This is a genomic window from Cupriavidus sp. WS, from assembly GCF_000395345.1.
GTDB classification, from domain to species: domain Bacteria; phylum Pseudomonadota; class Gammaproteobacteria; order Burkholderiales; family Burkholderiaceae; genus Cupriavidus; species Cupriavidus basilensis_B.
This window is the reverse complement of the sequence record NZ_AQPL01000209.1, coordinates 1-50,497: the sequence shown is the minus strand read 5'-3', so window position 1 is coordinate 50,497 and position 50,497 is coordinate 1. Positions and strand designations below refer to the sequence as shown.

Sequence of the window (50,497 nt, the reverse complement as noted above, 5' to 3'; positions counted from 1 at the left end):
TCAGGCCCGGGCCGGCTGCCAGCCGTCCGGAATGACCGCGATCACGTCGATCTCCATCAGCCACTGCGGCTGGCCCAGGGCGCTCACCACCAGACCCGTCGAGATGGGAAACACGCCCTTCAGCCACTTGCCGACTTCCTGGTACACGGGCTCGCGGTAGCGCGGGTCGGTCAGATAGGTGGTGGTCTTGACGACGTGCGACAGATCGCTCCCCGCTTCCTGGAGCAACTGCCTGACGTTTTTCATCGCCTGTTCAGCCTGGGCGCGCGGGTCGCCGAGGCCGGTCAGCCGCCCCTCGAAATCCGTGCCGACCTGGCCGCGCACGTAGACCGTGTTGCCGGCGCGCACGGCCTGGCAAAGGTCGTTGTCCAGGGACTGATTGGGGTAGGTGTCCTTCGTGTTGAACATGCGGATGCGCGTATGCGTGGGCATCGGTAAAACTCCTGTTGGCTGATTCGGTATTCCTGCCGGGCCGTCGACGGCGGAAGGCAATGCGCTTATGGCCGCCGCTGCGCGTCGGCCCGGTACGACAAGTATTTGCGTTGCGTGACGATGTGGTCGGCAATGTGCCTGGCGTCGTGCCAGACGCCCCAGATGAAGGCCGAGGCCCGCCGCGTCAGCCACGGCAGGCCAAGAAAGTACACACCGGGCTCGCTGGAGATGCCCCGCTGATGCCGCGGCTTGCCGTCGGCATCGAAGGCATCGGCCTTCAGCCAGCCGTAGTCCGTGGCGTAGCCGGTCGCCCAGATGATCGACGCCACGCCGGCTTGGGCCAAGTCGAGCCGGAGCACGGGATCGGTCATGCAGGCCGGGTCCGGCAGGGACCCGCGCGCCTGGGGCTCCTCCGGCAGGTCCAGGCCATTGCTGGCGACGTAGGCATCCGCGGCATCCAGCAAGGAGAGGTAGCTCGCGTCCCCGCGCGCCACGTGTCCGGCGAGATCGTTCTCGAACGTCACCACGCCGTCGCGGAGCGCCTTGGTGACGCCGACCAGCGTGATCCCCTGGTGCGCCAGCGCGCGGAAATCGATGGTGCGCCCGCCATGCGTGCCGCTGACGGCAATGGTCACGTGCTCCCGGCCGGGCTGGGCGATCTCCTGATCCCACTGGCCGAGCACGCCCAGCCACCAGCAGAAATCCCGGCCCCGGTAGCTGCGCGGGGGCCGGTCGTGGGGGCCGATGGAGAGATAGACCTTCCGGCCCGCGCGCTGAAGCTCGTCCGCGATCTGGACGCCGGACGAGCCGGCTCCGACCACCAGGACGCCGCCCTCGGGCAACTGCCCGGGGTTGCGGTACGCGGCGGAGTGGATCTGCATGACCGTGGCGTCGCCCTGGGCCAGGGCCGGAATCACCGGGCGCTGGAACGGGCCGGTCGCGACCACGATGCGCTGGGCCTCGTAGGTGCCGGCCGACGTCTCGACCGTGAAGCCGTACCTGCCGCGGTTGCGCCGCGCGCTCAACACCTCCACGCCGGTGCGGACGGGCGCATCGATCTTGCGGGCGTAGGTCTCGAAGTACCGCGCGACGGTGTCCTTCGGCGCGAAGGCGTCCGGGTCCAGGCCTTCGAACGCCAGGCCCGGAAAGCGGTCGTGCCAGGCGGGGCCATTGGCTACCAGGGAATCCCAGCGCCCGGTGCGCCAGCGCTCGGCGATGCGGTCGCGCTCGAGCACGACGTGAGGAACGTCCAGCTTGGTCAGGTGCTCGCTCATCGCGATGCCGGCCTGGCCGGCACCGACGATGAGCGTGTCGGTGAACATGGTTTTCTGCGTTGTCACGTCTTCTCCGTAATCGGTATCAATGGGCGCGGTGCCGCAGGCACGCGGCGGATGGGCTGCCTGACAACATCGCTGGCGGCGTTGGCGCGTCGGACCGTGCCACCGGAAGGCACGGCCCAATTACAGCGAAAAATCCGCTCGCGCTGCGTTGGATTTGCCGATGACGTGCATCAGGAAAACGCAGCCCCCGCCGCGGGGCGCCGCCGCGGGGCTCCCGGCCGGCTGCGCCGACGGGCCACACCCGGAAGCTGTGCCAGCCACGCCCTTGCCCACGCGGCGCGGCCGGCCCCGGCCGGCGGCGAATGCCGCGCCCGCTGCGTCGGCACGGGCGAATCGCGGCCTCGGCAAAAGCGAAGCAAGGCGCGCGGGCGCGCCGATATGATCGTGGCCGGGACGTGACCGGGCGCGGCGCGCGGCAGCCGCCCGCGAGCACGCCCAAGCCGGCACGGCGACCGGATTCTTCAGCTTCAATGACCCACCGAGGAGGTAATGCATGTTCGATGCGCTTGTTCTGGAAAAGGACGACCGGTTCACGGCCGCCGTGCGCCAGGTCGACGACGGCTTTCTGCCCGATGGCGACGTGACGGTCGACATCCGGTACTCAACGCTCAACTACAAGGATGCGCTGGCCATCACCGACCGCTCGCCCGTGGTGCGCGCATGGCCGATGGTGGCCGGCATCGACGGCGCGGGCGTGGTGCGCGAAAGCCGCCATGCCGCCTGGCGCGCCGGGGATGCGGTGGTGCTCAACGGCTTTGGCGTGGGCGAGAAGCACAAGGGCTGCCTGGCGCAGCGCGCGCGCCTGCGCGGCGAATGGCTGGTGCGCCTGCCCGACGGGCTGACGCTGGCGCAGACGATGGCCATCGGCACGGCCGGCTACACCGCCATGCTGTGCGTGATGGCGCTGGAGCAAAACGGCGTGCGCCCGGGCGATGGCGAGGTCCTCGTGACGGGCGCCACCGGCGGGGTGGGCTCCATTGCGCTGGCGCTGCTGTCGAAACTGGGCCACCGGGTGGTTGCCGTGACCGGCAAGGCCGGCGAAGAGGCCTACCTGCGCGCTCTCGGCGCCGCCGAGATCATGGACCGGGCGGCCCTGTCCGGCCCGGGCAAGCCCTTGCAGAAGGAACGCTGGAGCGGAGTCGTCGATCCGGTCGGCAGCCACACCCTGGCCAATGCGCTGGCGCAGACGCGCTACGGCGGCACGGTGGCGGCGTGCGGCCTGGCCCAGGGCGCCGACCTGCCGGCGACCGTCATGCCGTTCATCCTGCGCGGCGTGTCGCTGGCCGGCATCGACAGCGTCATGGCCCCGCTCGCATTGCGCACGCGCGCGTGGGAACGCCTGGCGCGCGACTTGGACCTGTCCCTGCTGGACAAGCTGACGCACGAGATCTCGCTGTCGGAAGCCGTGGAAGCCGCACACGAACTGATGGCCGGGCGGGTGAAAGGCCGGATTCTGGTCCGCACCCGGAATGATGCCTGATGCCTGATGCCTGATGCCTGATGCCTGATGCCTGATGCCTGATGCCTGATGCCTGATGCCTGATGCCTGATGCCTGACGCCTGACGCCTGACGCCTGATGCCTGATGCCTGACGGCGGGTGGCCCGGCGCGGCCGGGCCGCGGGCCTCAGGCCGCTTCGCCGGTGGAGGGCTCGTCGCCCGGGTTCCACATGAAGTGCGATGGCGCGACCATGCCGGGCACGTGCTCGTCCGAGATGAAGGTCCGGCATCGCTGCATGAAGGCTTCCAGCACGCGGCGCGGCCGTTGCGCCGGAATCCAGGCCATGCCCAGGCACATCGGCTGGTGGTGGCCGGCCAGACGCAGGCTCACGACCCGCTTGCCGTCGAGCGAGTGGCTCATGCGCGGCCGGACATTCACCAGCGAATAACCCACGCCATTGGCGACCAGCGAGCGCACCACGTCCGGGCTGCCGGAGCGCGCGGCCACCAGCGGCTCCACCTGCACGGCCTGGAACAGGCCGAAGAAATAGTCGCGGCTCATGGGCAGGTCCAGCAGCACCATCGGGTAGCCCGACAGGTCCGAGAGGGCCACGACACGCTGGTGCGCCAGCGGCGAGGTCTCGCCGACGATGACGTGGGGCGGCAGCGTGGCCAGCGGCTCGAAGGCGACGTCGGCGCCGGGCAACTGCAGGTCGTACGTGACCGCCACGTCGATCTGGCCCTTGCGCAGCCGCTCGATCAGCCCTTCCTGGTGGTCCTCCACGTGCGTCACCTGGACCTGGGGATGGGCCCGCGCGAAGCCCTGGCACAGCTCCGGCGTCACCATCGCCGCCAGCGTCGTGAAGCAGCCGACGCGCAACGGCCCCCGTATGCTGGACTGCGCGTCCGACACGATGGCGTACAGGCTGCTGGTCTGATCCAGGATGCCGCGCACCTGCTTGATGACCTCCTCCCCCAGCGGCGTCATCGACAGGCCCTGGGCGTGGTGCCGCACGAACAGCTGGGCGTCGAACTCGGATTCCAGATGCGCGATCGCCGCCGAAACGGACGAAGGCGACACATGGATGCGAGCCGCCGCTTCGGCAATGCTGTTGTAGTCGCTCGCGGCGAGACAGTATTCCAGCTGGCGTAGCGTGATTCTGGAGAGCATGAAGGATCGGCAGTCGGCGAAACAGGCGGTTTTACCCGCCCTGGAATGTCATGGGCGCTATCGTTGCGCGATCCGGCCGCAATTGCAAGCCAGCCGCGCGCCGCCGGCCACGAACGACAAGGCCGTATCGCGGCCGGCCGGCGCGCGGCCCGTGCCGGTCCCTTCCCCTCGATCCGCGCGTTCAGCCGGCGCCGAGCATCGCCGCGCGCGCGTCCACGCCGACCGGCCGGCCGTCCCCCGCGCGGATCAGCAGCGGGTTGACGTCGAGCTCGGCCAGGTGGTCCCGCAGGTCCGCGGCCAGCCAGCTCACGCGGCTGACGACGTCGGCGACGGCGTGCACGTCGGCCTTGCGCATGCCGCGGTAGCCGTCGAGCAGCGGCCACTGCTTCAGGCGCCGCAGCAGCGCCATCGCCTGGTCCGCGTCCACCGGCGCGACGGCCAGCTCCGTGTCCGGCACCAGTTCCACGGTGATGCCGCCGAAGCCGACCATGATCATCGGGCCGAACTGGCCATCGTTGATCACGCCGACGATCAGCTCGGTCTGCGCGGACACCATCTCGGCCACCAGGCAGCCGTCCAGGACGGCGCCGCCCGCGTGGTTCGCCAGCGCCTGCGCGATCTCCGACCAGGCCTGCCTCACGGCGGCTTCGTCCTGCAGCCGCAGCTTGACGGCGCCGATATCGCTCTTGTGGACAAGCTGCGCGCTCACCGCCTTGAGCACCACGGGAAAGCCGATGGCGCGCGCCGCGTCGGCGGCTTCCTCCACCGTGCGGCAGAAATTTTCCGCCGCCAGCGGCACGCCGTAGGCGCGCAGCAGCGCCTTCACTTCCGGCTCGGCGGGATGCGCGCTCAGCATCCGGCCTGGGTGATCGGGCGCCGGCAGCGAAGGCGGCCGCTGCAGCACGTTCCTGGCCGGAAGCGCGTTGCGCCTGGGGACGTAGTGCCGAAGGATGCGGATCGCATCGTCCATGCGGTCCACGTACGGCAAGCCCAGGTCCTGCAGCAGCATCCGGCAGTTGTCGGCCACGCCGCCCGGCGTCACCACGAACAGCACGGGCTTGCCGCCCTCCCGCGCCATCGCCTGCCCCAGCGCCTGCGTCACCTGCTCGAAATGCGGCGAGGTGGTCAGGATCACGAAGAGGACGCCGATGTCCGGCGAGGCATTGTAGGCCTGCACGATGGTGCGCAGCTGGCCCATGTCTTCCGCGGTGCGGTTGCCCAGGTCCACGGGATTGAAGGCGTGGCTGGGATTCATGACCGTGCCCAGCAATTGCCCGGCGGCGGCATCCAGCCTGCCCAGCCGGATGCCCACGTCGGACAGCCGGTCCACCGCGATCCCGATGGCGCCGCCGGACGGGGAGATCAGGCCCACGCCTTCGGCCCGGCAGCGGCCGAAGCGCGCATGGATCGCGGCGAGCTGGAGCATGCCATCGGGATCGTCCACGATGGTCACGTCGGTGGCCTCGCACAGCGCTTCCAGCGCCTGGTAGTTGCCCGCCAGGCTCGCGGTGTGGGAGCGCGCGGCTTCCGCGCCCGCCGCGGTGCGCCCGGTCTTGGTCAGCAGCACGGGCTTGCCCGCGCGCTGCGCCCGGCGCGCCAGCTCGGCAAAGCGCCGGGTATCCACGAAGCCCTCGACGTACATCGTGATGACCCGCGTGGCCGGGTCGTCGATCATGTACTCGAAGAAGTCGCAGATCTCCAGGTCGCATTGGTTGCCCAGCGACAGGCAGGCGCTGAAGCGGATCTGCTCGCGGCAGGCGCGGTCGTACATCGACACCATCAGCGCGCCGCTCTGGCTGATCAGGCCGATGTTGCCGGGAACCAGTTCGCCCTGCTCCACGACCAGCGAGGAGGTCAGCGCCATGCGATGGTGCGGGTTGATGATGCCCATGCAGTTGGGGCCGACCAGGCGCATGCCCGCGTCGCGGGCAATGCGCACGATCCGCGCCTGCCGCGCCTCACCCTCGGCGCCAAGCTCGGCGAAGCCGGCCGATACGATCACGCACGCGCCGACGCCGGCCGCCGCGCACTCGGCGATGGCCGGCTCGACCATGTCCGCGGGCAGCGCCAGGATGGCCACGTCGACCGGGCCCGCGTCACCGATGCGCGCCACGGCCGGCAGGCCCGCGACTTCGCTCCGGCGCGGATTCACCGGCACCACCCGGCCGCGGTAGCCGTTGCGCGTGACATAGTGGATGATGCGGCCGCCGAACTTCTTCAGGTCATCGGAGGCGCCCAGAACCGCGACCGAGCGGGGCGCGACGATGCGCGCCACGTCCAGCCGCGGCGGCGCCGAAAAATGGGGGGATGCGGTGGCGCTGGACATCATTGGCCCCGAAAGCGCGGCTGGCGCTTTTCCTTGAACGCGGCGATGCCTTCGTTCTTGTCCTCGGAAGCCCAGATGCGCGTGCACCACTCTTCTTCCAGCTGCGCGGTCCGGTCGGTGTTGTCCCGGTACTGCGCGCGCACGGCGAGCTTGATGGCCTTGACCGACATCGGCGCCGCAGTTGCGAGCCGCGCCGCGATGCGCGCCACCTGCCCGTCGAATTCCGCCGCCGGCACGACCCGGGTCACGAGGCCGAGCTCCAGCGCCGCCCGGGCATCGATGTCCTCGCCGAGCAGCAGCAGGTCCAGCGTGCGGTTGCGCCCGAGGAAATGCACCAGGCGCACCATGCCGATGCTCCACGTCGGGATGATCCCCAGGTAGGCATCCCCCGCGCGGAAACGCGCGCTTTCCGAAGCGATGCGGATGTCCCCGATCCATGCGATGCCGGTGCCGCCGCCGATGCACCAGCCCTCGACGGCCGTGACCACCGGCTTCTCCAGGGTTTCGATGCGCTCGACCACCTGGCGGCCGATGACGCGCAGGTTCCGGGCATCGTGCTCCGAGAATCCGGCCTGGTCGTTCAGGTCCGCCCCGGCGGAGAACGCGCGCGTGCCGGCCCCGCGGATCACGATGGCGCGCGTCTCGCCGCGCGCCTCCAGCGCATGCAGGCCGTCCAGCATCGCGTGCAGCATGTCGACGGAGAATACGTTCAGCGGCGCGTGGTTGATCGTCATGGTGCTGACGCCGCCGTCATGGGTAATATCAATGGTCCCGGCCATTCACTGTCTCCTTTCGATCGTTGGGAAGCTGGGAACGACCATTTCGAGCCACGCAGCCCGCCGAGCCTGTCCAGGATCGGCACGAGCGCGATGGTCAGGAAAATGATCATCGAAGAAATCGCCGCCACCGTCGGATCGACCTGATCGGTGAGGTAGTTGTAGATGCGCACCGGCAGCGTCTGCCGGCCGGGGCCCGCCATGAAGATGGTCACCGTGACCTCGGAGAACGACATCAGCAGGCAGAGGAGGAAGGCCGAGAGCACTCCGCGCGCCGAAACCGGCAGCACGATCCGCAGCAGCGTGGTCCAGCGGCCGGCGCCCGGATTCATGGCCGCCCATTCCTGAAGCGATCCGCCCAGCCCTCTTTTTCAAAGGTGCCCTGGATCGTGCCGCCCCAGCTCAGCAAGGTCACGCGCTTGTCGCTGGCCGCGCCGATCGCCGGCACCGCCAACGCGGGCGACGCGGGCAGGCAGCGACAGAAGTCGCGCCGCCGGAAGACTCCGGGAGTGCTCATGGATACCTCCTGACTCGGGCTGTTCGTAGGGCAGAACGGCCATCGCCAGAAGCGGGGCCGTCCTCGCGCACCGACCGCTCGATCGGTTAGCTGCCATACTCGCGGGCACCGGGAGGTCTGTAAATCCGCAAATTCTGTGTCAGGACATGAAGAAAACCAAACCTTGGCGAGGGATTACGCGGATTGCTCGAGGCATGTGATTGTTGTACGTCGATCCGTGGCGGCGGGGGAGTGCGCTGCCGGCCACCAACGGCAGCGGCGACGTGCCGACGGCGAGGTCCGAGATTCCGGCCTTCGCGTTGTTGCGCCCACTTCCTCATTGTTGCCCGCGGGATCCGGATGCGCCGCAATCGCGCACGAAATCGCGGTGGCGGCCGACCTGAAGAGACGCGCAGCCCCGCGCCGCCGGAACGCGCGATACGGCCTGAAGCCTCGACGCCGGAGCCCGGCTACAGCGCCAGCTCAAGAATCTCCAGCACGTCCGCCTCCCGCGCGATCGGACGCGGATTGGCCTGCACCGGCGCGTAGCCGAGCGACCGGCGCGCGATCTCCCGCAAGTCGCCGCGGCCGATGCCCAGGTCCCGCAGCCTGCCGGGCAATCCGAGGGATGCGACCAGCTCCGCGATCAGCACGGCCGCCGGGACGTCCGGGCGTCCCACGGCGGCGGACAGTTGCTGCTGGCGTGCCGCGTTGACGCTGGCGTTCCAGCGCAGCACCGCGGGCAGCATCGCGCATGAGGTGTGGCCATGCGCCACGTCGAACGTGGCGCCGATCGCGTAGCCGATGCCGTGGCTGGCGCCCGATCCGGCGCCGGTGGACAAGGCCGAGATCGCCTGCCACATGCCGAGCTGCGACCGCGCCCGCGGGCCGCCGCGGTCGGGATGGCTCCTGATCGCGCGCAGCCCGTCGTGGAGCAGGCGCCATCCCTGCAAGGCATGGAGGTCCGTCACGGGATTCGCGCTCGGGGAACAGAATGCCTCCACGGCGTGATCGACCGAGCGCATGCCTGTCGACAGAAGAAGATCGATGGGCGTCATGCGCGTGGCGGCGGGGTCCAGGATCGCCGTTCGCGCCACCAGAAGTTCATGCCTGAAGATCTGCTTGGCCTTGGTGGCCAGTTCGGTCACGCCGGCCACGGCGGTGAATTCGGCGCCCGACAGCGTGGTCGACACCGAGACCATGCGCACGGGACTGGCGGGCGGCGAGATGGCGGTTGCATCGAGCAGGGCATCCACGGCGGCGACATCGCGCACGTCCATCCATTGGCACATCAGGGCGGCCTTGCAGCCGTCGATGACGGAGCCGCCGCCTACCGCGACGAGCAGGTCGGCACGTGCGCGCCGCATCGCTTCCGCGATCTCCAGCACATCCTCGCGCGGGGTGTGCCCGCGCATGGTCGCGATGGTGCCGACGTGCCGTCTCCCGAGCTCGCGCTCGACCTGCTGCAGCGGCCCGTCGGCCATGCGCGCGAGGGACCGGCCCGATGCGACCAGGACCCGCCCGGCGCCGCAGCGCTCCGCCTCGGCCAGCACCGCGCGCCCCGCCGGCATCGCGAAGACCACGCGCCCGGGCAGGGCATTCTGATAGACGAAGGGGACGCGCCCGAGATCGTCGTCCTGCTCTTGCGCCGTCACCGGCGGCGGTTGCGGGGTCATATAGTTTCCCGCCGCTGGCCGGCATCGGCCAGGATGAGATCCGCGCCCTTCTCCGCCACCATCATCACGGCGCCCTGGATATTCCCGGAGACCATCTTCGGCATGACGGACGCGTCGACGACGCGCAGGCCCGCCAGCCCTCGCACCGACAGGCGCAAATCGACCACGGCAGCGGCGTCGCTCCCCATGCGGCAAGTGCCGAGCGGGTGGTAGATGGTCTGGCCGTTGTCGCGCGCGAAGTCGAGCCAGGCCTCGTCGCTGGCGCACGCGTCTCCCGGGCTGAGTTCCTGCACGACGTACGGCCGCATGGCGCTTCGCGACACGATCCGGCGCGCGACCTTCATGGCGCCGACCATGCAGTCGCGGTCGACCTGCGCGTCGAGGAAGTTGGGGCGGATCGACGGCGACGCGAGCGGATCGAGCGACTTCACGTGAATGCTGCCGACCGATTCGGGCCGAAGCTGCGTCACGCCGATGGTCATGCCGGGCGCGCGGTCGAGGATGCGCTTGGACGCATCGGCGTAGCTCGCGTGCACGAAGAAATACTGGGCGTCGGGCGTGGCCACGTCCGGACGCGATTTCACGAAGCCGTTCACCAGGCCCGTTCCGAGCGTCAGGATGCCGGTCCTGCGCGTGAAGTATTCCGCCACGGCCAGCCCGAGGCGCCATCCGCGCGACATCTCGTTCAGCGTGACCGTGTTGCGCACGCGCCAGTTCATGCGCGTGGCGAAGTGATCGACGTAGTTCTCGCCGACGCCCGGCAACGCGTGCCTGACCGGAATTCCCATCCGTTGCAGCAGCGCGGGCTGGCCGACGCCGGACAGCTCCAGGAGCTGCGGCGACTGGATCGCGCCGGCGCAGAGGATGACCTCGCGCGCGGCGCGCGTGGTGGTCTCCACGCCGCCGCGCCGCCACGTCACGCCGGTGCAGCGCGCGCCCTCGATTTCGATCCTGGTGACGAGGGCGTCCGTCACCACCCGCAGGTTGGGCCGGTCGAGCGCCGGCCGCAGATACCCTTCGTAGGCGCTCCAGCGCCGGCCCGCCGATTGCACGACCTGGTAGTAGCCGACGCCTTCCTGGCTCTCGCCGTTGTAGTCTTCGTTGTAGGCCCAGCCGTCCTCGAGGGCGGCATCGATGAACGCCTGCGCGATCGGGTAGCGCTCGCGCACCTGCGCGAGCTTCATCGGACCGTCGTGCCCGCGCGCCGGGCCGCCCCGCGGATAGTTCTCGATCTTGCGGAAATAGGGCTCCACGTCGCGCCAGCCCCAGCTGTGCGCGCCGCCGGCCGCCCACGCATCGTAGTCGGCGCTCTGGCCGCGCACGTAGATCATGCCGTTGATCAGCGAGGAACCGCCCAGGCCCTTGCCGCGCGGCACCGAGATCACCCGGTTGCGGGTGCCTGGCTCCGCCTCGGTCTGGAAGCGCCAGTTGTACTGCTGGTCGACGAGGAGCTTGCTGAAGCCCGCCGGAATGCCGATCCAGCGGCTCGCGGGCTCGCCGCCGGCCTCGAGCATGAGCACGCGATGGCGGCCGGAGGCGCTCAGGCGGTTCGCCAGGATGCAGCCTGCCGTGCCGCCGCCGACGATGACGTAGTCCCAGCCCTCCTCGCGGGCAAGCGCGCCTTCGCTCATGGGGCCGCCTGCAGCATGAAGTCCGCCATCATCTCGATCTGGCTCACGAGCATGGGCTTGCCATAGTGGATGCGGCAGCCCCGCTTGCGGGCGGCCGCGAGCAGCGCCGTCTCGGCCGGCTTCATGATGACTTCGGCCACCACCTGGTCCGCGGTCAGCCGTTCGGCGTCGAGCGGCAGCGCATCGTCGGGCCGCATGCCGAGCGACGTGCAGTTGATCACCAGGTCATGCCCCGACGGGTCGCGCGTGCCGACCGCGATGGCGATGGCCGGAAACGCCACGCGCAGGCGCGCGGCCAGCGCCTGCGCCTTGGCCGCGTCGCGGTTGGCGATCGTGATCGCGGCGGCGCCGGCGTCGCCGAGCGCGTACGTGATGGCCGTCGACGCGCCGCCGGCGCCCGCCACGTAGACGCGCATCCCGGCGGGATCGAGGTCGTTGCCGCGCAGTCCGCCGACGAAGCCCAGGCCGTCCAGGATCCCGCCCCGCAGCCGCCCGTCGGGCAGGCGCCTGACGATGTTGACCGCGCCCACGCGGGCGGCCTCCGGCGTGAGTTCGTCGCACAAGGCGACGAACGCGTTCTTGTGCGGCACCGTGACGATGAACCCTTCGAGGTTCGACATCTGCCGCAGGCCGTCGGCCACCTTTGCCAGGCCCGCGACGGGCACCTGCATGGGCACCAGGGCCGCGTCGATGCCGCGCGCGGCCATCAGGCGGTTGATCTCCTGCGGCGCGAGGACCTGCTGGATGGGATCGCCGATGGTGGCCATCAGACGCGTGGTGCCGGTGATCTCGTTCATCTTGTCTCGGGGTGGAATGGCAGATTGGGAGATTGGGAATGCGCACGGCGACGCCCGGGAGCATCGGCCGTCCGCCGCGCCTCGCGCAAGACAGGTCCCGTCTCACGCGCCCGGCATGTCGGAGCGCGCCCGCGCGGCCAGCGCCCTCAGGCGCCCTGGAACCGCGGCTTGCGCTTCTCCATGAAGGCGGCCGCGCCCTCCCGGTAGTCGGCGCTCGCGAAGCAGGCCGCGATGGCGGCCTCGGCCGCGGCGACGTCGCGATCGCCGGGATCGTGGATGAGCTCGTTGACCGTCCGCTTGAGCGCCCGCAGCGTAAGCGGCGCGTTCTCGACCACGGCGGCGCACCATTCGTCGAACATCGCATCGAACGTCTCGCGCGGCGCCACCTGGCTCACGAAGCCCATGCGCAACGCCTCCTGCGCGCCGAAGACGCGCGCGGAGAAGAACATGTCGAAGGTATTGGCCACGCCGACCACGGTCATGAACCGGCGCACGCCCACCACGCTGTAGCCCAGGCCCATGCGTCCGGCCGGCATGCGAAAGCGCGCGTCGTCGCGGCAGAAGCGCAGGTCGCACGCGGCGGCAAGGCCGAGGCCGCCGCCCATGCAGATGCCGCGGATCCTGGCGACGACCGGCTTGCTGCATTTCACCGGCGCGAGGTAGGCCTGCTCCACGGCCGCGTTGTAGGCCGCCTGCACCGCGGGGTCCGCCTGCGACGCGCCGAACTGCGAGATGTCGGCGCCGGAGACGAACGCGCTGTCGCCGTCGCCCTCCAGCACGATCAGCCGGATCTCGGGGTCGGCGTCGAGCGCGTCTAGCGCTTCCGGCAGGGCAAGCCACATGTCCCGCGACATCGCGTTGTACTTGCTCGGATTGGAGAACACGATGCGACCGATGGCCGCCTCGCGCTTCACGATCAGTTCAGGCATGGCTCGTTCTTCCTCAGATAACCAGTTGTTCGCGGAGACCGGCGATCTCCGCAGCGTCGAAATCGCATTCCGCGAGAATCTCGGCGGTATGCTCGCCCCAGGCGGGTGCCGCGGCCACGATGGTAGCCGGCGTGCGCGACAGCGTCACCGGCTGGCTGATCACCTTGATCGGCTCGCCCTTGCCGGTGCGCGTATCGACCACCACGGCGAGATGCTGCACCTGCTCGTCCTCGAGCATCTCCGGCACGTCGTAGACCGGGCCGGCCGGCACGCCCGCGTCGTTCAGCAGCGCGACCCAGTGCTGCACGCCATGCGCGCCGAAGACTTCGTTGAGCCGGCTGTTCAGGCGCGCGCGGTGCTTCACGCGCAGGGGCTCGGTGGCGAATTCGGCGTCGGCGATCCATTCGGGATGCCCGATGACCTTGCACAGCCGCATCCACGTCCCCTGCCCGGCGGCGCCCAGGTTGAGCAGCCCGTCGGCCGCGTTGAACACGCCCATCGGCGCGCTCGTCGGATGGTCGTTGCCCGCGGGCCGCGGGATATCGCCCTCGTTCAGGAAGCGCGCGACCTGGAAGTCCATCATCGCGATCTGCGAGTGCAGCAGCGACGCCTGCACCCATTGCCCCTCGCCGGACTGGTCGCGCTCGCGCAGCGCGATGAGGATGCCGATGGCGGTGTAGAGACCCGTGCTCGAATCGGCGACGGCGATGCCGGCGCGCAGCGGCCCGGTCTCGGGATAGCCCGTCACCGACATGAGCCCGCCCATGCCCTGCACGATCTGGTCGAAGCCCGGCCGCGCCGCGTACGGCCCGTCCTGCCCGAATCCCGAGATGCTCGCCAGGATGATGCGCGGGTTGATGGCGCGCAGGGATGCGTAGTCGACGCCGAGGCGCGTCTTCACGTCCGGCCGCCAGTTCTCCACGACGACGTCGGCGGTCCTGACCATGCGCTTGAGGATGGCGAGGCCCTCGGGCTTCTTGAGGTTCAGCGTCATCGACCGCTTGTTGCGGTTGAGGTTCTGGAAGTCCCCGCCGAGGCGGTTGACGGCGAATATGTCTTCGTTCGGATCGACGCCGGCCGGCGGCTCGATGCGAACCACGTCGGCACCGAAATCGGCCAGCATCCGCACGCACGTGGGACCGGCGCGAACCCGGGAGAGGTCAAGTACCTTGATGCCCTGAAGGGCCGAGGATGCGCAGATGCGGGACATTCGTACTCCAGATGTATTTATGTTCGCGCAAAGCCCATTCATGCAAATGGGCACAAGCGAGCCTGGCAGGCCGTTCAAGGCTCGCGAAACTCAAGAGGTGGTGAAGAAGGATCTCAGCGCAGCATGTCCTTCGGTAGCGATTGCAGCAGGTTGATCAGCGTCGCGCCCTCGGGACGCAGATGCGCCCTCATGAGGCGCACCGCCGTCTCGCCATCGCGCTCCTGGATCGCTTTCGCGATCTGGCCATGCTCGAGGTGCGCGTGCATGGCGTCACCCACCGCGCCGAACGAATGGGAGCGGTAGGCGACCGTGCGGGTGCGCATGCGCAGGATCTCCTGGCGCAGGAACGTATTGCGCGAGCCGGCATAGAGCACCTCGTGGAACGCCATGTTGGCCTGCTGCCATCCGACCTGGTCGTCGGCCTCGGCGGCGGCTTCGCCGGCGAGATGGGCGTCCATCAGGGCTTGCCGCTCCGGCCGCGTCATGCGCTCGCACGCATAACCCGCGCAGAGCCCTTCCAGGTCGGACAGCAGCTCCCAGACGGAGACCAACTGCTGCACGTCCATCTTCGAGACGATCGAGCCGCCGCGGGAAATGCTGCTGACGAGACCTTCGGACTTGAGCCGCACCAGCGCCTCGCGCACGGGGGTGCGGGAGACGCCGAACTGCGTCATCAGGCTCTCCTCGTCGATCGAATCGCCGGGCAACAGCATGCGCTGGCTGATCTGCGACTCGACCGCTCTGTAGATCTGGTCGCTCGTCGTCATGGCACTTGCCTGTATCGGAGGGTTCCCGCGAAGCGCGGGCGCTCAAGGGCGCGGGAACCGAAGCGGCATGCCTGCCGGTCGCCGGCACGCCAGGCCCTCGCGTGCGCTCGGAACGCGGGGCATGGGTGCGCGGGGTGGAAAAGCTCGGAAGTGTCTCTCACTGTGGATGGGTCGGAAAAAATCGCTCGAAGTCGTCGGGAAGCAGCCGGGTCAGATCGTCAGGTTGACCGTCACGGTCTTGAGCCGCGAGAAGCCTTCGGTCAGGGAAGACAGCGACTGCTCCTTGCCCTGGCCGCTCTGCTTGAAGCCGCCGTAGGGCTGGCCGAACAACTGGCCCTTGCCCTGGTTGACCTGCACCCAGCCCGAGTCTATCTCATGGGCCATGCGGATCGCACGCGCCGTGTTGTTCGAGAACACGTAGCCGGCCAGCCCGTAATGGCTGTCGTTGGCCATCTTCAGCACCTGCGCATCGTCCTTCCAGGGAATCACGACGAGCACCGGCCCGAAGATCTCCTCCTTGGCCAGGCGCCACGCATTCGAGCTGCCGCCGAACAGCGTCGGCACGGTGAAGTACCCTTCGGCCAGCGGGCCGGAGGTCGGCGGCAGGCCGCCGGTCAGCAACTTCACGTCCGGGTTCTTCAGCCCTTCCTCGATGTAGCTGCACACGCGCCCGTACTGCTTGCTGCTGATGAGGCTGCCCATGTCGGTCGCCTCGTCCAGCGGGTTGCCGATCTTGTAGCTGTTCATGAGCTTGACCAGCTTCTCCAGGAACGAATCGTAGATGGACTCGTGGAGAAACAGGCGCGAACCGGCGGTGCACGACTGGCTCTGGCGCGTGAAGCGCATGGCCGTGCCCACGTTCTGCACGACCCACTCTTCGTCCGCGTCGTCGCACACGATGGTCGGGCTCTTGCCGCCCAGCTCCAGCGAGACCGGGCCGATGCGCTCCGCCGCCGCGGCCATGATGCTCTTGCCGACCCCGGTGGAGCCGGTGAAGGACATCTTGTGGATGCGCGGATGCGACGCCAGCGCCGCGCCGCACTCCGCGCCGAGCCCGGTGACGACGTTGAGCACGCCCGGCGGGAGGAAGCGCTGGCAGATCTCCGCGAGGAACAGGCCCGCGAAGGGCGCATCCTCCGCGAGCTTGAGCACCATCGTGTTGCCGGCCACCAGCGCCGGCGCGATCTTGATCGAGCACAGCACCGCGGGCGCGTTCCACGGCACGATCGCGCCGACGATCCCGAGCGGCTCGCGGCGCGTGTAGCTGAGGATGTCGTCGCCGAGCGGCAGCATCTCGCCCTTGAGCTCGCTGGCCAGGCCGCCGAAATAGCGGAAGGCGTCGACGCACAGCTGCGCCTCGGGCCGTGCCTGCGTGCGCAGCGCGTTGCCGGTCTCGTGCGCGATGATCCGCGCGAAGTCCTCCAGCTGCGCTTCGAGCGCGTCGGCGATCTTCTGCATCGCGCGGCCGCGCTGCGACGGCGTCACCTTCTTCCATGCGGAGAACGCGCGCTCGGCGGCCTGCACCGCGCGCTCGACGTCTTCCGCCCCGGCACGCGGGATCTCGGCGATGACGCGCTTGTTGGCGGGACACTCGACCGGCAGCGCGCGGCCGTCGGCGCTGCCCACCCACTCGCCGTTGAGCAGTTGCATGACGGGGCCGAGCCGGACCGAGGGTTCGGCCTGGCTTTGCAGACCATGAAATTCGTTGGACACGATCACTCCTGTGGATTGGGGCGGCTGGAGGACGGGACGCCCTGGGTTGATGGATGCTTGCTGGCCTCGCGCCGCGCATCGAGCAGCTTGATCAGCGAGCCGGTGATGCCGCGCGGCATCAGGAACATGCAGACGATCAGGATGCCGCCGTACACCGCGCCGGCGAGCGCCTGGCTGATGTCCGACGCATAGGACGGCACGAACTGCAGGAACAGGCCCGCCACCACCGCGCCGCTGATGGTGCCCAGGCCGCCCACGACGATCGACGCCAGGAAACCGATCGACAGCATGAGGGTGAACGAATCGGGGCCGATGAAGCCGATCGTGTAGGCCGCGAGCGCGCCGCCGACGCCGCCGAGCATCGATCCCGTGCCGAACACGACGACCTTGAGGTGGTTCACGTCCACGCCCATCGACGAGGCCGCCAGCTCGCCCCCGCGGATGCCGGCGAGCGCCCGCCCGGTGCTGCCGGCGACGAAGTTGCGCACCGCCCAGAAGACCACGATGGCGAACAGCAGCACGAAGTAGTAGAGCCACGCGTCCTGGCCCAGCGTGAACCATGCGGGCGGGTCCGGCTTGTCGAAGGTCAGGCCGGCGGCCCCGCCGGTGTACGACTTGAAATGCTTGACCAGCGGCACGACCGACACCGCGAGGATCAGCGTGATGAGCGCCAGGTACAGGCCGCGCAGGCGCTTGGCCGGGAATCCCGCGAGATAGCCGGCGCCGAAGCAGACGAGCGCGGCGATGCACACGGAAAGCGGCGGGTTCACGCCCAGCAGCGTATGCGTGAGGATGGCCGTGTACGCGCCCAGCGCGAAGAACATGTTGTGGCCCAGCGAGACCTGGCCCACGTAGCCGGTGATCAGGTTCAGGCCCAGCGCCGCGATCGCATAGGTGAGCACGCCGGTGAACTGGAACGTGCGGTAGCCGGGGAAGACCAGCGGCACCAGGAACAGCAGCGCCGCGAACGCGAGCCAGCCGAGGGTCGACGTCCTGCGCACGGGCCGGGGGCCGGCCACGGCCGGCGCGGGGAGAATGCTCACCTTGTTCATACGCGCACCATCACGGTACTGCCGAAGAGACCTTCGGGCTTGACGATCAGAACCGCCACGATCAGCAGCAGCGGCAGGAGGATCTGCAGGTCGGCGCCCAGCCACGGCAGGTAGGCCATGGACAGCGACTGGGAGATGCCGACCACGGCGCCGCCGACCACGGCGCCGCGATAGCTCGTGAGGCCGCCGACCACGGCCGCCGCGAACGCATAGATGATGATCGAGCCCATCATGTTCGGGTCGATCGTGACGCGCGGCGCGACCAGCAATCCCGAGACCGCGCCCAGCACGGCCGCGAGGCCCCAGCCGATGGCCATCATCGCGGTGAAGGGAATCCCGACGAGCTTGGCCGAGGAGCCGTTGGAGGCGGCGGCGCGCAGCGCCATGCCCAGCCGTGTCTTCTGGAACAGCAGGAACATGCCCACGGAGATCGCCACCAGCACGGCGACCGTGCCGAGCAGCTCGACACTGACGCGGAACGAGCCGATCGAGAAATATTTCTCGGGGAAAGGCGAGTCGAGCGGCATCTGCATGAAGCCCCAGGTCGCGCCGCTGAGGCTGTTGAACGCGAGGAAGAGGCCCAGCGTGACGATGATGATGGTGAGCTCGTCCTTGTTCTGCACCGGCCGCACGAAGATCAGGTAGGTTGCCATGCCCACGAACAGCGAGACGACGATCGCCACCACGATCGCCCAGCCCAGGGGCAGGCCCCAGGCCACGCACTGCCAGGCGACGTAGGCCGACACCGTGGCCATCTCGCCCTGCGCGAAATTGGCGATGTTGGTGGTGCGATAGATCAGCACCAGCGCGAGGCCCAGCGACGCGTAGATCGCCCCGTCGCCGATGCCGTTGATGATCTGCTGGAGGAAATACTGCATGTGTGTCCCTCTCGTTGGCGTCTCGTTAGTGTCTCAGTGACCCAGGTAGGCGGCGCGGATGCTGTCGTTGGCGGCGACCTCCGCCGCGCTGCCCGACAGCACCACCCGGCCGATCTCGAGGACGTAGGCGCGATGCGCGATCTCGAGCGCGAGATTGGCGTTCTGCTCGACGATCAGCATCGAGGTGCCGAGCGTCCGGTTGACCGTCTGCAGCGCGGCGAACAGGTGGTCGATGATGACCGGCGCGAGGCCCAGCGACGGCTCGTCGAGCAGCATCACGCGCGGCTTGAGCATCAGCGCCCGGCTCACCGCCAGCATCTGCTGCTCGCCGCCGGACAGACTGCCCGCCTTCTGCTTGTGGCGCTCGCGCAGGCGCGGGAAGAGCGTATACATCTGCTCGATGTCGGCGTCGATGCCGCCCTTGTCCTTGCGGCGGTAGGCGCCGACCTGCAGGTTGTCCTCCACGGTCAGGTCGGCGAACGTCCCGCGCCCCTCCATCGCGTGCGCGACGCCCATGCGCGCGATGCGGTCCGGCCCCATGCCCTTGAGCGGCTTGCCGTCGAGCAGCACCTGGCCTTCGCGCTTGATCATGCCGCTGATCGACTTGAGCGTGGTGGTCTTGCCGGCGCCATTGGCGCCGAGCAGCACCACGATGCTGCCCTCGGGCACCGCCAGGTCGACCCCGTGCAGCACCGCCGTCCTGCCGTAGCCCGCGGCCAGGCCCTTGATCTCAAGAACGTCCACGCTTCTTCCCCAGGTAGGCCTCGATCACGCGCGGGTCGGACTTCACGGCCTGCGGCTTGCCCTCGGCGATCTTGTTGCCGAAATCGAGCACCACGATGTCGTCGGAGATGTTCATCACCATGCCCATGTGGTGCTCGACCAGCAGGATGGTCACGTCGAAGTCCTGCCGCACCCGCAGCAGGGTCCGCGCGAGCTCGTCCACCTCGGAATGCGAGAGCCCGCCCGCGGGCTCGTCGAGCATCAGGAACGACGGGTTGGCGGCCAGCGCGCGCGCCAGCTCGATGCGCTTGAGCGTCGGATAAGGCAGGCTGTCGACGCGCTCGTCGTGAAGATGGTCCAGCCCCAGCCGTTCCAGCAGCAGCATGGCGTCGCGCCGCAGCGCGATCTCCTCGGCGCGCCGCGACACCGGCACGCACGGCGCCATGAACAGGCGGGTGCGGCCGTGGTGGTAGCCGCCCAGCATGACGTTTTCAAGCACCGTCAGGCTGTTGATCAGCGCGAGGTTCTGGAACGTGCGGGCGATGCCCCGCCTGGCCATGTCTTTGGACTTCAGCCCCGTGATGTCCTCGCCGTCGAACAGGATGCGCCCCGACGACGGGTTGTAGAGGCGGCTGACGCAGTTGAACAGGCTGGTCTTGCCCGCGCCGTTCGGACCGATCAGGCCGCAGATCACGTTCCGGCGAACCTCGAACGTCAGCTCGTTGATCGCGACGATGCCGCCGAACCGCAGCGACAGCTTGTCGATCGCGAGCTTCGGCGAAGCCGTCGCCGGCAACGCCTCGACGGTCTCCGGCGGCAGCGCCATCAACACGGCGCTCATGCCCTGACGGCCTCGCCCGGCTTCGGCTGCCGGGGCGCGCTGCCCAGCCCGAGCTCCTGCTGCGCCTGCTGCGCCATGACCGACATGTCGGCACCCGGCGCGGCCGCGCGCAGCGACTGCGCGCACGAGGCCGCCACGCTGCGCGAGACCGTGCCCTTCGCGCCCATCGCGTCGTAGAGCGACATCGCCACGCGCACGTCCTTCTCGAGCAGTTGCATGGTGAAGCCGCAGGCGAACTTGCGGTCGACGATCTGGGGCTGCCAGTGCGTCATGGACACCCAGTTCTGGCCGCTCGAGGCGTTGACGACCTTGAGCATGGTCGCCGGGTCCAGCCCGAACTTCTCGCCGACCGCGAAGGCCTCGCTGTTGACCGCGAGCGCGGTGGCCGACATCAGGTTGTTCAGTGCCTTGACCGCGTGGCCGGCGCCGACCCTGCCGACGTGGAACACGTTCGGCCCCATCTTCAGCAGCAGCGGGCGGGCCGCTTCGTAGTCGGCGGCGTCGCCACCCACCATGATCGCGAGCGTGCCCTTCTCCGCGCCGATGGCGCCGCCCGAGACCGGCGCGTCGATGAAGCGCAGGCCGCGGCGCTTCGCCTCTTCGGCGTTCGCGACCGAGTTGGTCGGCGCCGACGAGCTCATGTCGATGATCAGGGCGCCCGGCTTGAGCGCGTCGAACAGGCCCTTGCCGCCCTCGCCGCGCAGGACGGCGTCGACCACCTGGCTGGTGGGCAGCATCAGGATCACCGCATCCGCCGCGGCCATGTCGGCCACCGTCGCCACCCTGCCGCCGACCGCTTCGGCCGCCGCCGCGGCCGCGGCCGCGTTGGCGTCGCTGACCAGCAGCGTGGCCGAGCCCTTGAGATGCCGGACCATGCGGTGGCCCATCGTGCCGAGACCGATGAAGCCGACCGTGGCGAACGCGTGTTCTTTCACTTGTGTCATTTCAAATCGCTCCTCTGTGCTGCGCTGTGCTGTGCTGTCTTGGGGTTGGGATCAGTTCGACTTGGCGCGCGGTTCCCACGCGGGCGTGCGGCCCTCGTAGTTGAGAACGCCGCCGACCGGCACGAACTTCACGCCGTCGAACTGGGCGATCTGCACGGACTCGATCGGATAGCCGTCGGCCGTCCCTTTGGTGTTCAGCCTGATGCCTTCGAGCAGGATCGGCACCTTGACGTTGTCCAGGCTGCGGATGGACGCCATGAAGGCGTCGCGCGTCGGCGTCTTCATCCGCTCCAGCACGGCCTTCGTGGCCATGCAGTCGTACCAGCCCATCGTCGCGTTCTGGTCCGCCACGTTCGCGCCCGGCGCGTACTGCTTGAGCTTGGTGAGGTAGGTCTTCATGTCCTCGTCGTTCGCGAACGCCGGGTTGGTCGCGTCCTTGATGTAGAGGCCGCTGTAGATGCCCTTGGAGATGTCGGCGCCGGCGGGCACCAGCGTGCCGCCGATGCTGGCGCCCACGTTCCAGACGATGTGCACCGGCTTCCAGTTGATGGCGGCGGTCTGCTTGATGGCCTGCACGACGAACTTCGGCGTGGTCGCCTCGACGAAGACGTCGGCCCCCGACTCCTTCAGGCGGCTGATCTTCGCATTGATCGTCGGCTCGCTGTAGCTGTGCTCCTCGTGGGCCACGATGTTCAGGCCGAGCGCCTTGGCGGTCTTGACGAAGGTGTCGGCGAAGAAGGGGCCGCCGCTGTCGTCGTTGATCAGCGCGATCTTGGCGTTCGGCCACTTCTGCTTGATGAACTCCGCGTACATGGCCGCCTCGGTGTTGTACGAGAGATAGCCGAGCATGGTCCAGGGGAACTTCTCGACCTCCGCCCTGGCGCCGAACATCGGGCCGCCCGAGCCGATGAAGGCCTGCGGTATCTTCTCGGCGTTGTAGTACGAGCGCGTTCCGAGGTTGGCGCCGGTGCCGTTGTTGCCGATCACGGCGAAGACCTTCGACTGCTCCACGAAGCGGCGCGCGTTCTGCAGCGCGCGGGCCGGCTCCATGGCGTCGTCGAGCGTCTCGATCTTGATCTTGCGCGTCTTGCCGTCGCCGACCTTGACGCCGCCCTGCTCGGCGTTGAGGTAATCGAAGCAGCCCTTGACCCCCACGCCGATGGCGCCGTAGGCGGCATTGGGGCCGGACTGCGCCACGGAGACCCCGAACACGATCTCGGAGTCGGAGATGCCCGCGTCGGCCGCGCGCGCCGCGGCGGACCAGGCAATGAGCGCGGACGCCACCGCGCAGAACATGAGGCGACGGCCCGAAGGGCTTCGACAAGGGCTCCGACCATAGATCATTCGCTGTCTCCTAGTTGTTGTGTTGAGAGTTCCGCCCTCAATCGGCCGGCGCTGCGACGTGTGTGGTTGGTCATCGCCAAGTCTTTTTACACGTCACCTCCGTATATTTATAGAATCTATCTGAATTCAGAAAAGCGCCTTAGGGATATTCCCGTAGCTGCACCGCCGCAAAATTCCGGCGCCGGCGGACGGCCGGGGCGCTGGAACCGACATCGGCAGCACAACCAGGAGGCAGGATCGATGGCAAATGAAAACGGGTCCGACGCGGCACCGGCAACGCAGGCGCCCGCGCTGGCGTCCAACGCCGTGAGCGATGCGCTGCGCGCGCGCTTCGGCGTCGAGGGCGCATGGTCGTTCGGGATCACCTTCCGCGCGCGATGGAGCGAAACCGATGCCTACCAGCACGTCAGCAACCGCACGCACTTCGTCTGGTTCGAGGAAACCCGCAACCGCTACCTGGAAGCCGCCGGCTATCCCCTGACCGGGCCGGACACGCCCGGGCCGGTCATCCGCGAGACGACCTGCACCTACGAGCAGCCCATCTCGCTTGGCGACGAAGTGCTCGTGACCTGCCGCACCGCGTGGGTCGGCCGAACGAGCCTGCGGATGGACTACGCGGTGTGGCACGGTGGCCTGGCCGCGACCGCGCATACCATCGTGGTCTGGTATCGCAACACCACCCGGGAACGTCTGCCGGTGCCGCCCGCACTGATTGCCTACATGGAAAAACTCGACGGCACGACGCGGCGCTGAGGCCGCGGATGCGCATCCGCCGGGCGAGAGCGCGTCCGCACATTCCCGGCAGGATGCGGCTTGACGCGCCGATGTGGAAAAAAGCACATCGGGAGCCGCGTCGCGCCGCGCCGGCAAGATCCCCGGGGCCGCGAGCGCCCCGCCGGCCGCCGGGCGGCCCCGCTCATTTTCCGCTCATTGTCATGAACCACACTGCCGTTGTGGAGGCAGCGCGCGCCGATGCGATCAACGCCGGTCCGCCGCCTTCCCGATACGCTCTGGAGACCATCATGACCAAGATTGCCCGGCTGCTCGAGAAGCTTCACGTCACCCGCCGCTTCGCGGAAAGCTACGGACAACCGGCGATGGCCCCGCGCCTCACTTTGCCGCTTTGCGGAGCATGATTTCACGAGCGACTTCGGTGACCAGTTCACGCAACCACTGGTGCGCAGCATCATGGCGGTAGCGGACATGCCACGCCATATCCACCGGGAATGTCCCCAGGTCCACTGGCGCGGCCAGTATCTTCAGCCGGGCATCGCTTGCCAGATGGCGACAGATCAGCGCAGGTAGCGTCGCGCAATAGTCTGTCGCGGCAACAAGTTCCGGAACGGCCATGAAGTGCGTGACGGATATCGCTACCTCACGGCGAAGGCCCTGGCGCTGAAGCGTCTGGAACAGACCCGCGCGCAGGCGGCCGGGTGGCAGCACATTGACGTGCTTGAGCTGCTCGTACTGTTGCCTGGACATTCGCTTGTGTACATGCGGATGGTCGGCGCGCACCACGCAGGCAATGCCGTCTTCCATCAGGGGCTGCACCACGAGGTTGTCAGGCGGGTCGACAATGCGACCCAGCACCATCGCGGTAGCGCCGGAACCCACGCCGGTCTCGGCCAGGTCCGTGCCAAACGGCACCAGCCGCAGCCGAATTCCCGGTGCCCGCTCGCTCAACCGCGTGACGATTCCAGGCAACAGCACGAACTCGACGTAGCTGCTCGGCGCCAGTATGAACAGACGCTCCGCCTGCTTCGGGTCGAAGCCCTGCTGGCCCAGTACCAGCTCGTCGAGCTGGCCGATCGCGGCGGCGATGCCGGGCGCCAGCGCTTCGGCTTTCTCCGTTGGCTGCATGCCGTACCGTTCGCGAATGAACAGGGGGTCCTGCAACAAATCCCGCAGTCTCGCCAGGGCATTGGACAGCGCCGGTTGCGTCATCCCCAGCCGCTCGGCCGCACGCGTGACGCTTCGCTCCTCCATGAGCGTCAGGAATACGGGTAAGAGATTCAGGTCGTAGCGCATCCAGATATATTGTCAGGAAAATATCTGGAATCCAATAAATAAATTGGATGAATGAACAGGCAGTGCACATACTCCATTGCACCAAGAGGTTGCCTGCCCTGCCTGACAGACAGGCGGCAGCACTCTTTCCACACTGCATCTGCACACAGCCACTGGAGTCGCCATGTCTTCCGAATCGCTTTTTACCCCCTTCCGCCTGGGCGCCATCGACGTCCGCAACCGCATCGCCATGGCGCCGCTGACCCGGTCGCGCGCAGGCATGGACGGTGTCCAGACGCCGCTGGCCGTCGACTACTACGGACAGCGAGCGTCGGCGGGCCTGATCATCACCGAGGCAACCAACATCTCGCGCCAGGGTCGTGGCTACGCTTACACGCCCGGCATCTACACCGATGCGCATGTGGATGCCTGGGCACCCGTGACCGACGCGGTCCATGCGGCGGGCGGCCGCATCGTGATGCAGTTGTGGCATGTGGGCCGCATGTCGCATGTCAGCCTGCAGGAAGACGGCGCCGCGCCGGTAGCGCCGTCCGCCATCCAGGCTGGCGGCAACGTCTTTACCGAAGCCGGACACCTGCCGCCGTCGATGCCGCGGGCACTTGCCACCGAGGAGATCGCCGGCATCGTGGAAGACTACCGAAGCGCCGCGCGCCGCGCGAAGGCCGCCGGGTTCGATGGCGTGGAAGTACACGCAGCCAACGGCTACCTGCTGGAGCAATTCCTGCGCGACAGCACAAACCACCGCGAAGACCGCTACGGCGGCTCCATTGAAAACCGCGCACGCCTGTCACTGGAAGTGGTGGAAGCTGTCGCGGGAGTCTGGGGCGCCGATCGCGTCGGGCTTCGCCTCTCCCCCTTCTCGACCGCGGTAGGAGACACGCCACTGGACAGCACGCCGATGGAAACGCACGGCTACCTGGCTCGCCGGCTCGGCGAGATGGGACTGGCATACCTCCATGCCGTCGAGGGGCAGTTGCACGGCGGCAACGGCGCCGCAACGTTCGACGTGCAAGCCCTGCGCGCAGCCTTCGGCGGCGCCTACATTGCCAACAATGGATACGACCGGCACCGCGCCCTGAACGCCACCGCTTCCGGTCACGCGGACATGATCGCCTTCGGCAAGCCCTTCATCGGAAATCCCGACCTCGTTGAGCGGCTACGGTCGGACGTGCCTCTGCATGAGGCACCGGCGGCTACCTTCTTTGGCGGCGGCGCCGAGGGGTACACCGAACTGGTCCGAGCCTAGGGCTGGCACGAGACTGGCCGGTGGGGGCTGATTGCCTCGGCCGGCCAGTGGAAAAGTCCAGACAAGATCGGCGCGCAATGCATCCTGCCGTCCTTCCTTAGCATGGAGAATCGCCACGCCACGAATTTCGCGCATGACTACCCGTTCCTGAAAATGGTTGCTCAAGGCGGCAAGCCGCTGACCGCCGGTTGCCGCCTGTTTCGTCGACTTACTCGCTACGGTCGTACGAGAACTGGATGCCCGGCGTGCCGCCCGTTTCGATGAACAGGTTCATGAACGCGGGGACGGTCTCGCTGCGCTTCCAGTCCCGTTGCAGCTCGCAGAACAGTTGCACGGTAGAAATAAGCTTGCCGCCGGCCTGCTCGATGCGTCGCAGTGCGGCTTCATGCGCGGCCACGGATGTGCCACCCACGGCATCCACCGGCACATAGACCTCGTAGCCCTCGGCCAGCGCGTCCAGCGCCGGGAACGTCAGACATGCTTCGGTCCAGAGCGCAGTCATGATGAGCTTCTTGCGGCCGGTTTCCTGAACCGCTTTCCGGAATTCCACGTCCTCCCAGCTGTTGATGCTGGTGCGATCGTAGGTCGGATAGTCGCCCAACACCTTGCGGATATGGGATACCGGCGGCTTGTTGAGACCGGTTTGCACGTTGACCGTGGAATGCACGATCGGCAGGCCGTAAGCGATGGCTGCCTTAGCGCAGCCAACGATATTGTTCAGCATCAGTTGCCGATCCATCGAGGCAATCGAGTTCACCTGCACCGGTTGATAGTCGATGATGATGAAGGTCGAGTTTTGCGGTGTCAGCAGTTGATCCGCCTTCGGGTCACGAATAGATTCGCTGGCCATGATTACATCCTTTCTTTGACAGGTGCCCGCCATTGTTCCGGCGCGGGAGGCAACTCCGGGCAGGCAGGGGCGGTGCGGGCAGGATGGCCGTCCCCATTCTGGAAAAAAGCCGGTCTTGCCCTGCAAGACCGGGATGAACGTCAAGTGGCCTGAACGAAGCGGCCGCTTTTGAAGTCGTCGAACGCCTGGATGAGTTCCGCGCTGGTGTTCATCACGAACGGCCCATGACCTGCTATCGGCTCGTCGATCGGCTCGCCAGTCAGTACCAGCACCATCGCGTCGCCATCGGCGTGAATGGCCACGTTGCTACCCTCGCGGCTCAGCAACACCATTTCCGCCTCACGAGCCTCCTGGCTGCCGTTGAGGGTGACGTGTCCGGCCAGCACCACCAGCATGGCCGTGTGGCGCTCGGGCAGTGCGATCGTCAGATCGTTATTGCCGGACAGGCGCAGATCCCACATGTTGATGGGCGTAAACGTCTTGGCTGGTCCCTTCGCGCCGAGCAGTTCGCCGGCGATCACTCGCCCCTTGCCGCTACCGTTGGGCAGATCGACGACGGGAATGTCGGCCGAGACGATGCCCTGATAGCCGCCAGGCGTCGTCTTGTCCTTGGCCGGCAGGTTCACCCAGAGCTGGATCATGCGGAACGGGCCGCCAGTCTTGGCGAACGCCGGTGAGTGATACTCTTCATGCAAGATGCCGGCGCCGGCAGTCATCCACTGAACGTCGCCAGGGCCGATGACCCCGCCATTGCCGGCGGAATCCTTGTGTTCTACCTGCCCGTCATAGACGATGGTTACCGTCTCGAACCCGCGATGCGGATGCTGACCCACACCACGACGCTTCGTCGTCGGTTCGAAGTAGTGCGGCCCCGCGTAGTCGAGGAGCAGGAACGGACTGATGTGCTGGCCGAGATCGTTGTACGAAAACACTGAGCGGACCGGAAAACCGTCGCCCACCCAGTGGCCGCGATTGTTGCCGTAACGGCCAAGAATTGCCTTGCTCATGATCATTTCCCGTGACAGCAGTAGTAATTACCGCTTCCTGCCATTGAAAATAGCAGCGCAACGATCGATCAGGAAGATTGCAATTTCCTACGCTCCGTCCTAATAATGGGACGATGCAAGACCTCAACGACCTCTATCACTTCGTGCAGGTGGTCGACCACGGCGGCTTTGCCGCTGCGGCTCGCGCCACGGGCATGCAGAAATCCAAGCTTAGTCGGCGCATTCTGCAGTTGGAAGAAAGGCTAGGCGTGCGCCTGCTCAACCGCTCCTCGCGCCGGTTCTCGGTGACGGAGATTGGCCGCGAATACTATGATCGTTGTGTCGCCATGCTGGTGGAGGCCGAAGCGGCCGATCAGGTAATCGCGCAGGTAAAGGCCGACCCGCGCGGCATCATCCGCGTAAGTTGTCCTGTGGCGCTGATCAACTTCCAGTTCGGCGAGTTATTCGCGCGCTTCCTTACCGCTTACCCGGCCGTGCAAATCTATCTTGAAAGCACGAACCGGCGCGTCGATGTGATCGCCGAAGGGTTCGACATCGCCATCCGCGTGCGCTTCCCGCCGCTCGAGCCGTCCGAGCTGGTCATGCGCAGGCTCGACACCAGTACGCAATGTCTGGTAGCCAGTCCCGCGCTGCAGGCGGTACGCGCCATCACCTCGCCCGCCGACTTGCACCATTCGCCCAGCATGACCCTCGGGCCGCCGCGGCGGGACTATCAATGGCAGCTCGAACACGCCGACGGTCAGACGGCAAACGTCACTCATGTGCCACGTCTGGTCAGCGATGACATGGCGGCCCTGCGCGATGCGGCCATCGCCGGCGTAGGGGTTGTTGCGCTGCCGACGATGATGGTGTGGCGACAGGTCGAAGCGGGACAGCTCGTCCACATTCTGCCCGACTGGCGGCCACCGGCCGGCATCGTCCATGCCGTGTTTCCTTCCCGGCGAGGGCTGTTGCCTTCCATCCGGACGCTGCTCGAATTCCTGGCGGCCGAATGCGACGAAGCGCGCCGCCGGGCCGTTGTGTAAGGTGCGTGATGCAGCGCAGGGAGCGAGCCTGTCTTGCTTGCGACGAAAGCAGGCTTGACGGTAGCAACAAGTATCGGGTCCCTGCAAACGGCATTTATCGAACACTTCGCAAGCGCCAGTTATTGGGGCGAATTCATCCCTCCGAGCCATCGTGAGCAACGGCTGCAACTGGCCGCACGGAGACGTTGCCACTGCGCGGCGCGCAGCAGTGACAGGACACAGGCGGCCGCCCGATCGGGCGTGCCAACGGAAAGGAATTGAAAGCCGCTCGAACCGGCTCTCTCCGGTGACACTTTCATTCCGCGTTGCCCAAAGCCTTACCCGGCGAGGATTGCGGGGACCCTGGAATGCCGCGTACACGCGAGTCGACACAATGGCCCTCGCAATGGCGACAATGTTGGTTCGGCAACCGGATCAGCCGGGCGAGTTGTGAAGGGGAACATGACCCTTTCAGACGCCCCCCACCGATTTCCCCTGATCCACTGGCAATTCGCTCGCCACGCCGCGGCCGCGTCTGTGCCCTCCCCTGGCCAACGTCAGCAATTCCATCTCCGGATACATCCGATCGATCTCCGCGATGTCCTGAAAGGTCTCCTCGACGATCCAGTCCCGCAGCCTGGCTACGGTCGGACGCGGCGTGGCCGTGGCCTGCTGCACCAGGTAGCAGTGCCGCTCCGTGACATGGGCCTGGCGGATGGCCGGTACCAGGGTTCCCAGCCGCATCCAGTGCGAGACCACATTGAGCCATCCTGGCGCGATGCCCTGGCCCAGCATTGCGGTCTGGATCACGATCGAATAGTCGGAGAAGTTCAGGCTGTACAGGTCGAGATCGCGTTTCCGCAGGCCGGGGAACAGGTTCGGCCAGTCGCGAAAGCTGTCGGTCAGGTTGATGATGACGTCGCTGCCGTGCGTGGAATCGTCGCGGTAGGCCGGGGTGCTGATCGGAAGAATGATTTCCGGCATCAGCAGCGCGCCGTTCTGCGGGGTCTCGCCAGCGGTAAAGAAGCGCACGCCCAGATCCACGTCATGCATCGGCCCCCCCACCTTGCCTGAAATCAGCTGAAAGCGCAGGTCGACGCCGGGAAAGTCCCGCCGCAGCTTTTCCATGCGCGGCATCATCCAGTGCGTCGTGAAGGCAGTCGACACCGACAGCGTGATGGTCTCCATGCCCGTGGCCCGCGCCTCGATTTCGCTGATCGAGGCTTCGATGCCATTGAAGCCCTCGGTAATGGCTCTGTGCAGCAGGCGGCCATCGTCGGTCAGTTCGATGCCGCCCCGGACCCGCTTGTACAAGGGCACGCCCATGCGCTCTTCCATGCGCGCCATCATGCGGCTGACCGCGGGCTGGCTGACGTAAAGCTCGGCCGCCGCCTTGGTCAGGCTGCCGCAGCGGCCAGCCGCCTCGAAAACGAACAGCGCATTGGCGCTCGGCAGTTTGCGGCGGAAATTGGCCATAACTTCAGATTATATTTGACCCAACAATTGGGAAGTTGCCCGGAGCCAGCGGCTGTCCCTAAACTCTCCCATCGAACAAGGAATTATGCAGCAAGCGGACTCCCTGCACACGACATGACAGAATCTGCCTGCCACGGATCCTATTACATTGACACCGTCTTGTCATAACGCGACTCGCCCTTCGACCCCCCAGGAGCCCACCTGCCATGAATGACCGAAAAACGCTTGAAGACCTGATCGGACCCGCGGAAAGCACGCGCATCATGGATGCGATGCGCCGGGGTTTCACGCGCCGCGACGTCCTCGCCATGTTCGCGGCCGGCGGCATGCAGGCGGCACTGGCTGGCAGCCTGGCGGGTGCGGCGATTTCGGCGCATGCGCAGACACCGCGCCGCGGCGGGCGGATTCGCGTGGCCGGGGACAATGCCGGCGCCTCCGATACGCTCGATCCCGCGCGCCAGTCGAACAAGGTCGACTATTGCCGCTGCAATATGCTCTACAACGGCCTGACCTGGCTGGATGCGACGCTGACGCCGCAGCCGGCGCTGGCGGAGTCGTTCTCGACGAAGGATGCGAAGACCTGGGTGTTTGCCTTGCGCAAGGGCGTCACCTTCCATGACGGCAAGCCGCTCGCGCCCGCCGACGTGGTGTTCTCGCTGATGCGCCACAAGGACCCCGCCACGGCGTCCAAGGCCAAGGCGCTGGCCGACCAGATCGAGACCGTGACCGCCACCGGCCCGAGCGAGGTGACGGTGGTATTGTCCGCCCCGAACGCCGACCTGCCGGTGATCCTCGGCACGTTCCATTTCCATATCGTGAAGAGCGGCACCACCGACTTCAATACCGGGATCGGCACGGGCCCGTTCAAGCTCAAGGAGTTCAGGCCCGGCATCCGCTCGGTGGTGGTGCGCAACGAAAGCTACTGGAAGTCCGGCAAACCGTACCTGGACGAGATCGAGTTCGTCGGCATCGGCGACGAGGGCGCGCGCGTCAACGCGCTGCTGTCGGGCGACCTGGACCTGGTCACGACGATCAACCCGCGCTCGGTCGCGCGCGTCAAGGGGTCGCCGGCACATACCGTGTTCGTCACGCAGTCGGGCCAGTACACCGACCTGATCGTGCGCCGCGACGTCGGTCCGGGCACCAACCCGGACTTCGTGATGGGCATGAAGCTGCTGCAAGACCGCGAGCTGATGAAGAAGTCGATCGCGCTCGGCTATGCGCTGACCGGCAATGACCAGCCGATCGACCCGACCAACCGCTTCTATTTCGACGGCCTGCCGCAACGGCAGTTCGATCCCGAAAAGGCGAAGTTCTACCTGAAGAAGGCGAACCTTGGCAGTGCGAGCATTCCGGTAGTGGCATCGCCGGCGGCCATGTACTCCGTCGATATCGCGCAGGTGCTGCAGCAGTCCGCGCGCCAGGCGGGGGTCAATCTCGACGTCAAGCGCATGCCGGCGGACGGCTACTGGTCCAATCACTGGCTCAGCAGCCCGGTGGGCTTCGGCTCCATCGTGCCGCGCCCGAACGCCGACACTCTCCTTACGCAGTTCTTCAAGTCGGACGCAACCTGGAACGAGTCGCGCTGGAAGGACCCGAAGTTCGACTCGCTGCTGACCGCCGCGCGCGCCGAGACGGACCTCGCCAGGCGCAAGCAGATGTACGCCGACATGCAGACGATGATCCACAAGGATTCGGGCATCGGCATTCCGCTGTTCCTTGCCACGATCGATGGCCACAGCAAGAAGCTCAACGGCCTGTCGCCGATCCCGCTGGGCGGCATGATGGGCTACGCCTTCGCCGAGAACGTCTGGCTCGAAGGGTGAGCTAGCGCCCGCAGCCCGCCTGCCTCCTGTTTTTCCATACCGCGGCCGCATGCAAGTGCGGCCAGGCCCCCCCTGTATCCGCTTTTTCTTTTTAAGCTCCTTTTTCCATAGAGAGGCACCTCATGGCACTACGTGATTTCAAGGTACTGACGTTCGACGTGGTTGGCACGCTGATCGATTTCGAAGGCGGCATGCTCGACTATTTCCATAGCGCCGTGCCCGGCAGCCCGATCACCGACGAAGCATTCCTCGCGGCTTACCGGCGCGCGCGCGCCGGCGACAAGACGATGTGGTATCCGGACGACCTGGAACGCTGCTGGCACCTGATGGCGGCCGACCTCGGCTTTCCCGACTCCGACGAGCTGGCGCGCGGGCTGCGCGACTCGGTCGTGAACTGGAAGCCGTTCCCCGACTCGGTGCAGGCCCTGAAGCGGCTGCGCAAGCATTTCAAGCTGGTGGCCATGACCAATGCGCAGCGCTGGGCGCTGACGCACTTCGAGAAGGCGCTCGACTTCCCGTTCGACGACAGCAACACCTGCGATGACGCCCTGTCCGAGAAGCCCGACCCTCAGTACTTCGCCTATGCACGCGGCCGCTATGACGCGATCTGGGGCCTCAAGCAAGCCGACAATCTGCATGTCGCGCAGAGCCAGTACCACGACATCGGCGTGGCGCGGCAACTCGGCCTGAAGACCTGCTGGATCGAACGGCGCCATGCGCAGCCGGGATTCGGCGGCACCATGGAAGTGCCGCAGATCACCACGCCCGACTACCACTTCCATTCGCTGTCGCAACTGGCCGATGCCGTCGAGGCCAACGCCTAGGAAATCGCTTCAGGAAGATCCTGGCGCCGTGGCGCGGCACGGCAAGTCCCCCTTGCGCTGTCCGCGGCCGCGCGGCTGGCCAGGACCGCTTCGCTTCATGCCGAAACAGCTTCCTGATCCTCTCAACTCCCCGGCCGCGCCGTCAAGACGGGCGGCCTCAGCGCTTGCCTCATCATGCCCATCACCATCATCCCGAACTCCGTGCACTGCAACGACCTGGTCGACGACGGCCCGGTCGGACGACCGCTGAGCCAGCCTCCGTGCCGCACCAGCAGCCTGCGGGTCGCCCTGGAAGGCGCGGGCGACAACCGGACCGGCCTGTGGGAATGCACGCCCGGCTCCTATGAACGGCAGGTGCCGGAGGCCGAGGTCATGCATATCCTGGCCGGCTCCTGCGTGTTCACGCCAAGCGGCGGCGAGCCGTTGCGCATCAAGGCGGGCGACACGCTGTTCTTTCCCGCCAACACGACCGGCAAGTGGGAAATCCATGAGCCGCTGCGCAAGGTGTTTGTAATCCTGAAGTAAGGCGCCAGCCAAGGATGCGGACCGCGGCCAGGCCCGGTCCCGCAGAATCTGCGTTCCAGCCCCGCCAGTTTGCAATTCGCTATGGCGCAGCTCGGTCAAAACAGCGGCATGCGCGTCGGCATCGCCACTATGCTAGCCAGCATGAGCCCGATCGCCGCATCCACCCACTCTTCGCGAGCCCGGCCGGCAAGCGCCGTTGCGGCCAGCACGCAGCATCCGCGCCTGGGCATGGTGCTGGCCTATATCCACCAGCATCTGGGCGAGCCGCTGCCGTTGCGCAAGCTGGCCGCGGTCGTGGGGCTGAGCGTGGGCCGCTTCGTGACGGTCTTCAGGCAGACGATCGGCATGACGCCGCACCGGTATATCAGCCTGAAGCGGATCCGCCATGCGCAGGCCCTGCTCCGGCAGGGGCTCTCCCCGTCGTTGGCCGCGCACGAGTGCGGGTTCTATGACCAAAGCCATCTCTGCCGCTGCATGAAAAGCGCGTGTGGCATGACGCCCAGCGAATTCCAGCTCACCGGCCAGGACACCGGCCGGCGCAAGCCGTCGTCCCTCGGCACCGAAGCCTTCCCCAGCGTCCCGTGAGAGCCGGGCGATGCGTCTGAAAGACTTCAACGTCCTGATTGCCGAACGGCGCCTCCGGCCCCGGGGGGCGCAACCGTCCGCGCGCCCGGGCGCATGTCTGGCGTCGTCGGCCGACGCTAGCCCTCCGATGTAAACAGCCGCTCGATCGGATAGTGCGTCTTGATGAACGGCGACTTGATGACGATGAAGCTGAAGTACTTCTCGATGCCGATCTTGCGGTCGAGCAGGCTCTCCATCAGTTCCTGGTAGTGGTTGACGCCACGCGTGATGAACTTGAGCAGGTAGTCGTAGCCACCGCTGACCAGATGGCATTCGACGATCTCGTCCACGTCCGCCACGGCCTTCTCGAAGCGCACGAAGTCTTCGCGGTGATGGTCTTCCAGCGTAATCTCGGTGAACACCGTCAGGACGTCGCCGAGCTTGTCCATGCAGATCCGCGCGCCGTATCCGGTGATGTAGCCCGCCTGTTCGAGCCGCTTGACGCGCAGCAGGCAAGGGCTGGCCGACAGCCCGACGGCGTCGGCAAGGTCCACGTTGGTCATGCGCCCGTTCTTCTGCAGGTGCGCCAGGATGCGAAGATCCAATCGGTCGAGTTTGACGGCCACGGACATGGTCCTTTGTCGCTTGTGAGTCACGCGGTATTTTCCACGCTGCCGGGCACCTGTGCAATTGGTGCGGACCCGCCTCCGGCAACCCGCGCGGCAGTCTGGCATTTGGCGCTGATCTGGCGCTGATCTGGCGCGGCTCAGTATCCCTTGCCGCGGTCCACCAGCCCGACCAGCGGTTCGCCGTCCCGGTGGCGGCGCAGATTGTCCAGCACGACCCGCGCCGCGGTCTCGGGCTGGGTCATGCTGGCAATGTGGGGCGTCAGCCATACCCGCGGATGACGCCACAGCGCATGGCCGGCCGCCAGCGGCTCGGGGTCGGTGACGTCGAGAATGGCCTCGCCGAGCTGCCCCGCATCCAGTGCGGCCAGCAGGTCGGCGTCGCGCAGGTGCTGGCCGCGGCCGACATGCACGAGGCTGGCGCCGCGCGGCAGCGCATCGAACAGGCGCGCGCACAGCATGCCGCGTGTTTCGTCGGTCAGCGGCAGCAGGCAGACCAGGATGTCGGTGCGGCCAAGAAAGGCAGCCAGGCCATCCGCGCCGCTGAACGTGCGCGCGCCGTCGACGGCGCGCGGCGACCGGGCCCAGCCCGCGCAGTCGAAGCCGAACAGTTTCAGGCGCGCCAGCGCCGCTTGCCCGAGCGATCCCAGCCCGAGCACGCCCACGCGCCGGGAGGCGGCAGTGCGTACCTGGATCGGCCGCCATTGCTCGCGCGCCTGCTGGCGGCGATAGGCGGGCATGTCCCGGTGCAGCGCGAGCACCGAGAACACGACATATTCGATCATGCCGTCGATGATGCCGGGTTCGACCATGCGTACCAGCGGCACCTCGGCGGGCAAGGCGTCCAGGTCGAACTGATCGATGCCCGCGCCGGTGGAGAACAGCACGCGCAGGTTGGGGAAGCGCTGCGCGATGCCGTCCGGCGGCTCCCAGGCCGCCAGATAGGCCACCTGCGCGGGATCGCCGATGTCGGGCCACAGGCGAAAGTCGATCCCGGGTGCTGCCTGCGCGAACACTTGCGCCCAGATCCTGCCGCGCTCGGGGTCGGCCTTGTAGAGAAACGTTGCCTTCTGATCCATCTGTCGGTCCGGGTCGTGTGTGTGTGTCTGATCCGATGCCCTGCTCAACCGGTGGCCAGGTCGGCCAGGGCAAAGGTGGTGAAATCCGGCGAAGCCGGCGCGAACGCGCCTTTCGTCATCGCGCGCATGCCGCCCGCATGCACCAGCCCGAGGTCGCGCAGCCATGCTTCGATCTCCGGTTCCGCCACGGCGTCGATGCGCAGGAAGCGCCCGCCGGCCAGGCCGGCCAGATGCGCGATCATCGCCTTGGCCGGACCGGCGCCGGGCGCGACCACCGGGCCGATCATCGCGCCCCTGCCGAAGCGCCGCAGTATGGCGAAGCCGAGCGGGCCGTCGGCATGATCCAGCACCACCGCGCCCATGGCGTGGGCCAGCCACGCCTCGATCAGGCGACGGCGCCCGGCGCCGCTGGCCGCGTGGTCCATGGCGGCAATGCGTGGAAGATCCTTGTGTCCGGCCGGGCGGAGCCGGCAGCCCCGCGGCAGCGCCATCAGCGGCGCCTGGATGGCCTTGCCTTCGTAAGGGTGCACGTAGCCGCCCAGCGTGAAGCCGAGCCGCCGGCAGAACGCTTCGCTGTCCGTGGGCGCGTGCAGCAGCATGGGGCCATTGCCGGCTCCCGCGGTCAGCGTTTCCATCAGCCGCCGCCCGATGCCCCGGCCCCGCGATGCGGGCGCCACGCTGACCAGCCCGACCGACGCGCCGCGCGGCTCCCACAGCCAGCGCAGGCCAATGCCGGCGATGGTGTCGCCAAGCTGCGCGATACGGCCTTCGCCAAGGGCGAACAGCGTTTCCCAGTCGCTCGCGCGGTAAGGCCAGCGCAAGTGTTCCGACAGCGACAGGGCAGCGGCCAGGTCAGCCGCGACCATGTTGCGCAGATGCACGGGCTTGTCGTCCGACATGAGTGTGAGCGGTGCGGGATCCATGGGTGCGCCGGCCTCGCCGAAAGATGAGTGAGCGCCAATGATGCGATGAACGGCGGGACCCGGGATAGGAAAAACTTGCTGTTTCCCGAGCGCACTGAACCGGTGCCACGGCCTAGGGTAATCCCTCGATTTTTTTGGTGCAGATGCACTCGCGCCGGGCACCTGGCACACCATGCCAAACAGACCCCGCGAAACCACAGCATCCACTGTCGCGAAGGCCAATATCCTACAAAGTCCTCGTTGGCCCATGCTTCAATGACACCGTGTTGACGCGCTTCGCCATGTCGCCGCCAGACAAGCGAGCGGCAACAGTGCCGCGTCGCCGCCGACGCAAGCCGGGCCGGCATCGCGCGGGACTGCGCGGGCGGTGGCGGGACAGCGAACCCGTATTGCCGTGCTGCCGCATTGCCGCATTGCACCCCCTGTTCTCACAATCGATATGAAACTCGAAAGCTACTGGAATGACGGCGTTGCCCGCTTCGCCGGCGCCACCGAACCATTGACGTCGAACGTGGACGTCGCGATTGTCGGCGGCGGCTTCTGCGGCCTGTCCGCCGCGCTGGCGCTGGCGCGGCGCGGCGCGAGCGTGGTGCTGCTGGAAGCGGGCAGCCGTCCGGCCGGAGAGGCTTCCGGCCGCAATGGCGGACATGTCAACAACGGGCTTGCGGTCGACTACGCCACGCTGGCGGCGCGCGTGGGCGCGCAGCAGGCGCGCGACTGGTATCACGCCTATGACGCCGCGGTCGATACCGTCAAGCACGTGATCGACGCCGAGCAGATCGACTGCGACTTCCTGCGTCATGGCAAACTCAAGCTGGCTTCCCGTCCTGGCCACCTGGACGCGCTCGCGCGCAGCTGCGATCTGTTGCGCCGCGACGGTGTCGACCTCGATGTGGAACTGCTCGACGCGGCGCAGACGCGTGCGGAAGTCGCCAGCGAGCGCTATCACGGCGCGCTGCTGTACAAGAAAAGCGGCCAGATGCACATGGGCCGCTTCGCGCTGGGCCTGGCGCAGGCCGCGGCGCGGCATGGCGCGCGCATCTATCTCGACACCCCCGTCCAGCGCCTGCAGCGCGTCGGGTCCGGCCACCGGCATCGCCTGCACACGCCGCACGGCGTATTCGAAGCGGACCAGGTGCTGCTGGCCACCGGCGCGACGCGTCATGGCGGCTATGGCACGTTCGGCTGGATCCGCCGCCGCATCGTGCCGGTCGGCAGCTTCATCCTGGCCACCGAGCCGCTCGGGCGCGAACGCGCACAGGCCTTGCTCGCGGGGCGCCGCACCTACGTGACGACCGCCAATGTCCATCACTATTTCCGCCTGTCGACGGACGACCGTCTGATTTTCGGCGGGCGCGCGCGCTTTGCCGGCTCGAACCCGCAGTCCGACGCCAAGAGCGGGCGGCTTCTGCGCGCGTCGATGCTGGAAGCGTTTCCGCAACTCGCCGACGTCGGCATCGATTACTGCTGGGGCGGTCTGGTCGACATGACGCAAGATCGCCTGCCGCATGCGGGGGAGCGCGACGGGCTGTACTACGCGATGGGTTTCAGCGGGCACGGCACGCAGATGTCCGTGCACATGGGGCAATGCATGGCGCGCGTGATGGCGGGCGAGACCACCGCCAACCCGTGGCGCGCGCGGCAGTGGCCGGCCATTCCGGGGCACGTGGGACCGCCCTGGTTCCTGCCCGCCGTCGGTCTCTATTTCAGGCTGAAAGACAAGGTGTCCTGAACGCACGCCGCTGCCGCGCGCCGCATGACAGCTTTGCCAGTCCCACTTTCTTCGTCATTCAGGAGCCCTTTGCCATGCCAGCCCCGAAACCGCCGGATGCCCTGATCGGCCCAGCCGGCTACAACAAGCGTCTCATGGGTCTTGCGCCGGTTCCGCTGGGCGGCCCGATGGGTCATTCGCTCGCCGGGCACGCCTGGCGCGCAGCCTGAGCCATCGAAGGAGGAAATATCGTGAACCTCTTCATCTTGCGCCTGCTGGCGCGCCGGATCGGGCTCGCCCTGGTCTCCCTGCTGGCGGTTTCGGCGATCGTCTTCGCGATCACCGCCGTGCTGCCCGGCGACGCCGCGCAGGAGCAACTCGGACAGGACGCCACGCCGGAAGCCCTGGCTGCCCTGCGCGCCCAGATGGGACTCGACGTGCCGGCACCGCAGCGCTACGCGCACTGGCTCGGCAATCTCGTCAAGGGCGACGCCGGCGAATCGCTGGTCACGCACATGCCGGTCAGCGAGACGATCGGCAGCCGCCTGCCGCTTTCGCTGCTGCTTGCCGGCCTGACCGCGCTGATCTCGGTGCCGGTCGCGCTGACCCTCGGCATTCTCGCCGCCGTCTATCGCGGCACCTGGTTCGATCGGGCCGTGAGCCTGGGTTCGGTCGCGGTGGTCTCGATTCCCGAGTTCCTGGTGGCCACCCTGGCCGTGCTGCTGTTCGCGGTGCAGTTGCGCTGGCTGCCCGCGCTTGCCTATATCGGCAGCGACGATTCCTGGGAAAAGGTGTTGCGCTCGCTGGCGATGCCGGTGCTGAGCCTGTGCTGCGTGATCGTTGCCCAGATGCTGCGCATGACGCGCGCGGCGGTCATCGACCAGCTCAAGGCCCCGTACGTCGAGATGGTCCAGCTCAAGGGCGCCTCCGCCACGAGGATGGTGCTGTTCCACGCCTTGCCCAATGCGGTCGGCCCGATTGCCAACGCCGTGGCGCTCAGCCTGTCATACCTGCTTGGCGGCGTGATCATCGTCGAGACGATCTTCAACTATCCGGGCATCGCCAAGCTGATGGTCGACAGCGTCGCGCAACGCGACATGCCCGTCGTGCAGGTCTGCGCCATGATCTTCTGCGCGGCCTACCTGGTCCTCGTCACGCTGGCCGATGTCTGCGGCATCGTCGCCAACCCGCGTCTGCGTCACCGCTGACACCCTGCCGGAGCCGTTGTCATGTCTACTACTTCCAACACGCATGCGGCAGTCACGCCGCCCGGGGCGCGCCGCCGCCCGGGCCTGCCTGCCCTCGGCCCGGCCGGATGGATCGGCCTGCTGATTCTTGCCGCGTGGCTGATTGCCGCCATCGTCGGGCCGATCGTGATCCCGCAGGACGGCACCCCCGTGGGCGAGGTCCAGATCTTCGGCCGGGTCAGCGCCGCCCACTGGCTCGGCACCGACTACCTTGGCCGCGACATGCTGGCCCGTGTCATTCTCGGCGCGCGCTACACCGTGCTGGTGGCACTGGTGTCGACACTGTTCGCCAGCGGCATCGGCATCACGCTCGCGCTCCTGGCCTCGGTCAGCGGACACTGGGTCGACGCCTGCCTGAGCCGGGGCCTGGACACGCTGACCGCGATACCAAGCAAGATGTTCGCGCTGATCATGGTCGCGGCGTTCGGCTCCACGGTCTGGATGCTGGCCATCACCGCCGCGGTCATCTATGTCCCCGGGGCCTTCCGCATCGCGCGCTCGCTCGCGGTCAACATCAATGCGATGGACTACGTGACGGTCGCCCGCACGCGCGGGGAAGGCATCGGCTACATCATGCGCCAGGAGATCCTGCCCAATATCGCCGGCCCGATGCTGGCCGACCTGGGGCTGCGCTTTGTCTACGTCGTGCTGCTGCTGGCCAGCCTGAGCTTTCTCGGGCTCGGCATCCAGCCCCCCGATGCCGACTGGGGCTCGCTCGTGCGCGAAAACATCGGCGCGCTGTCCGACGGCAGCATGGCCGTGGTCGCGCCCGCGCTGGCGATCGCCAGCCTGACGCTTGCCGTCAACCTCGTCATCGACAACCTGCCGGGCCGCTCGGCACGCAACGGAGCGAAATAATGGGGACTTCCGTCAAGGTTACCGACCTGCGCATCACCGCGGGCCAGGCCACGCTGGTCGACGGCGTCAGCTTCGAGATCGAGGCGGGCAAGGTGCTGGCGCTGATCGGCGAATCCGGCTCGGGCAAGACCACCACGGCGCTCGCGCTGATGGGCTACGCGCGGCATGGCTGCGAGATTTCCGCGGGCAGCATCCAGGTAGGCCAGCACGACGTGCTGGGGCTTTCGCCCAACGAGCGGCGACGCCTGCGCGGCCGCTCCATCACCTATATCGCGCAGAGCGCGGCGGCGTCGTTCAATCCGTCGCGCACCATCATGGACCAGGTGGTGGAGCCCGCGCTGATTCACGGTTTGCTGGACCGGCGCGCGGCCGAACAGAAAGCGGTGGCACTGTTCCGCGAGCTGGCGCTGCCGAATCCGGATTCGATCGGCGAGCGCTATCCGCACCAGGTATCCGGCGGCCAGTTGCAGCGGCTAATGGCGGCGATGGCGCTGATCACCGACCCCGACCTGGTCATCCTCGACGAGCCGACCACGGCGCTTGACGTGACGACGCAGGTCGAGGTGCTGCGCGCCTTCCGGCGCGCGGTGCGCGATCGCAAGACAACCGCGGTGTATGTCAGCCACGACCTTGCGGTGGTGGCGCAGGTGGCCGACCAGATCGTGGTGCTGCGCGACGGCAAGATGCGCGAGGCGGGCGAGACCGACCAGATCCTGTTCCGGCCGGCCGACGAATACACGCGCAGCCTGCTTGCCGCCGCGCGCCCGGCGCGGCGCCAGGGAACGGCGGCCGCGGCGCAGGCGCAGCCGCCGCTGCTCGAAGTGCGCAATCTGTCGGCCGGCTACGGCCCCGTCGATTCGGCCGGACAGCCTGCTGTGCGGATCCTGGAAGGGGTTGACCTGACGCTGTACCGGGGCCAGGCGATCGGCGTGATCGGCGAGTCCGGTTCCGGCAAGACCACGCTCGCGCGCGCCATCGCGGGGCTGGTGCCGCCGTGCGGGGGCAGCATCGTGTTCGACGGCGCGGCGTTGAAGCCGACGCTGGCGGGGCGCAGCCGAGAGGAACTGCGGCGCATCCAGATCGTGTTCCAGATGGCCGACACCGCGCTCAATCCGGTGCGAACCATCGAGGACATCCTGGCCAGGCCGCTGCAGTTCTTTCACGGCCTGCGCGGCGAGGCGTTGCGCGCCCGCATCCGCCGGCTGCTCGACCTTGTGCGGCTGCCCGCCGGCGTCGCGCAGCGTACCCCGGCGGGGCTGTCGGGCGGCCAGAAGCAGCGCGTCAACCTGGCGCGCGCGCTGGCGGCCGAGCCGGAGCTGATCCTCTGCGACGAAATCACTTCCGCGCTGGACACGGTGGTGGGCGCCGCCATCCTCGACCTGATGGCGGAGTTGCGCCGCGAGCTGGGCGTCTCCTGCCTCTTCATCAGCCATGACCTGCACACCGTGCGCGCGATCTGCGACGAGATCGTCGTCATGCAGCACGGCCGCAAGCTGGCGCAGGTACCCCATGCCGACTATGACAGCAGCGGCAACCACCCCTACTACACGCTGCTCGCGCGCTCGGTGCCGGAACTGCGCCGCGGATGGATCGACGAGGTCGACCTGAACATTCCCGGCGCGGTGCCTACCGCGCAACCGCATGCACCGCACCCATCCCTCTGAATTCGCATGAAAGGAGCCATTCCGATGTCGTTGTCTCTCCAGAACACAACCCTGCTGCCCGGGCGCAACCTGATCGGCGCCGAATGGAGCGGTGCGGCCGACGGCCTTACCCTGGCCGTGACCGATCCGGCGACCGATGAAGTGTTTGCCCAGGTGCCGGACAGCGGCGCGGCCGACGCGCGCCGCGCCGTCGACGTCGCGCATCAGGCGTTCTCCACCTGGCGCAAGGTGCCGGCCAAGCAGCGCGCGCAGATCATCAAGCGCTGGAACGACCTGATCGTCAGCCACGTCGAGGACCTGGGGCGCCTGATCTCGCGGGAACAGGGCAAGCCGCTGGCCGAGGGCAAGGGCGAGGTGCTGTATGCCGCCAGCTACGTGGAGTGGTTCGCCGAGGAAGCGACGCGGGCCGACGGCGACGTGATCGCCGCCCCGGTGGCGGGCCGCCGCATGTTTGCGCTGCGCGAGCCGGTCGGCGTCATCGCGGCGGTGACGCCGTGGAACTTCCCCGCCGCGATGATCGCGCGCAAGATAGCGCCGGCGCTGGCCGCCGGCTGCACGGTGGTCTGCAAGCCCGCCGAGGACACGCCGCTGACCTCGCTGGCGCTGGTCAAGCTGGCCGAGATCGCCGGGGTGCCGCCGGGCGTGCTGAACATCGTCACCACCTCGCGCGAGCGCGCGCCGGCGGTGGTCGACGTCTGGCTCGACGACCCGCGCGTGCGCAAGATTACCTTTACCGGCTCGACGCCGGTTGGCAAGCACCTGGCGCGGCGCTCCGCGGATACGCTGAAGAAGCTGTCGCTCGAGCTCGGTGGCAACGCGCCGTTCATCGTCTTCGACGATGCGGATATCGACGCCGCCGTCGACGGCCTGATGGCGGCCAAGTTCCGCAATGGCGGCCAGACCTGCGTGTGCCCCAACCGCATCTACGTGCAGGACAAGGTGCACGACGCGTTCGTCGACAAGCTGGCCTCGCGCGTGGGCGCCCTCGTGGTGGGCCCGGCAAGCGATCCCGCTTCGCAGATCGGCCCGATGATCAATGCGCGCGCGGTGGACAAGATCGAACGGCATGTCAAGGACGCGGTCAGCCGCGGCGCGCGCGTGGTCGTGGGCGGCGAACGTGTGCGCTCAGAGCGCTGCGCGGGTCCGAACTACTACGCGCCGACGGTGCTGGTCGATGTCGACGACACGATGGCATGCTCGTGCGAGGAAACCTTCGGCCCGGTCGCGCCGGTGACGCGCTTCCATACCGAGGCGGACGTGATCGCCGCGGCCAACGCGACGCCGTTCGGCCTCGCGGCGTACTTCTACTCCAATGACGTGCGCCGCATCTGGCGCCTGGCCGACGCGCTGGAATCCGGCATCGTCGGCGTCAATGAAGGCGCCGTCGCGGCGGAGGCCGCGCCGTTCGGCGGCATCAAGGACTCCGGCTACGGGCGCGAGGGCTCCCGCCACGGCCTGGAAGAGTACATGCACATCAAGTACGTGTGCCAGGGGCTGCTGGACTGACCGCCGACAGGCGCCGCCACGCAAGGCGGCCGACAGATGCCGGCCGCCTTGCCTTGCCGCCAGCGCGGACTCGCGCGCCAGCGAAGGAACTGCCGTTGGCACGGCGATAACGGTATTCGCTGCTGCGCGGCCCCGTGAATTCGGGAGAAGCTGCAAGACCTTGATCCCTATACTCGTTCCGAACCGGACGGGGAAGCGCTGCCAGGAACTGCCGGATGGCGCCCGTGGCCGGAGCAATGAGCGATCGGGTTCGCCATCTCGCCGCCATCGGGCGGCACCGATGCCCTTCTCCCTGACCCTCCGGTCGCATGCGACCACGCATAGACCACCAAGCGACGAACGCCAATGCCATCTCCACAGGCCCACGAGCCCACCGACATCAACGTGCTGCTGCGGCTGCGCAAGCGCCTGGAGTCCGCCACCACCGCGGAGGTGCGCTTCGACGCGGTCACTCGCGCGGTGTACGCATCCGAAGCATCGAACTACCGGCAGGTGCCGCTGGGCGTGGTGATTCCCAGGACGCTGGAGGACCTCGAGACCACCGTGCGCGTCTGCGGCGAGATGGGTGTCGCCATGGTGCCGCGCGGCGCGGGCACATCGATGAGCGGGCAGTCGGTCAACCTGGCGGTCTGCATCGATCACTCGAAGTACCTGCATGCCGTCGAGGCTGTCGATCCGACGCAGCGCATCGGCAGGGTGCAGCCAGGTGTCATCTGCGACCACCTGAAGCTGGCCGCGGCCGCGCACGACCTGACTTTCGGCCCGGATCCCGCGACCCACAGCCGCTGCACGCTGGGCGGCATGATCGGCAACAACTCCTGCGGCGCCCACTCGGTCATGGCCGGCAAGACCGTGGAGAACATAGAACGGCTGGAGATCGTGAGCGCGACCGGCGCGCGCTTCTGGGTCGGCGCCACCGATGACGCCGCCTATGCCGAGCACATGGCCGCCGGTGGCGAGCGCGCGCGCATCGTGCGGGGCCTGCGCGAGCTCGCCGAACGCTACGCGGACGACATCCGCGCGGGGTTTCCACGCCTGAAGCGCCGCGTGTCGGGCTACAACCTCGACCAGTTGCTGCCCGAGAACGGCTTTCATATTGCCCGTGCCCTGGTCGGCTCCGAAGGCACTTGCGCGACGGTGCTGCGCGCCGAGACCCGGCTGGTCGAAGGCTTGCCGCAGCGCGTGCTGCTGGTGCTGGGCTTCGACAGCATCTTCGACGCGGCCGACTGCGTGCCGGCGCTGCTGGCGCTCGGGCCGATCGCCATGGAAGGTCTCGACACCGGCATCATCGGCGGCCTCAAAGAACTCGGACTCAAGCTCGACGACATTGCCGAGCTGCCGGCCGGCAACGCTTGGCTGATGATCGAGTTCGGCGCCGTGCAGCGGGCGGACGCAACGGCGCTGGCCGAGCGCGCCGCCGCCGCCGCGGCGAGTTTCCCGAGCCGCCCCAGCCGGCGCGTGGTCGCCGATGCCGCCCTGATGGGCCGCCTGTGGTCGATCCGCGAAACCGGGGCGTCGGCCACCTCGCTGTCCACCGTGCCGGGCCAGCCCGATCCGACGGTCGGCTGGGAAGACGCCGCCGTCGAGCCGGCACTGCTTGGCCCCTATCTGCGCGAGTTCTCGGCGCTGGTGGCGCGCTACGGCTACAAGACCAATATGTACGGGCATTTCGGCGATGGCTGCATTCATTCGCGGATCACGTTCGATCTGCGCTCGGAAGCCGGTGTCGATGACTGGAAGCGCTTCCTCGCGGAAGCGGCGGCGCTGGTCGTCAAGTACAAAGGATCGTTGTCGGGGGAACATGGCGACGGACAGGCCAAGGGCGACTTCCTCCACCTGATGTTCTCCCCGCGCCTGATGCAGGCATTCCGCGAGTTCAAGGCCCTGTGGGATCCGCGCGGCCTGATGAACCCGGGCAAGCTGATCGACGCCATGCCGGTCGACGAGAACCTGCGTCTGGGGCCCGGCTACAAGCGCGATACGCGCGCGAGCGTGTTCTCCTACCCGATGGGCGATGGCCAGGGCTCGGGCTACGGCCGCGAGACCGAGCGCTGCATCGGCATGGGCAAGTGCCGCTCGCTCGAAGGCGGCACCATGTGCCCGAGCTTCAAGGCCACGCGGGAAGAACGCTATGCCACGCGCGGACGCGCGCGGCTGTTCTTCGAGATGCTCAACGGCGAGGTCATCAGCGAGACCCGCGACGCCGAGGCCGTCAAGGATTCGATGGACCTGTGCCTGTCGTGCAAGGGCTGCAAGAACGACTGCCCGACCCACGTCGACATTCCCAAGTACCGCAGCGAATTCCTGCACCGCTATTACCAGCGGCGCCTGCGTTCGCCGATGGATGCGGCGATCGGCCGCATCGGGCAGTGGCTGCCCGCCGCGACATACGTTGGCGGCGCGCTCAATGCCGCGCTGCGCAATCCGGTCGCGCGCCGCATCGGCCAGCTGTTCGGCCTGGCGCGCACGGCGAATTTTCCCGACATCGCCCGCCGCGCCTTCCTTCGCGGCGCGACGGCGAAGCGGCTGCGCGAGCAGCCCGTGCATGGCTACGGCCCGCGCGATGTCCTGGTGTGGACCGACACCTTCAACAACGGGTTTACGCCCGGCGTGCTCGAAGCCGCCGTGACCGTCATCGAGCGGCATGGCTGGCATGCGCGCCTCGCCACGCGGCACGTCTGCTGCGGGCGGCCGCTCTACGACGTCGGCATGCTCGACGCGGCGCGCCGCAACCTGCTCGAGATTCTCGACGTGCTGGCCGGTCCGGTCGCGGCCGGGGTGCCTGTGCTGGTGCTGGAGCCAAGCTGCCTGTCGGTGTTCCGCGACGAAATGCCCGCCCTGCTCCCCGACGACCCGCGCGCCGGGGCGCTGTCCAGGCTCGTTGTCACGATGGCCGAGTTCGCCACGCGGGCGGACATCGCGCTCGGCGCGGACACTGCCGTCCACCTGCACGCGCACTGCCATCAGCGCGCGTGCGGCGGCACCTCGGCCGAAAGCGGGTTGGGCGCGAACGTGCTCGATACCGGCTGCTGCGGCATGGCGGGCGCGTTCGGCTATCACAGCAAGACGGCCGACATCGCCCGCGCGATCGGCGAAAGCACGCTGGTGCCCAAGCTCGCCGGCCTGCCCGCGCAGGCGCTGGTCGCCGCCGACGGCTTCAGTTGCCGCACCCAGATCCGCAAGCTGACGGGGCGCGAGCCACGCCATCTCGCCGAGATTCTTGCCGCGTCAGCGCCCGCCGGCGCCAGCGCGGCGCCCGCGTTTCATCCAGAACCGCAACCGCAACCCCAGTCGAAACCAACCCGCGACGTCGATCTCGCGGACCATGAAAGAGGTGTCATCCAATGAGTCAATCCAACCAAGCCCATATCGCGGCGCGCACCGAACATGTGCCGCATGGCGTCGTCACCGCCCATCCCCTGTTCGCGCAGAAGGCCGAAGGTGCCTATCTCTGGGACGTGGAGGGGCGACGGTATATCGATTTCGTCGGCGGCATCGGCGTGCAGAATATCGGCCACAATCACCCGAAGATCGTCGAGGCGGTACGCCGCCAGCTCGATCGCGTCACGCATGCGGCGTTCCAGGTGGTGGGCTATGACGTCTATGTCGAACTGGCGGCCCGGCTGAACAAGCTGGTCGGCGGCGGCGAACCTTACAAGTCGCTGCTCGTGACGACAGGTGCGGAGGCGGTCGAGAATGCCATCAAGATCGCGCGCGCCTACCGCAATGTGCCCGGCGTGATCGCGTTCCGCGGCGGCTTCCACGGCCGCACGCTGCTGGGTTCGACACTGACCGGCATGAGCACCCCGTACAAGCAGAACTTCGGCCCGCTGGCCGGCGAGGTCTATCACACGCCGTACCCGGACGAATACCGCGGCTTCACGGGCGCCGACGCGATCCGCGCGCTCGAAGAACTGTTTGCGACACAGATCGCGCCGGAGCGCGTGGCGGCCATCATCCTCGAACCCGTGCAGGGCGACGGCGGCTTCCTGCCGGCCGGCAACGAATTCCTCCAGGCACTGCGCGCGCTGACCACCAAGCATGGCATCGTGCTGATCCTCGACGAGATCCAGGCGGGCTTTGGCCGCACCGGAAAGATGTTCGGCTTCCAGCATGCGGGCATCCAACCCGATCTGGTCACGGTGGCGAAGAGCCTGGCCGGCGGCATGCCGCTGTCCGGCGTGGTCGGGCGCGCCGAGATCATGGACGCGCCGGCGCCGGGCGGGCTTGGCGGCACCTATGCGGGCAACCCGCTCGCCTGCGCGGCAGCGCTTGCCGTGCTCGACGTATTCGAGGAAGAGCAGATCCTGTCCGGAGCCCGCGCGCTGGGCGAAACGCTGCGGGCCGGGCTGGAGCGCCTGGCAGCCGAATTCCCGGCGGTCGGCACGGTGCGCGGCGTGGGCGCGATGCTGGCGCTCGAGTTCGTGCGAAATGGCGATCCGCTACAGCCGGATGCGGAGTTCGCCCAGGCAGTGATCGACCGTTGCCGGGAAGGCGGCCTGCTGGTAATCAAGTGCGGCGTGTATCGGAACAACCTGCGGCTGCTTGCGCCGCTGAATACCCCGGCGGAGACGGCCGAGGAAGCGCTGGCGATTCTGCGCGCGGCAATCGAGAAGACCAGCGCGAAGCGCTAACCCGCGGCAGGCGGGCGCCGTGTGCCGGCTCCCGCCTGCCCTGCGCGAATGACATTGCGTGGGGGATTATGCGTTGGAGTGGGTTTCGATGGCGGGACGGATTGCGGGGTAAATCGGCGAAGAGCTTAATGGGCTCTTCGCGGGATTGCGGGGGACTGGGGGGGCTTGTCGAGCCAGAGCGGTCCTACCAGCGACCGACAGCGCGGAGGCCGCTTCCAACCCTTCTGAATCATTCGGAAATCGTAGATGCGACGGGCGCAATCTGCCTTAATGCGGCCGTTCGCAGTGGCGTTCCTGGCAGACAAGCTTCACGACCGCCAGCCGCAAGGAGCAGCAAGCCGGAAGTAGGAACGGACAGGTCATCAAGAATCATAAAAGTGCCTTATGAATATCTTTATTGTAAGGCACATGATAAACTTGCGAAAGATGCGAGGGTTGAGTAGGATAGAGTCATTGTGACTGTTCCTTCCGACATGTCCTCCTATTCCAGGGTGGCCGAACTGGCCGCTTATATGCGTACCGACCCCGGCGCTCTCCTGAAGCGCCTGCAAGAGGCCGGAGTCCAAAAGTCTGACGTCCGGGATCCGGTATCGGCGGCGGACGTCGACGCGCTCAGTTCCCTCTATCGCGACCTGCTTGGTTCCCGTGCCGACGAAATCGTCGAGGAAGCGCGCGCGGAAGCCGAAGAGGCGCGACTTGCGACCGAGGCAGCAGCAAGCGCATCCCGGGGGGGCAGCATGCTGTCCTGGGATGACGATATCCTGATCGTTCCCTACGACGTTCTCCGCACCTCGTATCAGCGGCACGTTCTGACGCTCCTTGGGGGCATCGAGTCGGACGATGGCATTGCCGTCAAGGTTGCGCGAGGGAGCATCTCCGACGCGTTCGTTCAGGCGCTGCGCCACCAGGGCGAACACGTCCGTCGTGTGATTGCGCTGGCAAGGTGCCGGATGGCAAGGGTTGCCGGTGATATTGCAGCATGTCTGCTAGCCGATCGAGAAGTGGCGGTGCATCCCGCCTTCGCGCCGCCGCGCGCCGTCATCTGAAGGAGTTTGATATGACACGGCACCTTTTCTCCGCAACCGGCGCCTCCCAAGGCGTACCACTGGTAGAAAAATTGGTCCACGACATTGACGAGCAGTTGGAACAAACCATCGGCACAAGCGAGCGCGCCCGCGTGATGGCCATCGTGCGACAGTGCCTCACCGCAACGCTCGCTAGCCCGCTAGCGGCTGCAGCCGATACCGATGGACGACTCGTTGTGTCATATCTGAAGCCCTCGGAAGTGATCGACCGTGGCCTCGTGGCCATGTCGCAGGCGACGCTGTACCGTGCGGTGGAGGATGGGCGCTTCTATTGCGTCACGCCGCGCGGCAAGGCGATTGGCAAGGCATTTCCAGCGTGGCAGTTCTCGCCGCCGGTACCGGAATTGCTGGCCGCCGTCCTGCAACAGATGAAATCACTTCCGGGCAGTGAAATCCATGCGTTCTGGGTAACACCGGTCGATGCGTTCGATGACCTGACGCCCGCCGAGGTGCTGGCGGGCCGGGCATTCGAAACGCGTGTGGCGCTGTCTGCCGCACAGCGTGGTCATCTTGCCCAATCTGCTGCGGAGCGGCAGCGCAGGGTGATCGCGCAGTTGACCGCACTGCCCGCGCGCAGTTCGGATCTGATCCGTTGATGACGACCCCAAAAATTGTTCCACCTACCGATATTGCAACATCCCTCCCTCCGCGGGAACGTCTCCGCCAGGCGCTGAGCGAAGCGGAAATTATGCTGCCTGCCGGGACAACGGTGTTCCGGGCTGTCCGGCATCAGGACGCCGTCATTCCGCCGTATGTCGAACAGACTTACCGATTCGGCCCGCCCGCGGCATTCGCAGGTCGTGACGGTCGTCACGCCACGTACTGGATATACGCGGCCCAGGACCTGTCGACAGCACTGTGGGAGTCCGGCTTCTGCACGAACGACATGACGCAGCCGGGCACCCACTATATCCCCGCGGACGTTGTCAAGAATGGGCTGATCGCCGTCTTTACCTTGAAGGCCGATATCAGGCTGCTCGACCTGAACGGCTCGGTGCTCAGCAAGCTGGGGATCTACGATCGGATCCACGGCGACCATGCTTGGTGCCAGTGGTTTGGCCTAGATTTGCTCGCGGTACTTGCCGGGTATGTTGGCGATGCCGCTCCGCTGGGCTTTCGCTATCCGTCGCGCAAGCACAAGAATCACCTCGCCCTGGCGGTCCGGTCCGACACGCTGGATCTGTGGCGCGCTCATGTGCATATTCAGGTTGTGCGCTTTGCCGAGATGCCAGAGTTTCAGACGTTGCTGGCTGATCCGAACTATGCCGATCCGTTCGAGGGCGGGTTCTCGGCAGGTTAACCCGGTCAAAGTCGAGCGTCGCGGCTTTA

General features: G+C 67.5%; 46 protein-coding genes. 19 read left to right on the top strand and 27 right to left on the bottom strand.

The features are described 5' to 3' along the window. A complete protein-coding gene (locus K206_RS0117815; protein ID WP_020203753.1) occupies window positions 1-432 on the bottom strand; it encodes a RidA family protein in 432 nt (143 codons plus the stop codon). Between the two features lie 65 nt (window positions 433-497). Continuing rightward, window positions 498-1,754, bottom strand: coding sequence for an NAD(P)/FAD-dependent oxidoreductase (locus K206_RS0117810; RefSeq protein ID WP_020203752.1), 1,257 nt, complete (start codon window positions 1,752-1,754; stop codon window positions 498-500). A 511-nt stretch (window positions 1,755-2,265) separates the two neighbouring features. Here K206_RS0117810 and K206_RS0117805 point away from each other — a divergent pair. Continuing rightward, complete coding sequence (locus K206_RS0117805; protein WP_020203751.1) at window positions 2,266-3,252, top strand: MDR family oxidoreductase; 987 nt, start codon at window positions 2,266-2,268, stop codon at window positions 3,250-3,252. A 146-nt stretch (window positions 3,253-3,398) separates the two neighbouring features. Here K206_RS0117805 and K206_RS0117800 read toward each other — a convergent pair whose 3' ends face one another. The 18 genes from K206_RS0117800 to K206_RS0117715 all read right to left on the bottom strand — a co-directional run bounded on the left by K206_RS0117800 (window position 3,399) and on the right by K206_RS0117715 (window position 22,437). Continuing rightward, entirely contained in the window at window positions 3,399-4,382 is a 984-nt protein-coding gene (locus K206_RS0117800; protein WP_020203750.1) for a LysR family transcriptional regulator, read from the bottom strand. Window positions 4,383-4,563: 181 nt separating this feature from the next. Then, window positions 4,564-6,708, bottom strand: a complete 2,145-nt coding sequence (locus K206_RS0117795) for an acetate--CoA ligase family protein (RefSeq protein WP_029043765.1) — start codon at window positions 6,706-6,708, stop codon at window positions 4,564-4,566. After that, window positions 6,708-7,487 (bottom strand): enoyl-CoA hydratase/isomerase family protein, encoded by a 780-nt coding sequence (locus tag K206_RS0117790; protein ID WP_029043764.1) that lies wholly within the window; start codon window positions 7,485-7,487, stop codon window positions 6,708-6,710. Before K206_RS0117790 ends, K206_RS0117795 begins: the two co-directional genes overlap by 1 nt. Then, complete coding sequence (locus tag K206_RS38565) at window positions 7,439-7,816, bottom strand: ABC transporter permease (RefSeq protein ID WP_020203747.1); 378 nt, start codon at window positions 7,814-7,816, stop codon at window positions 7,439-7,441. Before K206_RS38565 ends, K206_RS0117790 begins: the two co-directional genes overlap by 49 nt. Further along, on the bottom strand, window positions 7,813-8,001 hold the full coding sequence (locus tag K206_RS42945) for a hypothetical protein (RefSeq protein WP_155888119.1): 189 nt from the start codon (window positions 7,999-8,001) through the stop codon (window positions 7,813-7,815). The genes K206_RS38565 and K206_RS42945 overlap by 4 nt, the downstream gene beginning before the upstream one ends. A gap of 449 nt (window positions 8,002-8,450) precedes the next feature. After that, complete coding sequence (locus K206_RS0117775; protein WP_020203745.1) at window positions 8,451-9,656, bottom strand: iron-containing alcohol dehydrogenase; 1,206 nt, start codon at window positions 9,654-9,656, stop codon at window positions 8,451-8,453. Continuing rightward, window positions 9,653-11,287, bottom strand: coding sequence for a GMC family oxidoreductase (locus tag K206_RS0117770; RefSeq protein ID WP_020203744.1), 1,635 nt, complete (start codon window positions 11,285-11,287; stop codon window positions 9,653-9,655). Before K206_RS0117770 ends, K206_RS0117775 begins: the two co-directional genes overlap by 4 nt. Then, window positions 11,284-12,084: a shikimate dehydrogenase gene (locus K206_RS0117765; protein ID WP_020203743.1), complete on the bottom strand. Its 801-nt coding sequence runs from the start codon at window positions 12,082-12,084 to the stop codon at window positions 11,284-11,286. The genes K206_RS0117770 and K206_RS0117765 overlap by 4 nt, the downstream gene beginning before the upstream one ends. 146 nt (window positions 12,085-12,230) lie before the next feature. Then, window positions 12,231-13,013 (bottom strand): enoyl-CoA hydratase, encoded by a 783-nt coding sequence (locus tag K206_RS0117760; protein ID WP_020203742.1) that lies wholly within the window; start codon window positions 13,011-13,013, stop codon window positions 12,231-12,233. A 13-nt stretch (window positions 13,014-13,026) separates the two neighbouring features. Further along, window positions 13,027-14,223 carry a CaiB/BaiF CoA-transferase family protein gene (locus K206_RS0117755; RefSeq protein WP_029043762.1) on the bottom strand — a complete coding sequence of 399 codons (1,197 nt, stop codon included), beginning with the start codon at window positions 14,221-14,223 and terminating at the stop codon, window positions 13,027-13,029. A 113-nt stretch (window positions 14,224-14,336) separates the two neighbouring features. Beyond that, entirely contained in the window at window positions 14,337-14,990 is a 654-nt protein-coding gene (locus K206_RS0117750; RefSeq protein WP_020203740.1) for a GntR family transcriptional regulator, read from the bottom strand. A gap of 210 nt (window positions 14,991-15,200) precedes the next feature. After that, a complete protein-coding gene (locus tag K206_RS0117745; protein WP_196812890.1) occupies window positions 15,201-16,703 on the bottom strand; it encodes an aldehyde dehydrogenase family protein in 1,503 nt (500 codons plus the stop codon). A 2-nt stretch (window positions 16,704-16,705) separates the two neighbouring features. Next, on the bottom strand, window positions 16,706-17,755 hold the full coding sequence (locus tag K206_RS38560) for a branched-chain amino acid ABC transporter permease (protein ID WP_020203738.1): 1,050 nt from the start codon (window positions 17,753-17,755) through the stop codon (window positions 16,706-16,708). Continuing rightward, window positions 17,752-18,633 carry a branched-chain amino acid ABC transporter permease gene (locus K206_RS0117735; RefSeq protein ID WP_020203737.1) on the bottom strand — a complete coding sequence of 294 codons (882 nt, stop codon included), beginning with the start codon at window positions 18,631-18,633 and terminating at the stop codon, window positions 17,752-17,754. Before K206_RS0117735 ends, K206_RS38560 begins: the two co-directional genes overlap by 4 nt. 33 nt (window positions 18,634-18,666) lie before the next feature. Further along, window positions 18,667-19,377, bottom strand: coding sequence for an ABC transporter ATP-binding protein (locus K206_RS0117730; protein WP_020203736.1), 711 nt, complete (start codon window positions 19,375-19,377; stop codon window positions 18,667-18,669). Then, on the bottom strand, window positions 19,364-20,197 hold the full coding sequence (locus K206_RS0117725; RefSeq protein ID WP_020203735.1) for an ABC transporter ATP-binding protein: 834 nt from the start codon (window positions 20,195-20,197) through the stop codon (window positions 19,364-19,366). The genes K206_RS0117730 and K206_RS0117725 overlap by 14 nt, the downstream gene beginning before the upstream one ends. After that, window positions 20,194-21,141, bottom strand: a complete 948-nt coding sequence (locus tag K206_RS38555; protein WP_020203734.1) for an NAD(P)-dependent oxidoreductase — start codon at window positions 21,139-21,141, stop codon at window positions 20,194-20,196. The genes K206_RS0117725 and K206_RS38555 overlap by 4 nt, the downstream gene beginning before the upstream one ends. Before the next feature lie 51 nt (window positions 21,142-21,192). After that, a complete protein-coding gene (locus K206_RS0117715) occupies window positions 21,193-22,437 on the bottom strand; it encodes an ABC transporter substrate-binding protein (protein ID WP_020203733.1) in 1,245 nt (414 codons plus the stop codon). A gap of 288 nt (window positions 22,438-22,725) precedes the next feature. Here K206_RS0117715 and K206_RS0117710 point away from each other — a divergent pair, with 288 nt between their 5' ends. Continuing rightward, window positions 22,726-23,238, top strand: a complete 513-nt coding sequence (locus K206_RS0117710) for a thioesterase family protein (RefSeq protein WP_020203732.1) — start codon at window positions 22,726-22,728, stop codon at window positions 23,236-23,238. Between the two features lie 182 nt (window positions 23,239-23,420). Beyond that, window positions 23,421-23,621, top strand: a complete 201-nt coding sequence (locus K206_RS43755) for a hypothetical protein (RefSeq protein WP_196812889.1) — start codon at window positions 23,421-23,423, stop codon at window positions 23,619-23,621. On the opposite strand, the gene K206_RS0117705 is transcribed toward K206_RS43755, so the two are convergent. Further along, on the bottom strand, window positions 23,596-24,513 hold the full coding sequence (locus K206_RS0117705; RefSeq protein WP_020203731.1) for a LysR family transcriptional regulator: 918 nt from the start codon (window positions 24,511-24,513) through the stop codon (window positions 23,596-23,598). The genes K206_RS43755 and K206_RS0117705 overlap by 26 nt on opposite strands. A 163-nt stretch (window positions 24,514-24,676) precedes the next feature. Between K206_RS0117705 and K206_RS0117700 the strand changes: the two genes are divergently transcribed. Further along, on the top strand, window positions 24,677-25,759 hold the full coding sequence (locus tag K206_RS0117700; protein WP_020203730.1) for an alkene reductase: 1,083 nt from the start codon (window positions 24,677-24,679) through the stop codon (window positions 25,757-25,759). A gap of 208 nt (window positions 25,760-25,967) precedes the next feature. On the opposite strand, the gene K206_RS0117695 is transcribed toward K206_RS0117700, so the two are convergent. Both K206_RS0117695 and K206_RS0117690 read right to left on the bottom strand, forming a co-directional pair. Next, window positions 25,968-26,609, bottom strand: a complete 642-nt coding sequence (locus tag K206_RS0117695) for a hydrolase (protein ID WP_020203729.1) — start codon at window positions 26,607-26,609, stop codon at window positions 25,968-25,970. 140 nt (window positions 26,610-26,749) lie between these two features. Next, on the bottom strand, window positions 26,750-27,622 hold the full coding sequence (locus K206_RS0117690) for a pirin family protein (protein WP_020203728.1): 873 nt from the start codon (window positions 27,620-27,622) through the stop codon (window positions 26,750-26,752). Between the two features lie 107 nt (window positions 27,623-27,729). Between K206_RS0117690 and K206_RS0117685 the strand changes: the two genes are divergently transcribed. Then, window positions 27,730-28,641 carry a LysR substrate-binding domain-containing protein gene (locus tag K206_RS0117685; RefSeq protein WP_020203727.1) on the top strand — a complete coding sequence of 304 codons (912 nt, stop codon included), beginning with the start codon at window positions 27,730-27,732 and terminating at the stop codon, window positions 28,639-28,641. Between the two features lie 450 nt (window positions 28,642-29,091). On the opposite strand, the gene K206_RS0117680 is transcribed toward K206_RS0117685, so the two are convergent. Then, a complete protein-coding gene (locus tag K206_RS0117680; protein ID WP_020203726.1) occupies window positions 29,092-30,096 on the bottom strand; it encodes a LysR family transcriptional regulator in 1,005 nt (334 codons plus the stop codon). A gap of 206 nt (window positions 30,097-30,302) precedes the next feature. Between K206_RS0117680 and K206_RS0117675 the strand changes: the two genes are divergently transcribed. From K206_RS0117675 to K206_RS38550, 4 genes are all read left to right on the top strand, one after another. After that, window positions 30,303-31,922 (top strand): ABC transporter substrate-binding protein, encoded by a 1,620-nt coding sequence (locus tag K206_RS0117675; protein ID WP_020203725.1) that lies wholly within the window; start codon window positions 30,303-30,305, stop codon window positions 31,920-31,922. A 122-nt stretch (window positions 31,923-32,044) separates the two neighbouring features. Continuing rightward, on the top strand, window positions 32,045-32,746 hold the full coding sequence (locus K206_RS0117670) for an HAD-IA family hydrolase (protein ID WP_020203724.1): 702 nt from the start codon (window positions 32,045-32,047) through the stop codon (window positions 32,744-32,746). A gap of 174 nt (window positions 32,747-32,920) precedes the next feature. Then, window positions 32,921-33,271 carry a cupin domain-containing protein gene (locus K206_RS0117665; protein WP_020203723.1) on the top strand — a complete coding sequence of 117 codons (351 nt, stop codon included), beginning with the start codon at window positions 32,921-32,923 and terminating at the stop codon, window positions 33,269-33,271. An 81-nt stretch (window positions 33,272-33,352) separates the two neighbouring features. Further along, window positions 33,353-33,856 (top strand): AraC family transcriptional regulator, encoded by a 504-nt coding sequence (locus tag K206_RS38550; RefSeq protein ID WP_231401623.1) that lies wholly within the window; start codon window positions 33,353-33,355, stop codon window positions 33,854-33,856. Between the two features lie 116 nt (window positions 33,857-33,972). Here K206_RS38550 and K206_RS0117655 read toward each other — a convergent pair whose 3' ends face one another. From K206_RS0117655 to K206_RS38545, 3 genes are all read right to left on the bottom strand, one after another. Next, window positions 33,973-34,467 carry an Lrp/AsnC family transcriptional regulator gene (locus K206_RS0117655; protein WP_020203722.1) on the bottom strand — a complete coding sequence of 165 codons (495 nt, stop codon included), beginning with the start codon at window positions 34,465-34,467 and terminating at the stop codon, window positions 33,973-33,975. Between the two features lie 134 nt (window positions 34,468-34,601). After that, the gene (locus K206_RS0117650; RefSeq protein WP_020203721.1) at window positions 34,602-35,540 is read right to left on the bottom strand and encodes a glyoxylate/hydroxypyruvate reductase A; all 939 of its coding nucleotides are present in this window, start codon (window positions 35,538-35,540) and stop codon (window positions 34,602-34,604) included. A 44-nt stretch (window positions 35,541-35,584) separates the two neighbouring features. Next, a complete protein-coding gene (locus K206_RS38545; protein ID WP_155888118.1) occupies window positions 35,585-36,463 on the bottom strand; it encodes a GNAT family N-acetyltransferase in 879 nt (292 codons plus the stop codon). 439 nt (window positions 36,464-36,902) lie between these two features. On the opposite strand from K206_RS38545, the gene K206_RS0117640 reads away from it, so the two are divergent. From K206_RS0117640 to K206_RS40925, 10 genes are all read left to right on the top strand, one after another. Beyond that, window positions 36,903-38,195 carry an FAD-binding oxidoreductase gene (locus tag K206_RS0117640; protein ID WP_020203719.1) on the top strand — a complete coding sequence of 431 codons (1,293 nt, stop codon included), beginning with the start codon at window positions 36,903-36,905 and terminating at the stop codon, window positions 38,193-38,195. 230 nt (window positions 38,196-38,425) lie between these two features. Further along, window positions 38,426-39,382, top strand: coding sequence for an ABC transporter permease (locus K206_RS0117635; RefSeq protein WP_020203718.1), 957 nt, complete (start codon window positions 38,426-38,428; stop codon window positions 39,380-39,382). 21 nt (window positions 39,383-39,403) lie between these two features. Next, on the top strand, window positions 39,404-40,279 hold the full coding sequence (locus K206_RS0117630) for an ABC transporter permease (RefSeq protein ID WP_020203717.1): 876 nt from the start codon (window positions 39,404-39,406) through the stop codon (window positions 40,277-40,279). Next, entirely contained in the window at window positions 40,279-41,943 is a 1,665-nt protein-coding gene (locus K206_RS0117625; RefSeq protein ID WP_020203716.1) for an ABC transporter ATP-binding protein, read from the top strand. The genes K206_RS0117630 and K206_RS0117625 overlap by 1 nt, the downstream gene beginning before the upstream one ends. 24 nt (window positions 41,944-41,967) lie before the next feature. After that, entirely contained in the window at window positions 41,968-43,449 is a 1,482-nt protein-coding gene (locus K206_RS0117620) for an NAD-dependent succinate-semialdehyde dehydrogenase (RefSeq protein ID WP_020203715.1), read from the top strand. A 345-nt stretch (window positions 43,450-43,794) separates the two neighbouring features. Further along, window positions 43,795-46,797: an FAD-binding and (Fe-S)-binding domain-containing protein gene (locus tag K206_RS0117615; protein ID WP_020203714.1), complete on the top strand. Its 3,003-nt coding sequence runs from the start codon at window positions 43,795-43,797 to the stop codon at window positions 46,795-46,797. Beyond that, on the top strand, window positions 46,794-48,083 hold the full coding sequence (gabT, locus tag K206_RS0117610) for a 4-aminobutyrate--2-oxoglutarate transaminase (protein WP_020203713.1): 1,290 nt from the start codon (window positions 46,794-46,796) through the stop codon (window positions 48,081-48,083). Before K206_RS0117615 ends, gabT begins: the two co-directional genes overlap by 4 nt. 455 nt (window positions 48,084-48,538) lie before the next feature. Beyond that, window positions 48,539-49,129: a hypothetical protein gene (locus tag K206_RS0117605; protein WP_155888117.1), complete on the top strand. Its 591-nt coding sequence runs from the start codon at window positions 48,539-48,541 to the stop codon at window positions 49,127-49,129. Between the two features lie 11 nt (window positions 49,130-49,140). Beyond that, window positions 49,141-49,764 (top strand): hypothetical protein, encoded by a 624-nt coding sequence (locus K206_RS0117600; protein ID WP_020203711.1) that lies wholly within the window; start codon window positions 49,141-49,143, stop codon window positions 49,762-49,764. Next, entirely contained in the window at window positions 49,764-50,468 is a 705-nt protein-coding gene (locus K206_RS40925; RefSeq protein ID WP_196812891.1) for an RES family NAD+ phosphorylase, read from the top strand. Before K206_RS0117600 ends, K206_RS40925 begins: the two co-directional genes overlap by 1 nt. Window positions 50,469-50,497: the final 29 nt, after the last annotated feature.

Coding starts and splice junctions, on each gene's coding strand:
- K206_RS38550 (WP_231401623.1), top strand. CDS start 33,353: ATGGCGCAGCTCGGTCAAAACAGCGGCATGCGCGTCGGCATCGCCACT.
- K206_RS0117615 (WP_020203714.1), top strand. CDS start 43,795: ATGCCATCTCCACAGGCCCACGAGCCCACCGACATCAACGTGCTGCTG.
- K206_RS40925 (WP_196812891.1), top strand. CDS start 49,764: ATGACGACCCCAAAAATTGTTCCACCTACCGATATTGCAACATCCCTC.
- K206_RS0117625 (WP_020203716.1), top strand. CDS start 40,279: ATGGGGACTTCCGTCAAGGTTACCGACCTGCGCATCACCGCGGGCCAG.
- K206_RS0117750 (WP_020203740.1), bottom strand. CDS start 14,990: ATGACGACGAGCGACCAGATCTACAGAGCGGTCGAGTCGCAGATCAGC.
- K206_RS38545 (WP_155888118.1), bottom strand. CDS start 36,463: ATGGATCCCGCACCGCTCACACTCATGTCGGACGACAAGCCCGTGCAT.
- K206_RS0117650 (WP_020203721.1), bottom strand. CDS start 35,540: ATGGATCAGAAGGCAACGTTTCTCTACAAGGCCGACCCCGAGCGCGGC.
- K206_RS0117665 (WP_020203723.1), top strand. CDS start 32,921: ATGCCCATCACCATCATCCCGAACTCCGTGCACTGCAACGACCTGGTC.
- K206_RS0117695 (WP_020203729.1), bottom strand. CDS start 26,609: ATGGCCAGCGAATCTATTCGTGACCCGAAGGCGGATCAACTGCTGACA.
- K206_RS42945 (WP_155888119.1), bottom strand. CDS start 8,001: ATGAGCACTCCCGGAGTCTTCCGGCGGCGCGACTTCTGTCGCTGCCTG.
- K206_RS0117655 (WP_020203722.1), bottom strand. CDS start 34,467: ATGTCCGTGGCCGTCAAACTCGACCGATTGGATCTTCGCATCCTGGCG.
- K206_RS0117600 (WP_020203711.1), top strand. CDS start 49,141: ATGACACGGCACCTTTTCTCCGCAACCGGCGCCTCCCAAGGCGTACCA.
- gabT (WP_020203713.1), top strand. CDS start 46,794: ATGAGTCAATCCAACCAAGCCCATATCGCGGCGCGCACCGAACATGTG.
- K206_RS0117755 (WP_029043762.1), bottom strand. CDS start 14,223: ATGTCCCGCATCTGCGCATCCTCGGCCCTTCAGGGCATCAAGGTACTT.
- K206_RS0117640 (WP_020203719.1), top strand. CDS start 36,903: ATGAAACTCGAAAGCTACTGGAATGACGGCGTTGCCCGCTTCGCCGGC.
- K206_RS0117810 (WP_020203752.1), bottom strand. CDS start 1,754: ATGTTCACCGACACGCTCATCGTCGGTGCCGGCCAGGCCGGCATCGCG.
- K206_RS0117700 (WP_020203730.1), top strand. CDS start 24,677: ATGTCTTCCGAATCGCTTTTTACCCCCTTCCGCCTGGGCGCCATCGAC.
- K206_RS0117815 (WP_020203753.1), bottom strand. CDS start 432: ATGCCCACGCATACGCGCATCCGCATGTTCAACACGAAGGACACCTAC.
- K206_RS0117760 (WP_020203742.1), bottom strand. CDS start 13,013: ATGCCTGAACTGATCGTGAAGCGCGAGGCGGCCATCGGTCGCATCGTG.
- K206_RS38560 (WP_020203738.1), bottom strand. CDS start 17,755: ATGAACAAGGTGAGCATTCTCCCCGCGCCGGCCGTGGCCGGCCCCCGG.
- K206_RS0117675 (WP_020203725.1), top strand. CDS start 30,303: ATGAATGACCGAAAAACGCTTGAAGACCTGATCGGACCCGCGGAAAGC.
- K206_RS0117715 (WP_020203733.1), bottom strand. CDS start 22,437: ATGTTCTGCGCGGTGGCGTCCGCGCTCATTGCCTGGTCCGCCGCGGCG.
- K206_RS0117710 (WP_020203732.1), top strand. CDS start 22,726: ATGGCAAATGAAAACGGGTCCGACGCGGCACCGGCAACGCAGGCGCCC.
- K206_RS0117805 (WP_020203751.1), top strand. CDS start 2,266: ATGTTCGATGCGCTTGTTCTGGAAAAGGACGACCGGTTCACGGCCGCC.
- K206_RS0117795 (WP_029043765.1), bottom strand. CDS start 6,708: ATGTCCAGCGCCACCGCATCCCCCCATTTTTCGGCGCCGCCGCGGCTG.
- K206_RS0117725 (WP_020203735.1), bottom strand. CDS start 20,197: ATGAGCGCCGTGTTGATGGCGCTGCCGCCGGAGACCGTCGAGGCGTTG.
- K206_RS0117735 (WP_020203737.1), bottom strand. CDS start 18,633: ATGCAGTATTTCCTCCAGCAGATCATCAACGGCATCGGCGACGGGGCG.
- K206_RS0117630 (WP_020203717.1), top strand. CDS start 39,404: ATGTCTACTACTTCCAACACGCATGCGGCAGTCACGCCGCCCGGGGCG.
- K206_RS38555 (WP_020203734.1), bottom strand. CDS start 21,141: ATGACACAAGTGAAAGAACACGCGTTCGCCACGGTCGGCTTCATCGGT.
- K206_RS0117690 (WP_020203728.1), bottom strand. CDS start 27,622: ATGATCATGAGCAAGGCAATTCTTGGCCGTTACGGCAACAATCGCGGC.
- K206_RS0117770 (WP_020203744.1), bottom strand. CDS start 11,287: ATGAGCGAAGGCGCGCTTGCCCGCGAGGAGGGCTGGGACTACGTCATC.
- K206_RS0117685 (WP_020203727.1), top strand. CDS start 27,730: ATGCAAGACCTCAACGACCTCTATCACTTCGTGCAGGTGGTCGACCAC.
- K206_RS0117800 (WP_020203750.1), bottom strand. CDS start 4,382: ATGCTCTCCAGAATCACGCTACGCCAGCTGGAATACTGTCTCGCCGCG.
- K206_RS0117705 (WP_020203731.1), bottom strand. CDS start 24,513: ATGCGCTACGACCTGAATCTCTTACCCGTATTCCTGACGCTCATGGAG.
- K206_RS0117775 (WP_020203745.1), bottom strand. CDS start 9,656: ATGACCCCGCAACCGCCGCCGGTGACGGCGCAAGAGCAGGACGACGAT.
- K206_RS0117680 (WP_020203726.1), bottom strand. CDS start 30,096: ATGGCCAATTTCCGCCGCAAACTGCCGAGCGCCAATGCGCTGTTCGTT.
- K206_RS43755 (WP_196812889.1), top strand. CDS start 23,421: ATGAACCACACTGCCGTTGTGGAGGCAGCGCGCGCCGATGCGATCAAC.
- K206_RS0117765 (WP_020203743.1), bottom strand. CDS start 12,084: ATGAACGAGATCACCGGCACCACGCGTCTGATGGCCACCATCGGCGAT.
- K206_RS38565 (WP_020203747.1), bottom strand. CDS start 7,816: ATGAATCCGGGCGCCGGCCGCTGGACCACGCTGCTGCGGATCGTGCTG.
- K206_RS0117790 (WP_029043764.1), bottom strand. CDS start 7,487: ATGGCCGGGACCATTGATATTACCCATGACGGCGGCGTCAGCACCATG.
- K206_RS0117670 (WP_020203724.1), top strand. CDS start 32,045: ATGGCACTACGTGATTTCAAGGTACTGACGTTCGACGTGGTTGGCACG.
- K206_RS0117620 (WP_020203715.1), top strand. CDS start 41,968: ATGTCGTTGTCTCTCCAGAACACAACCCTGCTGCCCGGGCGCAACCTG.